We start from the raw sequence: 57,671 nt of genomic DNA, 5'->3' as shown, positions 1-57,671 counted from the left end.
ACTGATGTTTTTTAAAATCTTAAAATACATAAATTGGTTTGCTTCACAGTGCCGTAAAGTGATGTACAACATGGCATTTGGCACACAATTTCGTTACTTCGGCAAAGCGTGTACCCTAGAGATTAATGGCCAAGTCAAGATCGGTAAGAATGTCTATATTGGCGATCATGTCAGTTTAATTGTCGAGCAAGGTGCGATTTTAGAAATTGCAGATCACAGTTTTATTGGTGAAAGCTGTTATATCAAATGCTTTGGTGGCAAGGTGTCGATTGGTAAAGATGTCAGCATTAACTCTAAGTCTTTTATAAATGGCTGTGGTGGCATCTCGATTGGCGATAACACTCGTATTGGTACGCAAAGTATTTTGATTGCCAGCAACCATAAATTTGGTGAGCCTGATCTGTTGGTGAAAGATGCAATCACCAAGCAGGGCGTGAGTTTAGGGAAAAATATTTGGCTTGGTGCACGGGTTACGGTACTTGATGGTGTAACTATTGCTGATGACAGTGTAATTGGTGCCTGCAGTTTAGTGTCAAAACCTCTGTCTGAATCAGGGGTGTATGTCGGTATTCCGGCCAAAAAAATCAAATCAGTATAAAGTGCTATGCATATCGTAAAACATATTTTCAGCGTAAAATATTCAGCTTAATTTTCTCCCTTTTGATTTTCTGATTCTGACATAGGTCATGCGTATGGCATTTATGGTTTCTGCTCTTCGACAGCTGTTTGATTTGGCTTATTTTATGGCAAAGGGCAGTGTGGCATATGCACGTAAAAAGGGGGTGAAAGTTGGTGAAAACTGCCGAATTTATATTAAAAATTGGGGCTCAGAACCGTTTTTAATCTCAATTGGTGATCATGTCACGGTGACTTCAGGCGTGAAATTTATTACCCATGATGGCAGTACCTGCTTGGTCAAAGATGAGCAAAGGAAACGCTATCAACGCTTTGCCCCGATTCAAGTAGGTTCGCATGTCTTTATAGGTGTGAATAGCATTATTATGCCGGGCGTGAGCATTGGCTCAAATGTGGTGATTGGTGCAGGTTCGGTGGTGACCAAAGATATTCCTGATCATAGCGTGGCGATTGGTGTACCTGCCAAAGTGGTGTCGAGCTTTGCTGATTATCAAGCCAAAATTCAAAGCATCTGTGCCAGTGATAGCGACTTGGTTGGCATCACCGATTACCGTGCCCGTGTGGAACGCGCCATGGCGATTCAAGCCTCAAAAAACCATCTTTAATATTCTCCCATTTCATAAAGTTTAGGTCTGCATATGTTGAATAAAGTCATGTTCTTTTTGCCAAGCTTGGGCGGTGGTGGTGCAGAACGTACAGTCATTCAACTGGCGAACAGCTTTGCTGAACAAGGGATCAAAATTCATTTGGGTGTATGTGACCTGAATGGCGATAAAGCCAAGCTATTACCCGAAGTGAGCTCTAAAATTGAATTGGTTAATTTTAATTGTGGTCGGGTGATGAATAGCATCACGCCTTTAAAAATAAAAATGAAAGCTGAGCAATATGATTGCTTAGTGGCCACGCAAACCCATACCAATATTGTGGCAGGGATTGCGAAAAAGCTTGCAGGTGTTGCAACACGTTTGATCTTCCGTGAAGTATCTACGCCGTCAAAAAATATGAAGTTGCAAGGCATTGCTAAATTTGTGATGAAAATTTTGGTGAATTGGACCTATCCCATGGCACAGCAAGTGGTCTGTGTTTCTAAAGGGGTTGAAGCCGATTTTCGTGAATATTATGGCTATAAAAATAATAATCTGAGCACGATTTATAACCCTGTATTGGACGATGCCTATTTTGAAAAGCTAAAAGCACCTGTGACGAATCATTTTTTTAATGACAGCAACAAGGTGATTTTAGCAGTCGGGCGTTTGACTGAAGCCAAGAACTTTGGCTTTCTGATTCGTTCCTTTAAAGCCTTGCATAATCAGCATTCTGAAACCCGATTATTGATTTTAGGTGAAGGCGAATTACGTGCTGAGTTTGAGGCTCTAGTGGCTGACTTGGGTTTAAACGATGTGGTGGATTTACCGGGCTTTGATGCTAATCCATACGCTTATTTTAAATATGCATCGCTGTTTGTTTTAAGTTCTAATTGGGAAGGTTTACCGGGCGTACTTATTCAAGCCTTAGCCTCTAAAGTGAAAGTAGTGAGCACCAACTGTCCAAGCGGCCCTATGGAAATTCTAGAAAACTCCAAGTTTGGTTTATTGGTTGAATGCAATGATCAGGCAGGTCTGACTCAAGCCATGCAACAGGCAATTTTTGCAGATTATGTGCAATATCAAGAAGCTGATTTTGAAGTGCATATTCAGCAGTTTCATAAGCAAACCGTACTTAAGCAGTATTTGCGTATGATGGAGTCTGCAGCATGAGCAAACCGTCGATGGTGCATGTGATTACCAACTTTGCAGGCGTGGGGGGTGCAGAGATGATGCTGGCACGTTTGATTCAACACACTGAACACCAATACGAACATGTGATCATTGCTTTAATGAAAACATCAGAGGTGTATCAAAGTACTTTAGATCGTTGTCAGGCGCATTATGCACTGGATTGGAATGGTATAAACATATTGGGTACGGTAAGCAAACTGCGTACATTGCTTAAAAAACTACAGCCTGCAACGGTGCAATGCTGGATGTACCATGCCAATGCGTTGACCAGTCTCAGTGTCATTGGTTTAGCGAGAAAACCCAAAGTTGTGTGGGGTATTCATCATTCGCTTGCTTCTCCCAAAGATGAATCGATCAGTACCAAGATTGCCTTGGGCTTAAGCAAAATACTGTCCCAACAAGTCAGTGCCATTATTTATTGTGCGCATTCGTCTATGCAGCAGCATCAGGCCTTTGGCTTTAAAAATGGCAATAGTCAAGTGATTGCCAATGGCGTGTTTTTAGATAAATTTCAGCCCAATCCTCAATTGCATGAACCAACCGTGATTGGTTTTGCAGGGCGTTATCACACGGCCAAAGGCTATCCCTATTTGTTTGAAACGATGGGCTTACTGAAAGATAAAAACATCATTTTTAAAATTGCAGGTGGTGGTGCAAGCCTAGAAAATCCTGAAGTGAAAGCTTTATTCGAGCAGTATAAGTTAGATGCTGAAAAAGTCCATTTAATAGACCAAATCTCAGATATGCCAGCATTTTATCAATCCATTGATGCATTCCTCATGACTTCGATTACCGAAGGTTTTCCGAATGTGTTGGTCGAAGCCATGGCATCAGGTTTGCCATGTATCAGCACCGATGTTGGCGATGCCAAATATATTGTACAGGATTTAGGAAGCATTGTGCCACCACGTAATGCACAAGCTTTGGTAGATGCCATTTTAGCTTATACACAAAAATCAGAAGCAGAAAAGCAAAGCTTAAAACTAGCGACGCGTGAACGGGTTGAGCAGAATTTCAGTATTGAAACTGTCAGCCGTCAATATATGCAGGTGTGGAGCCAAAAGGCATGAAGTTTTTAATGATCAGCAGTTTTTTGCCATCTGTACTCAATTTTCGTGGCAAGTTATTAGAAGCGATTTCTGCGCACGGCTATGAAATTCACATTATGGCACCTGAATTCGCATCATTCCCAGAAGAACAGCAAAAACTGCAAGTCCTTGGCTATCATCTGCATGAAATTCCCATGCAGCGCACAGGCACCAATCCGCTGGCGGATTTAAAACTGTTAAAACATATCTATCGGCAAATTCGTCAAATTCAGCCTGAGTATGTGCTGTCCTATACTATTAAACCTGTGATTTATGGCACGCTCGCGTCATGGCTGGCGAAAGTGCCACATCGTTTTGCTTTAATTACTGGTCTGGGTTATGCCTTTCAAAATGTAGAAGCGGGTAAGCGCAGTCTGTTTCAAAAACTGGTGCATGGCTTATATGCGCAAGCATTAAAACGTAGCTACAAAGTCTTTTTCCAAAATCCAGACGATTTAAAGCTGTTCCAAGACATGCATTTGCTTGATGCTGATAAACCCACTGTGGTGGTAAATGGCTCAGGGGTGAGTGTGCAAGATTTTGATGTCATGCCTTTACCAAAAGATGATGCAGGCGTGGTCAAAGCCTCATTCTTGCTCATTGCACGGCTTTTGGGGGATAAAGGTGTGCGTGAATATGCTGAATCGGCACGTATCATCAAAGCACAATATCCTGAATCTGAGTTTCATTTGGTCGGTTGGATTGATGATAATCCATCAGCGATTTCTAAAGCCGAACTCGATGAATGGATTGCCGATGGTCGCCTCAAATATTGGGGTAAACTCAGTGATGTCCGTCCTGCGATTGCGGAAAGCTCGGTCTACGTGCTGCCATCTTATCGTGAGGGTACACCTCGCACCGTACTTGAGGCGATGGCGATGGGGCGTGCGATTATTACCACTGATGCACCCGGTTGCCGTGAAACAGTATCGCATGGTGTGAATGGTTATTTGGTCGGGGTGAAATCAGTCGATGATTTGGTGCAAAGCATGCAGTACTTTATTGAAGATTCAAAATTGATTGAATATATGGGGCAGCGTTCGCGGGAAATTGCGCTGAATAAATATGATGTGCATCAAGTGAATAAGCACATGATGGCTGAAATGGATATTCATTAAAAGCGATATACCCAATTTTAGAGACGATCCAAATGACCTTAAAATATATAAAAAGTGATTTATACCGTTATACCGGTCATGTCAGTTTTAAAACATTTTTTAAAACTTATTTTTTCAATCGCGGTTTTAATTTTTCATTTTGGCTACGTTTAGCCAGTTCAAAAACTGTATGGGCAAAGTTGGCTTATCCTATTTATTATTATAAAAAAAAGCAGTACGGCATAGATATTCATACCACAACTCAAATTGGCTACGGCTTGTTTATTGGGCATGGCGGGCCGTTGGTCGTCAATCCGACAACCGTGATTGGCAATAATGTGAATTTATCGCAATTTACCACCATTGGTGCAAATGGCGGCCGTCAAGCCGCAGAAATTGGCGATAATGTTTATATTGGGCCCAATGTCTGCATCATTGAGCATGTCAAAATTGGCAATAATGCCACTATAGGTGCGGGCAGCGTGGTGACGAAAGACATTCCTGAAAATGCAACTGCAGTAGGAAACTACGCGAAGGTGATCAGCATGAATAACCCGGGTCATGCAGTCAATCGTCGTTGGACAGATCTCTAAACAGCTATATTGTTTGGCGGTTTTTAGAACAGCGACTACTTGAGTCCCTTTGACCGTTGAAATATTTTACAAATCTGATGGCGTCGAACGGGGTATAATCATTGCTAAAATGGATACCATTTCCCCATCTTCATCTAATCTTAAGAGTGAACCATGTTAAAGCGGTTATTGGATATTGTTATTGCATCATCTGCGCTGGTGCTGCTGTCTCCTATTTATGCTTTGGTGGCTTATAAGGTGAAAAAAAATCTAGGCTCGCCTGTCTTATTCCGTCAGGTACGTCCGGGTCTGCATGGCAAGCCTTTTGAAATGATTAAGTTTCGCAGCATGAAAGATGCACTGGATACAGCAGGCAATCCTCTACCCGATAGTGAGCGTTTAACGCCTTTTGGTAAAATGCTACGCGCCACCAGTTTGGATGAAATGCCAGAGCTATGGAATGTCATTAAAGGCGATATGAGTATCGTAGGACCAAGGCCTTTGTTGATGGAATATTTGCCTTTATATAATAGCGAGCAAGCCAAACGTCATGAGGTGCGCCCCGGTATTACGGGTTATGCGCAGGTGAATGGCCGTAATGCCATCTCATGGGAAAAGAAGTTCGAGCTGGATACATGGTATGTTAACAATCACTCCCTCTGGCTCGACTTTAAAATCATGCTAAAAACGGTAAAAAAAGTTCTCGCGAAAGATGATATTAGTGCAGAAGGTGATGTCACTATGCATAAATTCACAGGCAGCAAATATGACTAAGCTTTATGCCGTATATGGTGCTTCGGGGTGTGGACGTAGTTTGATGCCTGTAGCACGTCAACAATTAGCACGTCAGCAAGAGCCTGCTGAAATTGTGTTTATTGATGATGCCTTGACTGAAATTACGATAGTGAATCGTCATCGTGCCATGAACTACCAACAATTTAAAGCACAGCCTGTATCTTTCAAAGCGGTACTGATTGCAATTGCCAACAGCCAAGTACGTGAAAAAATTGCACTGAAACTAGAGCAAGATGGTCTTCCATTGTGGTCAGTGCAGGCAGATAATACGCTGTTGATGGATGCGGTAGAACTTGGCGCAGGTGCTGCGTTGAGCCCTTTTGTCACGATTACATCCAATATTAAAATTGGTAAATGTTTTCATGCCAACTTATACAGTTATGTCGAGCATGATTGTGTGATTGGTGATTTTGTCACGTTTGCGCCGGGCGTAAAATGCAATGGCAATATTCATATAGAAGACCATGCTTATATTGGTGCAGGTGCGATGATTAAGCAGGGCACACCTGATCAACCTTTAGTGATTGGCGCAGGCGCAGTCGTTGGTATGGGTGCCGTGGTCACTAAAAGTGTGCCTCCAGGCGTAACAGTGGTAGGAAATCCTGCCCGTATACTGACCAGTAAATGATAAATTTAGGAAAAAATCATGTTAAACACTGCATTTGAACCGTGGCCAAGTTTCACCTCAGCTGAAGCAGATGCGGTGTCAAAGGTCCTTTTATCCAATAAAGTCAATTATTGGACAGGACAAGAGTGTCGTGAGTTTGAAAAAGAGTTCGCAACATTTGCACAGACCCAATATGCCGTGGCTGTAGCCAATGGTACAGTCGCACTAGATTTGGCCTTAAAAGCCCTTGGCATTGGCACAGGCGATGATGTGATTGTCACTTCACGGACATTTCTTGCATCTGCCAGTTCAATTGTGACGGCTGGTGCCAATCCTGTTTTTGCCGATGTTGAACTGGATTCACAGAATATTTCACGTCGTACGATTGAGGCTGTGCTTACTCCGAAAACCAAAGCCATTATTTGTGTGCATTTGGCGGGTTGGATGTGTGATATGGATCCGATCATGCAGTTGGCTGAGGAAAAAGGGATTTGGGTCATAGAAGACTGTGCGCAAGCCCATGGTGCATTCTATAAAGGTCAATCCGCAGGTTCAATCGGGCATATTGGCGCATGGTCATTTTGTCAAGACAAGATCATGACCACGGGTGGTGAAGGCGGTATGGTTACCACCAATGATGAAAATTTATGGAAAAAAATGTGGTCATATAAAGACCATGGTAAAAACTTTGACAGCATTTATAACAAACAGCATCCGCCCGGTTTTCGTTGGTTGCATGACAGCTTTGGCACCAACTGGCGCATGATGGAAATGCAGGCTGTCATCGGACGCTTACAACTCCAAAAAATGCCAGAATGGACGCAAGTGCGTAATGCGCATATGCGTCGCGTTTTAGCAAGTTTTGAAAATAACCCCTATTTTACTGTGGCAATGCCACCTGTGAATTATGTCCATGCGGCATATAAAGCTTATGTACAAGTGAATACAGCACAATTACCAGAAGGTTGGTCACGTGATCGCATTATGGCGGAAATTAATGCACTGGGTGTGCCATGCTTTAGTGGTTCATGTTCAGAAGTGTATTTAGAAAAAGCCTTCGATGGAACGCCGTGGCGTCCTGAGCAACGACTGGTTAATGCCAAAAGCTTGGGAGAAAGCAGTTTAATGTTCTTGGTACATCCGACTTTGTCCGACAGCAACATGCAAAAAACGGTGGATAGTATCCAACAGGTGATCTCACAAATCGCCATGTGAAACAGCGTATAATTTGTTATGCAACTTTTTGCCTTTATCTAAACCATTGAGCCCATCGTGAAAGACATTATCCGAGTCATTGCATCTTTGCCGCGCCGTCAAAAACAAGCTGTTTTAGTGGTCATGGATATCTGTGTTTTGCCTTTGATGATGTGGCTGGTTTATGCCATTCGACTAGCCAAACCCAATGTTCCAGTCATGAAAGGCTTAGATTTCTGGTATCTGTATGTCGGTGTCTTTGGTGTTGCAATTTTTGCCTTACTCGGCATCTATAGCGCGATTGTACGCTCCTTCAATGAAGACTATTTGCTACGGATCTCGATTGCGACATTTATTCAAATTGTTGGGTTATATGCGGTTAAGAAACTAGGTTTAGCCTTTATTCCTATGAGCATTCCGCTCATGTACGGCTTTGTGCTGTTTTCTTGGATGTGGTGGAGTCGCGCCGTGATTCGCTATGCCACACTGCGTACTTTTGTGAAAAAGCAAAACCGTAAGCGTGTCGCGATTTATGGTGCAGGTCTTGCGGGGCAGCAAATTGCGGCTGCATTATATCGCTCGGATGACTATTTGCCCGTCTGTTTTATTGATGATAAAGCTTCATTACAAGGGCAGTCTTTAAGCGGACTAAAAATCTTTTCACCCAAAAAGGCACTCGGAGCATTTCGTAAGTTTCACATCGAAGAAATATTACTGGCTATGCCATCTGTAAGTCGTGCACGTAAAAAAGCAATTATTGAGTCTTTTGAACCGTCTAATGTCAAAATTATGGAGCTGCCAGGAGTTACCCAACTGGTAGGAGGGCGCGTTCAAGTCTCCGACATTAGAGAAGTTGATATTATTGACTTACTGGGACGTGATCCAGTACCACCAAAGTTAGCCCTTTTAGAAAAAAATATTAAAAATAAAGTGGTGATGGTAACTGGTGCAGGTGGATCAATTGGTTCGGAACTTTGCCGTCAGATCGTGAAACATCAACCAAAATGTCTTGTTTTATTTGAAATGTCTGAATTTGCACTGTATTCCATTGATCGCGAATTACAAAACGCAGGTGTAGAAGTAGTGCCTATACTAGGTTCTGTGACTCACCAGATAAAGTTGGAACGTATATTGCAACAGCATGCTGTGCAAACGGTTTACCATGCAGCAGCTTATAAGCATGTGCCCTTGGTTGAAGCGAACCCGTTTGAAGGGATCTATAATACTTCAATTGGTACGGCCCGGAGTGTTGATGCCGCTGTGGCTCAAGGAGTTGAAACCTTTGTCTTGATTTCTACTGATAAAGCTGTACGTCCAACCAATGTCATGGGTGCATCGAAACGGATGGCCGAATTGTATTGTCAAGGTTTAGCTGCCACAAAACCGCAAACACAAATCAGTATAGTTCGCTTTGGTAATGTATTAGGTTCATCAGGTTCTGTCGTTCCTTTGTTCAAAAAACAGATTGAAAAAGGTGGGCCTGTTACAGTAACGCATCCTGAGGTGACTCGTTATTTTATGACCATTCCTGAGGCTGCGCAGTTGGTGATTCAGGCGGGGGCAATGGGAACAGGCGGAGATGTTTTTCTACTGGATATGGGTGAACCTGTTAAAATTGTTGCTTTGGCCAAGCAAATGATTCGTCTAAGTGGGTTTAAACCTATGGATGAAAAAGGTCTAGGTGATATTACAATACAATTTACGGGTTTACGTCCAGGCGAAAAGCTGTATGAAGAGTTATTAATTGATGAAGAAAAGGTAGAAAAAACTTCACATGAAAGAATTTTAAAGTCATATGAAAAAAGCTACGAGTTTGAAATGATTTCTATATGTTTTGAAAAATGGCAATTAAGTTTTATCAGTGAAAATACAATACTCAATTTGTATAAGGACTTGGAAAAATATGTAGATGGATATCATCACCGTGTTCAAGATTAATGACATTTTGCTAAGATATTAACTCGAGTAATCTATTTTAAGTTAGCTCCATCCTTAAGAAGATAATATAATAACTTAATTGTGTGGTTATTGTTTTTTTAGTGGATTTACGATAAATCATGTGTGTTAATGCCTGTTTTAAAATGATAATTCATTTAGATAAATAATTGGGATGATTCTGAATGTATAAAATAACTGTTGTTGGTACAGGGTATGTTGGGTTATCAAATGCAATGCTTTTCGCATTAAAGCATGACGTAATTGCACTAGATATAGATGATATTCGTGTGCAATTACTTCAACAGCGAAAAGCACCTATTCAGGATGAATTGATTGAACGATATCTTGCCAAAGAAATTAATTTTAAAGCAACACTTGATTCGACACTTGCTTATGCCAACGCCGAAGTGATTATTGTTGCTACACCCACCAATTACGACGAGCAAAGTAATTACTTTGACACCAGCTCCATCGAACAGGTTTTAAAAGATTTAAACCATCAAAACAGCCAGGCCATTATTGTAATTAAATCTACCATTCCTGTGGGTTTTACTCAAAAAATGCAGGCACAGTATCCAAATTTAAACATTGTATTTTCACCCGAATTTTTACGCGAAGGAAAAGCACTTCTAGATAACTTATACCCGTCACGTATTGTAGTCGGTGATACATCAAAAATAGGCCAAAAGATAGGTGCACTGTTTAAATCGAGCAGCTTAAAAGAAGACGTAGATGTTCTTTTAATGGATTCGACTGAAGCAGAAGCTGTAAAACTATTTTCAAATACATACTTGGCCATGCGGGTCGCATATTTTAATGAGCTAGATACCTATTGCGCCTCACGTGGCTTAAATAGTAAAGACATCATTAGCGCTGTAGGTAAAGACCCGCGAATAGGAACGCATTATAACAATCCATCTTTTGGCTATGGTGGTTATTGCCTTCCTAAAGATACCAAGCAATTACTTGCCAATTATCAGGATGTACCACAAACCCTGATTTCTGCAATTATTCAATCCAACACGACACGTAAAGATTTTATTGCAGAGCAAATTGTCAAGAAAGCGCCTGAAACAGTAGGCATTTACCGACTGGTTATGAAAGCGGGCAGTGATAATTTTAGGCAATCTGCGATACAAGGCATTATGAAACGCCTAAAAGCAAAGGGTATCCGCGTAGTGGTATATGAGCCAGTGCTTCAAGAATCTTCTTTCTTTGGTTCAGATGTCATAAGTGACTTAGCAGAGTTCAAACAACAAAGCGATATCATTATTGCCAACCGAATTGTATCTGATTTAGATGATGTACTTGAGAAAGTATTTACGCGTGATTTGTTTGGGGATAATTGATGTACTTAAAATTTAGCTTACATTCTGTTGTAATTCGGAATCATTAATCGTGAGTTTGATAAATAATACTAAATGGGTAGCTTTGGCTCAAATTACTAAAGTTCTTTGCCAGATTATTAGTTTAGTTGTTTTGGCTAGGCTGATTCCACCTGCTGAATATGGTCTAATGGCAATGGCAGGGGTTATTGTTGCATTGGGATTCTTGTTTCGTGATATGGGAACGTCTGCCGCACTTATTCAAAAAAAAGATTTAACAGAAGAATTAAAAAATGCAGTTTTTTGGCTCAACATTATTATAGGCTTTGTAGTTGCTATCGCTATTATATGTGCCTCACCATTTGCTGCAACTTATTTTAGTCAGCCAGACCTGATATGTGTATTAATTTTACTTTCATTGAGCTTTCCAATTACGAGCTCCTCATCTTCTCACTTAGCCTTAATAGAAAGAAATTCTCAGTTTAAAAAAGTAGCATTTATAGAATCAATTAGTAGCTTAAGTGCGACAACTTTAGCAATTATAGCTGCATATCTAGGTTGGGGTGTTTACAGTTTAGTGATTCAGTCTTTACTTAACGCTATACTTTCAACTTTACTAATTTGGCATATATCTGAATGGAAACCATCTTTATATGGTTATCGATATTTTAAAGAAATAAAACAAATTTTTTCCTTTAGTGGGAATTTAGTTGCTTTTAACTTTGTTAATTATTTCTCTAGAAATACGGATCGATGGGTTATTGGTAAGGTTATGACAAGTGCTGTGCTTGGTGCATATGACCTTGCATATAGAGTTATGCTGTTTCCTTTACAGACATTCACTTTTGTAGTGAGTAGATCTATGTTGCCTGTATTAAGCCAATATCAAGATAATAAGGAAAAATTTAATAAAACTTACTTAGATGCCTTGTGTCTTATTTCGTTCTTAGCCTTTCCACTTATGAGTGGTTTAATGATTTTAAGAGAGCCTTTTGTAAAATTCGTATTTGGTAATCAATGGAGTTTAGTAGCATCTATTTTATTTTGGCTTGCACCAACTGGTATGTTACAAGCATTAAATAGCACGACAGGTGCAGTACTTACTGCCAAAGGAAAGACAAATATTTTATTTTATACAGGAATTCTTTCTGCTGTAATTTATGTAAGTTGTTTTTTGATTTCTGCATCGTATGATATTGTGAAATTTTCCGAATATTATTTTTATTCAAATATTTTAGTAGTTGGTCTAAACTTATATATCTTATTTAAGGTGATTAAAATTAATGTGTGCTCAATATTTACTACAGTTTTTCCTGTGGTTTCAGCATGTTTTATTTTTGTTTTAGCTGTTTATTTTGTGAAAAAATATATTAATATAAATTTATTTAATTTTATAGGCTTGATATTTTTTGGAGGGGTTGTATATCTATTTTCTTATTATTTTATGCCTAACAATCTTATTAAATATTATATTTCAAAAAGGATGTCAAAGTGATAAAAATTATCTTGCATAAAATAAATAATATTAAATCTAAAATCTTAATGTATGTTCTTAGGTATTATGTAGGATATTGTCGAATATACTCAAAAAAAAGTGTGGAAAAGTCAGCACCACTTATTATAAGTTTAACCTCATACCATAAGCGTTTTCCAACATTATTCTATACTTTGGAGTCAATTTTCCAGCAGAGAACTGATCTTAAGTATGAAGTGATTTTAGTTTTAAGTCAGGAAGATATTAATATTTTTGGTGGGTTGCCAACACATATTGAGGAGTATCAATCTAGAGGACTGAATCTAATTGTTGTTGAAGAAAATTTAAAATCTTATAAAAAAGCTTACTATACTGCGGAATTAGGTAAGCCTATTATTACAATTGATGATGATGTCTATTATCCAAGCTGGTGGTTACAGAGATTAATGTTGGAAGTGAATAAAACACCAAATACTGTGTTGGCATATAGAGGGCACTATATACTTAGAAAAAATGGAGATTTTTTAAAGTATAAGGAATGGCTTAAAACCTCTGATAATAACTATATTATAGAGCCTAAATATAGTTTTTTACCAACTGGTACATCTGGGGTATATTATCCAGTTGGTGCTTTGAATGGGTTAAATAGGAGTAAAGATATTTTTTTAAAACTATGCCCACATGCAGATGATTTTTGGTTTAAATATTTAACAGTAAGTAATGGTTTTAAAGCGAAAAGAATCGTTCGCAAAAATATTCACTTTAAAGTGATTTCTTGTGGTGAATCATTATTTGAAATTAATGTTGCAGGTGGTGAAAATGATAAGCAATTTAAAAAAATATTAGCTCATGACTCAAATTTTCACCAAAAGTTGTGTAATGAAATGTAAATTTAAAGTTTTTGTTTTTAATTTTTATTAAGTGATTGCATATGAAAATTTTAGTAACAGGTGGTGCTGGTTTTATTGGTTCGGCAGTGGTACGTCATATTATTCAGGATACTGATAATAGTGTACTTAATGTCGATAAACTAACTTATGCTGGTAATTTGGAGTCATTGGCAACCGTCGCAGACCATCCACGTTATCAGTTTTCTCAAACAGATATTTGTGATCGTGCTGAATTAGATCAGTTGTTTGAAACGTTTCAACCCGATGCTGTTATGCACTTGGCAGCAGAGTCTCATGTTGACCGTTCTATTACAGGACCAGCAGCATTTATTGAAACCAATATTATTGGAACTTATCAGTTATTAGAAGCTGCAAGACATTATTGGAATGGTCTGGTAGAAGATAAAAAAGCAGAGTTTCGCTTTCATCATATTTCAACAGATGAAGTGTATGGTGACTTAGAAGGTACAGAAGATTTATTTCTGGAAACCACACCATATGCACCGAGCTCTCCGTATTCTGCGAGTAAAGCCAGCTCTGACCATTTAGTACGTGCTTGGCATCGTACCTATGGCTTACCCGTGGTATTAACGAATTGCTCTAATAACTATGGACCATATCACTTTCCAGAAAAGCTTATTCCGCTTGTTATTCTAAATGCACTTGCTGGAAAGCCTTTGCCTGTCTATGGGAATGGTGCCCAGATTCGTGATTGGTTATATGTTGAAGATCATGCACGTGCTTTATATAAAGTTGTAACTGAAGCTGAAGTTGGAGAAACTTATAATATTGGTGGACACAATGAACAGCAAAATATTGATGTCGTGAAAGCGATTTGCAATTTACTTGAAGAGTTAGCACCCAATAAGCCAGAGGGTATCGCAAACTATTACGACTTGATCACTTATGTAAAAGATCGCCCTGGGCATGACTTACGTTATGCAATTGATGCCAGTAAAATTAAGAAAGATCTGGGTTGGGTACCTGTTGAAACTTTTGAGTCTGGATTACGTAAAACAGTTGAATGGTATCTGGCAAATCAGGAATGGGTAAAGCATGTGCAAAGCGGTGAGTACCAAAACTGGGTACAAAACCAATACCAAGCCTAGGTACAAGAGATGAGTCACATGAAAATACTGATATTGGGCAAAAATGGACAAGTCGGCTGGGAATTACAACGATCGCTTCAGCCCTTAGGTGAAGTCATTGCTTTAGATCGACATGAAGATGTTCAGCATGGTTTTTGTGGTGATATCACAAATTTTGAAGCCATTGAAAAAGTGATACAAACATTCCAACCTAATATTGTGCTCAATGCAACAGCATATACTGCAGTTGATAAAGCAGAGTCAGAGGTTGAACAGGCCGATTTGGTCAATCATATTGCGGTGAAGCATTTGGCCGAACAATGCAAAGCAATAGATGCCTTACTCATACATTATTCTACAGATTATGTATTTAATGGACAGGGTACAGCAGCTTGGCAGGAAGATGATACGACAGAACCTCAAAATGCGTATGGAAAAACCAAACGAAATGGTGAGATTGCGCTTGAACAAAGTCAGGTAAAGTTTATCAATTTGCGTACAAGCTGGGTGTATGCTTCACGTGGTCATAATTTTATAAAAACCATGCTTAAGCTGGCTCAAAGTAAAGATGAGCTTAGTATTATTGATGACCAGATTGGTGCACCTACTGGCGCAGCTTTAATTGCAGATGTAACAGCGCAAATTGTTCGTTATTATGCTTTACAGCCACAACCTCAGCAAAAGCATTTGCTCGGTCATTATCATTTGGCCGCTCAGGGTGAGACATCTTGGTATGCTTATGCAAACTATATCTTTGATGTTGCCAAAGCACATGGATTGTCACTTCAGATTAAAACAGTGAAGCCAATATCGACGGTTGATTATCCTACATCAGCAGTTCGACCGCTCAACTCAAGATTAAATACTCACAAACTCCAACAAATGTTTGCTTTACATTTACCTCAGTGGCAGCAAGGTGTTGAGCATATGATTAAAGAGACTATATAAATGACAGCATTAAAACAACGTAAAGGTATTATTCTGGCAGGTGGCTCAGGTACACGCTTGTACCCAATTACCATGGGCACATCTAAGCAGTTATTGCCAATTTATGATAAACCAATGATCTATTATCCACTATCAGTGCTTATGCTAGCAGGGATTCAGGATATTCTAATTATTTCAACACCAGAAGACCTGCCAAATTTTGAAAAATTATTGGGAACGGGTGAGGAACTGGGTATTCGTCTTTCTTATAAAGTACAGCCATCACCAGATGGCTTGGCACAAGCATTTATATTGGGCGAAGAATTTATTGGGCAAGATAACGTTACATTAATCTTAGGTGATAATATTTTCTATGGCCAAAGTTTTGGTCAGCAGCTTAAGCGTGCAGCCGAGCAGCGAACAGGTGCAACGGTATTTGGTTATTATGTCAATGATCCAGAGCGCTTTGGTGTGGTCGATTTTGATGAAAATGGTAAAGCATTAAGTATTGAAGAAAAACCTGAGCAGCCTAAATCTAACTATGCGGTAACAGGTCTCTATTTTTACGATAACACTGTGGTTGAAATTGCGAAAAATATTAAACCATCGCACCGTGGTGAGCTCGAAATTACAGATGTGAATAATGTGTATTTACAACAAAATAATCTCAATGTAGAAGTACTTGGCCGTGGTTTTGCATGGTTAGATACAGGTACACATGACTCACTATTGGAAGCAAGCCAATTTGTACAGACCATTGAGCATCGTCAGGGCCTCAAGGTGGCGAGTCTGGAAGAGATTTCATTTAATAATGGCTGGATTAATGCAGATCAGCTTAAAGCACGTGGCGAGTTTTTCAAAAAAACAGGTTATGGACAGTATTTGCTTAAGTTATATAAAGACCAGTCAAATAAAGCTTAATCCCTAAATTGGCAGAAGTGATTTATAATGAAATAAATCACTTCTTGCCGACCATCAATCAGGTAAAAATATGAATATTATTGAAACTAAAATCAAAGATTTACTCATCTTTGAACCACGGGTATTTGGTGATGATCGTGGTTGGTTTATGGAAAGCTTTAACCAGCAAGTATTTGAGCAGGCATTGACTGAACGTGGTTTGGATATCCCTAAGTTTGTTCAGGACAATCATTCTTTTTCTAAAAAAGGCGTACTTCGTGGCTTACACTATCAGCTCAACCCGCATGCTCAAGGCAAATTGGTACGGGTAGTACAAGGTCGCGCGTGGGATGTTGCAGTAGATATCCGTGAAAATTCATCTACATTTGGTGAGTGGGTCGGAGTTGAACTGACGGCAGATAACCATAAGCAGTTTTGGATTCCAGCAGGGTTTGCACATGGCTTTATTGCTTTAGAAGATAATACTCAATTTTTATACAAGACGACAGATTATTACTCTAAAGAATGTGAGCGATCTATTCTATGGAATGATGAAACAATTAATATTGAATGGCCTATTGAAAAAGATCTAGAAATTCTTTTGACGGATAAAGATCGTTTAGCGCCATCATTCAATGCTGCTAATAAATTTTAATATAAAATTTTATAATTTTTTGGAATAATTTAAAGTTATGAGAGAAAAGAGTCTTAGTATTATAGTGCCTATATATGGCGTAGAGGAATATATTCTAGAGTTTCTAGAGAGTATAGTACCTCAACTACTCGATTCTACAGAACTTATTTTAATAAATGATGGAACAAAAGATAAATCTATGCAAATCTGTCATAATTTTCTTAGTGGAAATTATGACAATATCGTGATTCTTGAGCAAAGTAATCAAGGTCAGAGTGTGGCGAGAAATTATGGGATCCAGCAAGCAAAAGGAGAGTATATAGGTTTTCTGGATCCTGATGACTACGTTAGGAACGATTATATTTCAAAGATCACAGAATGTATCCAAAATAATAGAGATGTAGATATTATTGATTTTAACGCGGTCACTTTTATACATGAAAATAAAAAAATAATTAATGTTGTAAATGATAACCTACAAGAAGGCATACATGATAACGATGAGGAGTTTTTAGCTGCTGTGTTTAATAACTGTTCATGGCAATCGTGGTTAAGAGTTGTGAAATTTTCACTAATACAGAATGCTAAGTTTCCTGATGGTTTGCTTATACAGGATGTACACGTTTTTCCCAAAATATATTTAAATAGTAAAAGTATCTATCACATATCAGAACCTCTAGTTTACTATCGTGTAAGGCAAGGTAGTGCTGTAAATCATGTTAATAAAAAACAAGAAAATGGTTATAGAGAAGCTTTGATTAATCTTATGGGAATTGGGTGTAGAAAACATATTGTAAATCTAAGTATAGCTCATTTATTCGAAATTTATATGCATGTAAAAGCAAAAAATGAAGGAAGATATCAAGCTGTTCTAGGTTTCATTAAAGATACTCGTTTATTAAATATGTTTACAATGAGTATTCTTTTGAAAATTTTAATCAAGCAAACTGTAAAAAAGCTAAGAGGCTAATATAAATATGTTTTTTAAAAGGATAATTAATTCAATCTATATTAGACTCTATGCTTTTTTTAATTTTGTTTTTATAAATAGCAGTAAAGTTAATGAGAAATGGGTATATTTGAAGAGTGTTAATAAAATAGATAGCTTTGAGAATATAGAAGATATACCTAAAAAAATTTGGATGTATTGGGATTCACAAGATAGTAATCCAATAGTAGACCTATGTTATGAAAATACTAAAAATCTATGTAAGAAATATGAAGTTGTATTGTTAAATAAAAATAATGTAAGTAATTACGTTGATATTTCAAAAATTAATCCAAACTTAAAACCTCAAATTATTGCTGATTATATAAGGCTTAAGCTTTTAAATAGTCATGGAGGGATATGGATGGATGCGAGTATACTTCTAACACAAAACTTTGATTGGATATATAGAAAGATAAATAAAAAACAAGATGTTTTTGTATTCTATTCTGATGACTGTACAACTGATGAAAATAATCCAATCGTAGAAAATTGGTTTATTATGGCACCGAAAGGCAATGAGTTTATTGGAGATTGGTTTCAGGAATTTGAGAAGTGTGTTTTAAGTGATAGTCCTTATACTTATTATAGCAGCTATAAAGGTAATACTGATGTGATTCAAAATATCCAGAATACTGATTATTTAATGTGCTATATATCTGCTGCTATTGTTATGTCTAAGAGAACATATAATATAGTAACATTGAACTCGGGATCTTCAGGCCATTATTATAACAATAAATTTAAGTTTAGATCTATATTTATTGCATTAACATTGTGTCTTAGACGAAAAGAAAAGCTACATGTACCTTATTTAATTAAATTTACCCAAGATAGTAGAGATGATATTAATCTTTTTATACGTAAGAATTTTATAGTAAGAAGAAGTTTAATAGGCTCTTCTTTTCAAAAAATTTATAATTCCCAATCTATTTAAGAGTTATATAAATTGAAATTAGATACTCGTAAACTTTTTTATTATTCACTCATCTTTTTGATCTCGGCTTTGATTTCATTTCTCATAGCTTTAAGACCTGAAAATCTTACCGCAGACTATTATATATACTCAATTATGTATTACTATCCAGAGAAAAGAAGTGGTGAATTAGTTTTTCAGTTGATACGCTGGTTTTGTTCTTTTTTTCAAAATGGATTTATTCTCCTTTTATTTTTGCATGCTTTTATTTCTTTGTTTTTTAAATTTATAAGTTTATATAGATTTGGGTTTTTGAATTTATTTTATTTTATTTTATTTTATTTTATTTCTTTTTTTCCTTTGTGGGAAATGTCTCAAATTAGGATAAGCTTGGCTGTTAGTTTTTATATGTTGGCGTTGATTTGTTTTAGGGGGTGGATGAGGTATATTTTTTTAGTGATTTCATTATTGACTCATAGTAGTATGATATTTTTATTATTCCCATTATTTTTATATAAATTTTTTAAGGGTAAAGTTTTTTTTATATTTTTAGTAATCGTTCCAGTTGCTTTCTTAAGTAAGTATTATATTTCATTAACTGATTATTCAGTTTATGATGTATCTAGTTACTATGGAGTTTATAGTTTTTTTTCTTTAAAAAATCTTCTTTTGATTTTTTTAATATATTTTTGTGCTTTTTTTAACAGAAAAAATGTTTCAGAATATGTTAAAGTTAACTCTATTGTTAGTCTTTCTATAATTGTGTTTAGTATTGTTTTGGGTGGCTCATTTCCTGCTGTTGCTATTAGAATTACTGATATTGCAACTTTTTTAATGTTATCAAGTTTTATTATCATCCCAAATAATACATTAAACTTTTATCTTAAATTTTTAATAATATCTATAGTTGTTTCATATTATGGGTATATGAACTTCTTTAGTGATTCTTCAGTTTTTAATATGAATGTTTTTTATGATTTGCTTAGCATTTATTTTTAATTGGATGATGTTGGGTTTGAGAGGTTGATTTTGAATATTTGCTATTTAGTTGTTACTTATAATCCTAACTTTGAAAAGTTATCAATTCTTATTGGAAATTTAATTGAAAGTGGAGGAAGAGTTGTTATAGTTAATAATGGGAAGAGCTTTTCGCTAGAAAAGATTAATTTATCTGATAATGATTCAATAGAAATTTTTTCTTTAATTAAAAATGAAGGGATAGCAAAAGCTCAAAATATTGGAATAGAACGAGCTAAAATTTTGGGATGTGAATATGTGGTCTTCTTTGATCAAGATAGCAGCTTAGATAATAGTTTTATTAAAAATTTGATATCTGATTATAATTATATGAAAAATAAGAATTATAAAATTGCAGCAGTTGGTCCGAGATTTTTAGATGAAAATAAAGGTTTTTATTTTCCTGCATTAAAATTTAACAGTTTTGGCCTGATAGATAAGATATCCGTAGAAAATATACAAGAGCCTATAGAAGTAAGTTTTTTGATTTCTTCTGGAACATTAGTTTCAGTTGCTGCTTTAGAAGAAATTGGAAATATGAAAGAAGAATTCTTTATTGACTATGTTGATACAGAGTGGTGTTTTAGAGCTTTAAGTAAAGGCTATAAATTATATATGTCAGAAAAGGCTGTTATGAGACATAGTGTTGGAGATGATACGATTAAGTTGTTAAATTTTAAAATCCCAGTTCATTCAGGTTATAGAAGATACTATCGGGTTCGTAATTTGTTTTTCATGTGGAAAATGCCCTATATTCCAAAAATTCTGACTTCGAAACTAATGGTCACTAACTTTGCTATTCAAATACTTTTATTTTTGTTGAAAGACAAAAAAATTGATTATATAAAATATTATTTTAAAGCAATTAAAGATGGGGTAAATCAAAGTAGAGATTATCATGTTTAATATAAAAATATTTGCTTCTATAGTATTATATAAACATTCTTATCAAGACTTAAAACTTACTTTGGATAGTTTACTGGCAGTATCTTTTATTCAAAAAGTAATATTGGTCGACAATGATAGTAGTGATTGGGCGGCTTCATTTAATCACTCTCGTGTAACTTATCTCAAGTCTGAAGGAAACTTTGGATTTGGTTATGGGCATAATTATGCAATTAAGCGATTTGCAGCGCAGTCTGATTACTTTTTAGTATGTAATCCCGATATTATATTTGATGCATCACAGTTTGAAAAATTAGTCGCTTTTGCCCAGCAACGGAATGAAGGATTATTTCTTCCCAAAATAGTGTATGAGGATGGCGAAAATCAATATGGTGCTCGACTACTTCCATCTCCTTTAAATTTATTTGCTCGTCGTTTTTCTCCAAAATTTGCAGAACAACTCGATGAAAGCTATTTGCTGAAAAATTTTAACCTTTCCAAACCTATCTTTGTTCCATATCTTCATGGTTGTTTTATGCTCTTTAAGTCTAAAGCATTACTTGAGTTAAATGGATTCGATGAGCGTTTTTTCATGTATATGGAAGATGTTGATCTATCACGTCGCTGTGCTGAAAAATTTGGTAATGTTTACTATCCTCTTGTGCAAGTAGTGCACGCACATGAGCAAGGGTCTTATAAAAATCCTATATTATTAAAAGCGCACTTAAAGAGTGCATGGCAATATTTTTGGAAATGGGGATGGTGTTACGATAGTGGACGCAGAAGAATGAATTCAAGATGTTTTGAGCAACTAAAGTGAATACTACTATAAATAGTAGCTATTGGTTTCAAAATTTAGTACTTAATTTATACAAACTGCTCTTTGAGAAACTTAAATTCTTGGTATAGTGGTAAATGTAAATAATATCATTTTAATTATAGGGTTGGGGTAACTTCTTGTGTCTCATAAGAACGAGCTTTTCAACTAATTTACACTTTATAAAAGATTGACTTTTATTAAGCCTGGAAAAACAAAATATAGGCAAAAAATGGCTTCAAGGTTACATGCATCATATGTGTCAATATTACAACGTTTTTGTGATGTTGTAGCAATTTATTTGGGTTTTTATTTTATTTCTAAAATAAATAATATTCCTGTAGATAATAGAACGCTTTTAATGTTTTTGAGTGTGGTCAGTTTATTTCAGCTCATTGGTGGCTTGACTGATTTTTATCGCTCATGGCGCGGCGTTAGTCTATTTAATGAACTTATTTTTTGTTTGAAAAATGTTTTTTTTAGTGTCGCTTTAATTGGTCCTATTTTACTCTTTTTAGGCAAGATGAATGCACAAGTGATATTCACCTACTTTATGAGTGTGGTTTTCATCATGTCTGCGCTGCGTATTGCTATACGTTTATCTTATGCATTGTTTTTTAAGTATTTTATTCGCGCTAATGATGTGCTTATCCTCGGTGATTCTGATAAAGCACTTAAGCTTTTTCAAGATTTAAAAGACTCCGAATGGACAGGCTTTAACCCAATAGGTGTGTTCTCATTTAGACAGGACTATGACTGCTTTGTTTATTCGGGTGGGTTAGATGATGCAATGGAGATTGTTCACAAACAAAAAATTAATAAGGTTTATGTGGTGATCAATCAAGATAATATTGAACAAGCGGATCAAGTTATTAAGTCTTTAGCAGATACTACATGTTCAACAGTAATTATTCCTGAGTTGTTCTCGCATGACTTTTTATACTCGCGTGTTGAAGATATTAATGGTACGCCGATTATTCCAATTATAGATACTCGTTTAACAGGTATTAATACTTTACTGAAGCGCATTGAAGATATTTGTTTTGCACTGGTTATTTTACTGTTGATTTCTCCAATTTTAATTGGTATTTCAATTGCTATTAAATTGACATCTAAAGGTCCGGTTTTCTTTAAGCAGACGCGTTATGGTTTAAATGGAAAGCCGATCTTAGTTTACAAATTTAGAAGTATGAATGTCATGGAAAATGGAACAAAAGTGACTCAGGCTATTAAAAATGACCCCCGGTTAACCCCCATAGGTGGCTTTTTAAGACGGACATCTTTAGATGAACTGCCGCAGTTTTTTAACGTTTTATTAGGCAGTATGTCTGTTGTAGGTCCGCGTCCACATGCAGCAGCACACAATGAAGAGTATCGTAAACTGATCACTGGTTACATGCTTAGACATAAAGTGAAACCTGGTATTACGGGCTTAGCACAAATTCGTGGGTGGCGTGGGGAAACAGATACCCTAGATAAGATGGAAAAACGTGTTGAATGTGACTTGGAATACATCCGAACGTGGAGTCTTTTATTGGATATTAAAATTATATTTTTAACGGTGTTTAAAGGTTTCATTAATAAAGCTGCGTATTAAATATTTGTGTTTTTAATATTTGATACGTTTATACAAACTTTGGGTTATTTGCACTATTTTTAAACATTTTGAAATAAAAAATAGTGTAGTGTTAATAAATAATTTTTTGATGCAAAAGTGTGTTTTATGATTAAAAAAGCGATTCTTCCTGTGGCTGGACTAGGTACCCGATTCTTGCCTGCAAGTAAAGCGATTCCTAAAGAAATGGTTACGGTGGTAGACCGCCCAGCAATTGAGTACGTAATCAAAGAAGCTGTAGCTGCTGGAATTGAGCAAATCATTTTAGTCACACATTCATCGAAAGCATCTATAGAAAACTACTTTGATCGTAACTTTGAATTAGAAACGACATTAGAACAAAAAAAGAAGTTTGATTTACTTAAAGAAATTACCGACATTTTACCTGCGAGTGTAAGTGTTGTTAGTGTACGCCAACCACAACCTTTAGGGCTTGGCCATGCTGTTTTATGTGCGAAGTCTATTGTTGGTGATGATGATTTTGCTGTGCTCCTACCTGATGTCTTGGTTAAAGATAGTGATACGCGCAACGATTTAAGCTTAATGATTGAGCGTTATACTAAGTCAAACGCAGCCCAAATTATGGTTGAAGCTGTCCCTGATAGTTTGGTTGATCAATATGGTATTGTCGATGTTGCTGAAATTCCTGCTGAAGGTGAAAGTTATGTCATGCAAGGAATTGTAGAGAAACCTGCAATAGGTATGGCTCCTTCTAATTTGTCAGTTGTTGGGCGTTATGTATTGCCTGCACAGATTATGACTTTATTAGAACAAACACCGAAAGGTGCTGGGAATGAAATTCAATTGACAGATGCGATTGCAATGCTACAGCAATCAAAGCCTGTTGAAGCATATCGCATGAAAGGACGAACGTTCGACTGTGGTAGCAAAATTGGCTATTTGAAAGCAGTTTTACATTATGGTGTTGACCATCCCAAGTTAGGTGATGAGTTTAAAGCACTGATTAAAGAGTTAGAGTTATAAAAAAAAGAGGGATGAGCCATGAAAATCGCAATGTTTGGTACAACGCTGTATGCGGGTGTTATCTCATCATTACTTGCAGAGAGTGGACATCAGGTCTTTATTTGTAATGATTTACAAGACCATACAGCGCTATTCAATCTTAGAGATCAAGATGTTGTTCGTGCTTTAGAAAAACAACATCAAAGTGGTTTTCTAAGTTATTGTAATTTTGCGGCTCTTCCCTTAGATATTGATGCGTATTTTTTTAGTTTCAATCCAACTCAAGAGGCTGAGGCACTTGATGTTGTACAGAAATTAAAAATGCGCACGATTATTCATCCTAAATTGATGATTAATGCCTCTACTTTTGGTCTTAATGGTACTGAAAAATTAAAAGCCGTATTAACAAAAGATCATTGGGTTTATTTCCCGGATATTATTCAGGAAGGTCAAGCTTTTAAAAGTGTGACGAGTGCCTCTAAAGTGATTATTGGCTGTGCTGACCAACAAGTACAGGGTGACTTAGAGGAAATGTTGCGACCTTTATTCCCACGCCAGCAACAATATTTATTTATGCCTGTTTTAGATGCTGAATTTACCAAACTCAGTATTTCAGGCATGTTGGCGACTCGTATCAGTTATATGAATGATTTGGCAGATGTTGCTGAAAAGTTGGGTATTGATATTGCCCATGTTCGAGATGGAATGGCAGCAGACAGTCGGATAGGTGAATCGTATTTATATTCAGGTGCAGGTTTTGGTGGTGAAAACTTTTCACATGATATTTTGACTCTATCAAATACCATCAGTAATACTGGAACAAAAAGTCAGCTATTGGGACAGGTTTGGGATATCAATGAGCAACAAAAAGAGTTTCTTTTTCGCAAGTTGTGGAATTATTTTCATGGAAATTTAGCTGGAAAAACGATTGCGATTTGGGGGGCTGCTTTTAAGCAACATACCTCAAGTACCAGTTTCTCACCTATTCATCCGATGCTTGCTGCACTGTGGGCGCAAGGTGTGACTGTTCGTTTGCATGATCCACAAGCCTTAGAAGAAATACACACAATTTATGGTGAACGTGATAATTTAATTTTATGTGAAGATCAGTATGACGCGGTGAATCAGGCACACGGTTTATGTGTTCTAACTGCATGGAAGCAATATTGGTCACTTGATTATACGCAATTAAAACTTAAATTAGCCCATCCTTTGATTTTGGATGGACGTAATATTTATCAACCTGATTATGTTAAAAGTCAGGGTTTTGCATATATGGGAGTAGGAAGATAATGATAAATTTAACTATTTTTCCTAAAAAAACGCTAGCAACAACACTTGAACATTTACAACACTTAAGTAAAACCATTGGCCAGAAGCACTTAAATACTTTTTTTGCCGAAGATGACCAAAGATTTAAGCATTTTTCTGTTCAATATGATGAAATCACTTTTGATTTTAGTAAGCATCGTGTTGATGAGTCCGTAATAAGCGCATTGATTGACTTTGCACAAGTTCGTGATCTCTCTACATGGACGAAACGTTTATTTTCAGAAGAAGAAATTAACTATACAGAACAGCGTGCAGCTATGCATTGGGCGCTTCGTTTACCGAAACATGATGAGCAGCATCCTAAATTAGCAGGCAAAGTACATGAGCAATTAGAGCGAATGTATGCATTGGTTGAGAAAATTCATGCGGGTCAGTACCGTGGTGCAACGGGTGAAGTTATACAAGATGTGGTCAATATTGGTGTGGGTGGGTCTGATCTAGGGCCATTAATGGTGAGTCACGCTCTGTCTGATTTTAAAGTCAATACAGTCAAACCACTGAAAATGCATTTCGTATCTACCATGGATGGTAGCCAACTTTCAGATTTACTGCATCAATTACGCCCAGAAACGACATTATTTATTATTTCATCTAAGTCTTTTGGAACAATTGATACACTTTATAATGCGCAAACTGCACGCCAATGGCTTGAAAAGCAATTGGGCCAATCAGAAGCGGTGGATCAGCATCATTTTATTGGGGTATCGACTAAGCCTGAAAAAATGACGGAATGGGGTATAGCACACCAAAATCAGTTTTTGCTCTGGGACTGGGTTGGTGGGCGTTACTCTTTATGGTCATGTATTGGGTTGCCGATAGCATTAAATATTGGTGTACAAGGCTTTAAACGTTTACTTGCAGGTGCTCATGCAATTGATGAGCATTTTCAAAATGCTCCTTTGCGCCAAAATATTCCTGTTCTTATGGCTGTTTTGGGAATATGGAATCATAACTTCCTAGAAATTCAGACTCAGGCTATTTTGCCTTATGATGGTCGTTTAAAGTATTTTTCGGCATATCTACAACAGCTTGAGATGGAGTCGAATGGGAAGTCGATTCAGCGTAATGGTCAGAAAGTTGAGTTGGATACTTGCCCTATTGTTTGGGGTGAAGTGGGTCCAAATGCACAACATGCTTTTTATCAGTTGTTACACCAAGGTGCACATAAAGTAAGCTGTGAGTTTATTGCGCCAGTGAATCGTTATGCCGCTAACCAATTTACCTATGTAAAAAATGCCAATGCATTGATTAATCAACACCATTTAGCGTTATCAAATTGTTTGGCTCAGTCTCGACTATTGGCCTTTGGTAATCAGGCACTTGATGCTGAAGAGGTGGCGGGTCTACAGAATTATCAAAAATATGAAGGTAATCAGCCTAGTACAACCATTTTGCTCAAAGAGCTTAATCCTTATACCTTAGGTATGTTGGTTGCGTTGTATGAACATAAAGTATTTGTGCAATCTGTACTTTGGAATATTAATGCTTTTGACCAATGGGGTGTTGAAAAAGGTAAACAAATTGCGAATCAAGTACTTCCAATTTTGACTGGTACAGAAAAAGATTATGTTGATTTTGATAGCTCTACCCGTGGTCTATTAGATATTTTACTTGGAAAATAAAATGGCAAAAATATTAGTCACCGGTGGGGCTGGTTATATTGGTTCACATACTTGTTTGGAATTATTGAATGCTCAACATGAAGTTGTTGTATTGGATAATTTATCAAACAGCTCTGAAGTGTCATTATCGAGAGTTCAAGCTTTAGCAAATAAAAGTTTAACTTTTATCCAAGGTGATATTCGCGATGCGCAGATCTTAAATCAGATCTTTGCACAGCATCAGATTGATGCGGTCATCCATTTTGCTGGTTTAAAAGCAGTTGGCGAAAGTCAGGTCATTCCACATGCTTACTTTGATCATAATGTTGCAGGTTCGATTAATCTTGTTCAAGCGATGATTCGTGCCAAAGTGTTTAAATTGGTCTTTAGTTCATCAGCAACAGTTTATGATGAAAAGAATATATCACCGTTAAGTGAAGATATGCCAACAGGAATGCCAAGCAATAATTATGGCTATACAAAGTTGATCGTCGAGCAAATGTTACAAAAGATTGCCGAATCAAACGCTATTTGGTCCATTGCTTTACTGCGTTATTTTAATCCTGTTGGTGCACATAAAAGTGGCCAAATTGGAGAGGACCCACATGGGATTCCAAATAATTTAATGCCATTTGTGACTCAGGTTGCAGTAGGGCGACGTGAAAAATTGTCGATATTTGGTCGTGATTACGATACCCCAGATGGTACAGGCGTGCGGGATTATATTCATGTTGTTGATTTGGCTTGTGCACATGTGTTGGCGATTCAGAACCGGCTGAATGATACAGGTTGTCGTGTTTGGAATATCGGCACAGGCAATGGGATTTCGGTTAAACAAATTCGAGATACCTTTGAGAAGGTGAATGGTGTTGAGATTCCATTTGAATATGTACCGCGCCGCGAGGGAGATGTAGCAACGTCATTTGCCGATAATGCCCGTGCAGTCGCAGAATTAGGTTGGCAGCCAAAATTTGGGTTAGAAGATATGCTGGTTGATAGTTGGAACTGGCAAAAGCAAAATCCAAATGGTTTTATGCAGGACTGATACAATATTTTAAAACTCTGTCATGTATTGATTATGCAAACAATCATGTATTTATTCCCTTATTTTAAAAAACATCGCTATGATGTTTGTTAAAAATGAACTTAGATGAAGAATATTTATGAGATATCAAAGTATTAGATTTTTGTCACTTGCGGTTTTATCTGCACTTTCTTTGCCAGCAATTGCACAAGGAATTGTTTTAAATAATGAAGACTTACGAACTGATTTAAATTGGTTAAATCAACAAGGTGTGATTCAAATTAGCACGTCTACATGGCCTTTAAGTGGTGATGAAATACAACGTGCTTTATCTAATGCAAAGATTGATAATCAAGTTCAGCAGCAAGTCTTGGATTCCGTGCAAGCTGCTTTAAGTGCGGAAAATACAACGGCCAAAGCCAGTTTATATGCTGAATCTGATCCCCAAAATGTACCGCAACATTTTGCAGATGAACAAAAATCACAATATCAAGCGGCTGTTGAGTTCAATGCTGGTGGGGCGCAATGGGATGCAAGACTGCGTATTAATGCTGATAAAGACCCTATTATTGATAATGGGCATGATGTGAATGTTGAAGGGTCATATTTAGCTGGAAAGTTGTGGAATCAATGGTTGATTGCAGGACAAATTCCAACCTATTGGGGACCTGGGCATGATGGTAGTCTAATCCGAGGGGATGCAAGTCGTCCAGTATTCGGTTTTACAATGCAACGCGCTGAGCAAAAGGCATTTGAAACGAAATGGCTGTCTTGGATTGGCCCTTGGCAGTATCAAGTTTTTGCTGGCCGATTAGATGATTATGAGGCCGTGCCAAATACAAATCTCTTGGGAATGCGTTTAACAGCTCAACCTTTACCTTATCTTGAATTGGGTGCATCACGTACATTCCAAATAGATGGTCAAGGTCAACCTGATAGTTTCAAAGCCTATTGGAATGCTTTTATTGGTAAAGATAACGAATGTGATGATAGTGGGTGTACTGGAGAGGGGAATGCCTCAAACCAAATTGCAGGCCTAGATGCGCGTTTAAATCTACAACAATGGTTTGAAGTTCCATTGAGTTTGTATGGGCAGTTTGTCGGTGAAGATGAATCAGGTTTACTGCCATCTCGGAAAATGTATTTGGCAGGACTCGATTATTCCTCACAAGTGAAGAATATGCCGTTCCAGCTTTATACTGAATGGTCAGATACACGTACCAATGGTGATGTTTGGGGTTATTCATATAATCATCATAATTATACAGATGGTTACTACCAACATGGATTCCCTTTAGCTCACGCTATGGGCGGTGATGGTCAGATGTATAGTTTAGGTGGGGATATTCGTTTCGATAAAATGAATCGTTTAAATGGTCGCATCTTGTTGGCAAAAGTGAATCAGTCAGGACTTGAAATCAATCATGCTTTTCCACAAAAAGATGAAATCAAAGCTCTGGATTTAACGTGGACACATTATCTTCGTCCGAATACGCCGTTGAAATTAAGTGGTTGGGTCAGTGACTCTGACGTGTATAGTGGAGATAGCGGCGTGTCTTTAGGGGTTGAAATTCCATTGGATCACTCATTATTTTAATAAGCTGTCCGTTTTTAGAGAACCCATCGGGAATTCAGCTAAAAATAAAACCATTCAACCTATATGATAAGTTGAATGGTTTTTTATTAGCATGCAGAACAATTTAACCTTGAATCAACTGCGTTAATTCATCCACATAGTCTTGTATTGGTTGTGGATTTTGGTCTTTACGGCTTTCAATGTTGAGACGTAATAAAGGTTCAGTATTGGAAGCACGTACATTTAGACGCCATGCACCAAAATTCAGGCTGATGCCATCCGTTTCATCAATTGCAGGATTTTGATCGGCAAAGTGATCAAAAATCTTTTGAATGGTGGCTTGAGTATCCGTAACTTTAAAATTGATTTCACCTGAACAAGGGAACTTTTCAATCATATCTTCAACCAGTGAAGACAATGTTTGCTGGGTTTCTGAGAGTACAGAAATTGCCAATAACCAAGGAATCATACCGCTATCACAATAAGAGAAATCACGGAAATAGTGGTGAGCAGACATTTCTCCACCATATACAGCATTATGTTCGCGCATAACCTGTTTAATAAATGCATGTCCTGACTTAGACTGCACAGTTTCACCTTTGTACTGTTCAGCAATATCCAAGGTATTCCATACTAGACGCGGATCGTGCACAATTTTTTCGCCTGACTGTTTCAGCAGGAAGGCCTGAGCCAATAGGCCGACAATGTAATAGCCTTCGATAAATTGCCCCTTTTCATCGAATAAGAAACAGCGGTCAAAGTCGCCGTCCCAGGCAAGGCCCATGTCTGCGCCGTGCTCCAAAACTGCATTGCGAGTGCTATCACGGTTTTCGACTAGCAATGGATTAGGAATACCATTCGGAAAAGTACCATCCGCTTCATGATGTATTTTAATAAATTTAATAGGAACATTCAGTGTTTTGAACTTTCCTTCAATTGCATCAATAACATGCCCAGCAGCGCCATTACCGGCATTTACTACTAGCTTCAACGGAATAATTTTTGCTGGATCAATATAGGTCATCAAATGTTCGATGAATTCAGGCAGGATATTGTATTTTTCAGTTGAGCCTTTCACCGTAGTTTTAGTAAATTCACCAGATTCTGCCAATGCTTGAATCTCTTTTAAACCTGTATCCGCACTAATTGGTCGTGAGTTCTCGCGAACCAGTTTCATCCCATTGTAATCCATAGGGTTATGGCTGGCCGTTACTTCAATACCACCTTGGACATCTAAATGGAATGCGCCAAAGTAAACTTCTTCTGTACCTGTCATACCTAAATCTAAAACATTCACACCCGCATCATTTAAGCCACGAATGGTTGCTTGCTTTAAATCTTCACTGCTTAGACGAATATCGCAGCCCACAACCACGGTTTGGGGTTGATAAATTTGCCCATAAGCACGGCCAATTTTATAAGCAATATCTTCGTTCAGTTCTGTACCGAGTTTGCCTCGAATATCGTAGGCTTTAAAACAAGTGAGTTGTGTCATCTGAATTCTCGAAATAATTCCTGAGTAGTGAGGGAAATGTGATTATAGAAGGAAAATAGCTTCTATATGCCATGTTACTGTTTAACTTTTATATCGATTTTGCTTTTGCTAAGATCCGTTGAGCCCAGTCAACATAATAATTTACATCGTCTAGTTGTTCCTTTTTTGAAGGATGATTAATTGTAGTAAAGGCGGTAATACCTCTTACTTCAGATATAAACTTTTTAGGCCAACTGAGTGATTGAGAAAGTATTGAATTGTTTAATTTTTCGAAATCTATCTCAATTAATAATTGAGTTTTTTCTTCATATCGGAGTAATAGTGTAGAGATGTTCTTTTTTCCATCTGATGTATCAATTTCACATAGATAGAATTGTTCATCATTTTTTGTGTTTATAATTCTATAGACATAAAAGTATCGTAGTTGATTGGCGTTAGAAAACTTGTGGCCTCGGAAACGTTTATATTTTTTAAACGGTGAATTCTTAATTTCTTTGATTTCATATCCTTTTTGTTCAATTTTGTCCAATACCTTAATCAAGTCTTTATGAGTGACTCGCTCTAGTTGAATATCTGATTCTGTTGTAACTCCAGGCAGAGTACCCTCTATATCTCCTTCTCCGCCAGCAAATCCTTCTTCTTGATTTTGGTCTTTATCCATCTGCTTTCGTCTTTGCCGTATGGTAGTTTCGGAAGGGGGCGTCTCTAAAGAAATTTTTAATTCTTCTATCGTATAAATTTTTCCTGGGAGGTTTCTTAGTTTGGCTATTAGTTTATCGATATCTGCATCAGCTTTTTGATTTAATTTTTCTCTAGGTGGACATGTTGGTGTTGACTGCTTGGGATTTTGTCCTTGAGCATTTTTTATTTGTTGTATAATCTTTTTTGAAGTGAAATGAAATTGAATAGGGCGGTTGATAGCTGTATCAAGATTTTTGAAAGACGTGATGCGCTCAATTCTGTAAATACCTGTTTTTTTATTAAAAATACCCTCTACTGTTAGGTTAATATTTTTGATATTAGGAGCTTCCATATCAAAATTAAAGCTTTTAACACCTTTTTGATCAACAATTGTTTTTTGATAAATACTAAGGAAGGCCTTATTTAAGTCCGGCTGTAATAAAATTAAAGCTAGCTTCTTTAAAAAATGAGGATCAGAGATATCAGCTCTCATAATTTTTTTGTTTTGCGCAATATTAATATGTATAGCATTTTCATCATTCATATCCACTAAAATATCTGTTGAATAATTTTCTGCAAAAAGTGCTGCACGTAAAAGATAGGGGTGTGAAAAAAATAGATCCCGAGCAAGAATAAGCTTAGGTAAAAGAATTGTCATATTTTTCTTTAATATGGGTGAATCATAATTAAACTCAAAGTATAACTGACCGTTATGCGTTTTTTGATAATTGTTCTTGGATAAATCTAAAACGTTGAGCGCTGAAAAATCCACTGATTTCAGGGTGTGGTTAAATAATTTCTGTGGATCAGGATTGGCAATTGGAGTTTTATGGTAATAAAGAAGAATACTTTCAATTGGCAATTTAAGATGAATATACCGTTTAATAAGAGGGTTAAATAAACAAGTATCAATATCAAACCGAGTTTGACCATGTCGACTAATTTTTTTCGCAGTATAATAAATCATATCTTTCGGTAAATATTCGATCAGACAATCACTCATTTTTAATTTCCCCCCCAAATACTATTAAAAAATCTACGAGCTTCTGGCGTTAATCGTTCAGGGCTTAATCCGGATAGTCGAAGAAAAACACTCGGTGGATAGAACTGATTTTCAGTGTATTGGAGAATAAATGTTCGTGTAAGACGGCGTATTTGATAACAATCTACAGACTCAGCGTAACGCTCTAGAAAGGCGGTGGTGAGTGGTAAAAACCTCCAGTTTTTTTCAATCATACTTACCGAGCCAAGTTGCTTAATAAAAAACTTTTTTGTCCATTGTGGAGAGTCGAGATCTTCTAATAATTGATCCCGGATTTTGATGAGTTGTTTAATCAATTGTTGATCTCGCTTTTTCCAATCTACACGTGGCTTGGGAATGGCTGAAGGTAATACCACAGCAGATTTATTTGTCAGTAATAGCCAGTTCTTATGATTACGATATAACCGAGCGTAAAGTGCAGGATCACATTGACGTGCCTGCTTAACAGAATTTTTCTGAATTAATTTTGTCCATTGTTTTTGATCTTCAGATAATATCATATCTATTTTATTATTAACCCATACAGGGGGAGCTTCGTGCTGCTGATCTAAGTTTGTTTTTTCTATAGATGCTAAGCTAACATATTGCTTATATGTTTCAATTGGTTTTTGCTCTGGAACCAGCGATTTTAATACAATGCAATGCTCAAGATAAGAAAATGCTTTACGATGTTTCCTGCACATATTTTTGAGCCAGCAGTTCTCAGAAAGCAGATCATCTAAATGATAGTATTGAAGAAAGCTTTCGCCCCAGTAATCTAAGACAAGGTGACGAATTTTTTCGTAGTTGATATTTTTTTGACCTGACAGTAAGCCTCTGTCTTTCAATAGATTGAAGTAGGCATTTGATAAAATCGATACATCTTGTACTGCAATATGGCTCGATTGAATAAGTAGATCCTCGATTATTTTTGCTAACTCTAGATGACGCTTTAAGTCTTGTGAATTAATAAAAAGTTGTGAGGAGTCAATAAGGACATTTAAATGAGCATTATAAAATCTTCGGTCTAGCCCATTGCAAGGAACAGAGCTGACAAAAAGGGCAGATTCATGCTTTATACAATATTCATATCCTGTAATCTGCCAGCTACGTTTCCAATACACTTCACCATATTGTTCCATCTGTTCTTGCCAACAATGCGGACAGAACCGAAAAAAATTCACAGATTTGATTCGCGACGCATTTTTACCCAACTTGGTATGTAATGATTGATACTGTTCACCCTGTAATACATGTACAGCATAACGCATCACTGTATCAGGTTGAAACGGTTGATAAATTGGCAATAAGGTGTGGTGGTTGATTAAATGGAGTGCATCATAGCAATCTGGTAGATAACTGGCCAATTTGTCTATGTAAGACGGTAAATCGTAAGTTGGCGTCAAATTTCTATTATTGAATAATTCTTCAGTAAGGTATTTGGGACTTAAAATTCCATTGTGAATAGCATAACGTGCAATCACACTGTAAATTAACTCATCTGGATATGGTATTGGAAAATTTGAAATCATAATACACTTACTCTCTATTTTTTGTTTAATGCAACACAGGAGAGGTGGGATCAAACAAATAGTGAGATGATTTTAATAGCTCATAAACATCTACTTCCTTTTCTTGTGCTTGACTGAAAAAATTCCGTAAGTCATTGGCTTCAGTGCTCTTCCATTCTTCTGCTTTCATGACTTTGCGTGATGTTCTTGGTTTTCTTACCGAAGTTGTGGTCTGAGGCTGGTCCAATTTATCTTTTGCTACAGAGCTGTCTAATACTTCCAGAATATGTTGGAGTAGTACCTGTAAGTTCTCGTTTGGATATTTTTTTAATGCAGAAGTGACATGCAGATCAATTGTAGCAGCGGGGTGGCCTAAGGCCGTTAGCATACCTATCAGTGTGGAATAATGTGGTCCTAGATCTTTACGCTGTATTTCCGTTTTTAATGCAGCTTTGAAACGGTGTTGTTCAACATATTCCTCAATTTGAACTTGAGGGATCGTTAAGTCAGAATATCGTGCAATACGTGTGGGGTTGCCTGAGCGGAGTGCATCCAAAATATCGTGGACTGGCTGTAATTGTTCTTCGTAGACTTTTTTAAAAAGTTCAGATGTAATTTTTTCCAGACCAATGGTGATCGCATGAATCTGCACCAAGCAGAACAGTTTAACCACTAAATCTGGAATGCCCTGCGTATAATAATACCAAGTGTTTCTTAATTCATCGGTAAGTTCAGCTGGTTGTTGAACCCACTGATACTGCCATAGCTTATTTGTAAAAGCATACCATTCAGAAATAATCATTTGATCAGGTGCACTAGGATCGGGAGTAGGCGCTTCATTGCGCATAGGTTCCCAAATTAAAGAGCCTAATCCCGCACTGCGTCTAGCTGATCTCAAGTCTTCTTGCAGGATTTCATTGGCCTTAGGTGTCCCAATCATCACGATTGGGATCGATGCCACATTCACAAGCGTGACAAAGAAATTAAGAATGATCTCAGCTCCACCAGATTTTTTTGTATTCAAATGCTGGATTTCATCAATGATTAAAAGTCCAATCGAATAATTATTTGCGATGATTTTCATCTGCTGCAGCATAGCATTCACATTTAAGCGACTTCTGGTGAAACGATGCTCGAAGTTTGTATCTCCTAATGCTAAATCTACTGCTCTAAAAAAGTTTGAGCATAAGTTTTTTAAAGAGCTGTCATGCGGACAATCAATTTTAAGGTAAACAATTTGTTTTAATCCCAGCTCTCTATGTTCAATCACTTGCGGGTAATAACGCAAAATTTTGTTCATTGTCGTTGTTTTACCGCTTCCCGAACATCCTATAATTGACATGCTAGTTGCAGTCGACTCTGGAGGTGCATAGCGGTAAGAGCTCTCATTTGATGGTTCTAGTTGCTGAAAAGCAGCGTGTAAATGTCGATGTCTATCCCCATTAGTGATGTTTCTGCTCACGTAACCTTGCCGGATCATGATAGAAATTTTTTGTTCAAGGGATAGATGTTTAGTCAGTGGTTGAAAAAAATCATGAGGCAACTGAGCAATCAGATGGATTCTTTCTGGTTGGGGTAAGAAACGCTGTTCTGGAATAAATTTCAGTTTCCCTCGTAGGTGTTTAATAACCGATTTCGTGTCAAGGATAGGCGGTAATTGAGTAATGAGAGGATTATCCCCATAGATATCTTCTATCGATGTGTTGACCGCGAGTTCATTATTATTCATTCTTCATCGTCCTCTTCAAATAATTGTCTCATTAAGTCTGGTTGACTGGTCAAATCCAGATTGTTGCTGTGAGATGGGGGCGTTGGAGGATTGTCTTGGTTGGGATGGATAGTCCGGATAGAATTGACGGACCTATTTTGGAGATGTTTCTCACGTTCCACCTGAATTGCTTCTTGTTTGTTCTGACGAATATCCCGAGTACGTTGTGTTTTAGAAAGTTGGTGAACTCCTGCTTGAGCCTGTCGGCTCTGTGCTGTGTGGATGATTTTGTCAGTAAAATCCTGCAATTCACTGATGGCTACGGACTTTAGTTGTGAATGCTGTTTTTCAACAGTTTTGATTGCTTTTTGAATTTGTTCAGCTTCCCACCAGGTCAGATGCTGATATTGACGTGAGGCATCACTTAAGTGCGCTTCCCAGTATTCCAACTTATTTTCATCAAAGAAAACATAAATGGTATTTACTGAGTATGGGTCAAAACCAATCCGCAACTTTTTCGGGCGGGATTTGGTCGTGTTACGAATAAACCAGCCCTGTTGATGCATTTCCAGACATTGATAGAGTAAGCCTTTGACTTTAAGTCCCTTGTCACTTAAGGAGGCGTCGGTCCTAGGTAACAAGCCAACATATAGTGATTTGTTATCCACTTGTCTTAACATCCCAGTACGGTGCTGTAGACCCCACTGCCAGAGCTTAAGGGGGATAGAAGGTAGGTCAGTCGGCATATCGGCACTACGATCATATTTCGTCAAAATATCAAAATTATTGCGTAACAAGACGCAGCTTAATATGATTTTTCTGAACTCTTCCAAAGTTAGACAAGCTTCTAGTCGATAATCATGTCCGCCTTTCTTTTTTTCCTTGAATCCAGAAACAACACCAATATTCTCGTAGGATTTAAAGCGTGACTGAATGATTCCAAAAGCCCTCTCCACAATACCTTTAGCATCGCTTCGATACGGTGGCGCATTTTCAATACGAACAGAAAAGTTTTTTTCAAGAAGTTCAATTTGATAGCCAATTAGTTCACCGCGGTCTGCAAGTATGGCACCAGGTAAACCATAAATAGGCCAGTCTTCCGGTTGTATTTGCAAGCCATAACTCTGACAGAATGTCACTTTATCTTGGATTGCAACGCTGAGGCATTGTATGGCTGTATTAAAAGAACTATTTTCCATACCGACATAAAGTCCAGTAATCATCCTGCTGAATACATCGATAACAATATATACGGTAGGTCTACCAATAATCTGTGATGGATCTCGTGATGATACAAGGTAGATGTCAGCGATTGTTGAATCTATCTCATAACGTGCACCAGGACCATTTGCTTGCTTGGTCGCTGTTGAAGTCAGAGGTTTGTGATCTTTCAGGGTTTTCTGATTCGTCAGAATTTCCTTGGAATTGTTCTGATTTCTGTATCGCGTATTATAAAAGTAATAGAATTGAGCATATGTTGGAATATCTGCAGCTTGCACTTGATGAAAGTGCTTGGAAAATAAATTTTTAAACCGAAGATAAGTTTCGTTAATGGATTGTTTTTTGACAGGAACTAAATACTCTTCGATGGCTTTCTTAAAATATAATTCAACCTGTTCAGTGATATTCTTACCTTCATTCGATTCATAGATGCGTGGTCTGCCAATTTTTTTATCACCTATAGCTCTTTTTTGGCCTTTTCCACCTGAGTTTTCATAGTCCGGTACCAAAGCATTTATAGTTTGACCACGCTGCCAGTAGCGTCTCAATAGTCGTAGAATTTTATTAATTGATACCTCTTTTTCTAAATGTATCATTTTAATTTTTGCTGTTCTTATTTTTGCATTAGTAAGGATTTGTTCATCATCAATTAAGTCCTGAATAATTGAAAAGTTTTCATCTCTTTTTTTTAGTTGAATAGACTCTTCATTCAAGTTTAATCGTTTTAAGTATTCATAAGGATCTTGTGCGGGTATTAGGCTTTGATCATCTAAAAGAGTTTGAAGTTCCTTGGACAAAATAAGTTCAGGGAATGCATTTTTATTATCGATCGCAATCCATACCGTATATTGAGGTAGGAATTTGAGTATTCGGTATTGTGTTGAATTCAAGATGTAAACTGAATTAATTAGTTGCATGGACTGTATTCTCATTCTGGAGCAAATCACTTGCATGAATATCAGAGAGTTTAAGCTCCAAGTACGAAATTTCTAGATTAAATTGAAGTATTCGCAGTGCAAATAATTTTCTAAACAATGCGAGCGTCGCTCCGATACCCATTTTTTGAGTTTGGTCAGAATGCTTACAAAATTGGATTAATGAGCTTTGAGGGTACTGGCTAATTTCTTCCATAAAATAAACTGCTTGATCAATCATGTGATTTGTTATTTCAAGGTCATTTTTTTCTACATACAGCCATTTAATGTTCTCTAGTACCGTAGCAGGAATGTCTTTTTCAGTAATCAGTTTGAACGGCGTATTGTGCTCTTCTTCCCAGTAACGACGTTTAATTTCTAATGACTCAATAACATGAGCTTTATTCAGATCCTTGCTGTAAAGAGTGTCAAGGGCTATAGAAAACTTACCAAAATCAACTAAAAAATCTGAAGATAGAGTAAAAGGCATATAGTCAACCGATACTTTTTTCATTCGGAAACGAGAACAGATGGAGTTAAGATCATAGATATCCAAAGGATAATGTTCGCGAATATCTGTAACGTTATGATTCCAATCAAGCAGTAAAAAGGTAGATAGCTCTAGATCAGAAAATAAGTGATGAAGACGTTTACTGACACGGCCTTGTACTCTGTGAGAGCGACCAATTGAACTGAAGTTTTGAACAGTTTTACAAGGTTTATAATCGCGTCCATGGCCCTGGCCATACCCTTCTTTTACTAGTTCTTCATAGTTTTTTATAATTTTTGCCATACAGAAGACCTGTGGGTTTTGGTGGATAATTAATCATATCTGAAGGGGGTTAATTTTGTATTTGGCAAAAACATACAAACTTAAATATATTTATATACAAATAAAATTTTATAATTTTTATTTAATTATTTATTTAATTCAGTAACTTAATAATTAATTTGGTATTTTAATACTCAATTGATGAGTTTAAAAAACGTTGATGATAGGCAAAAGTATTCAAATTACATCTTAGTAAACATCGTTGCATATTTTTATGTAAACCAACTGGATATTCAGACTCAAACCCGACCATTCATTCTGGTTCATAGTAAAATTCTTATTTTCTATTCCAAATATTTTAGAACAAAATATGTAAATTTGGATCTTAAAGTACTACCTTAATCTGCTATAATTTGTACATCATTATGATGTACAAATTGGTGGAAAATATGGCTAACTTAGCAACAGAACGAATCAATGTTCGTTCAACCGTAGATGCAAAGAATGTAATTGAGCAAGCTGCGAATTTATTGGGTCTTAGTGTGAGTTCCTTTATGATCCAATCCTCATTTGAACGAGCAAAAGAATTACTTAAATCTAATCACGAGTTAAAAGTAAATAATGCTGATCGTGATATGTTAATGAATTTACTTGAAAATCCGCGCCCTGCAAATGATGAGATGAAAAATTTAATGAGTTTATTGGATGAAAATTGAGGTTTTACAAGCTCATCATCAGAAAAAATCATTTAATTGTGGGCAAGATGATTTAAATAAGTTCATAAAACAATATGCATCCCAACATCAGAAATCAGGAACAAGTAAAACCTATGTTGCTATTGATGATGATGCACAGGTGAGGGGGTTTTATTGTCTATCAAGTACCTCTATAGGATTTGATGGGGTTGATGCTGTTCTCACTAAACGATTACCTCGTTATCCCTTACCTTGTGTGGTTGTGGGGCGCTTTGCCGTTGATCAAGCAGTACAGGGGCAAGGAGTTGGAAAAGTACTTTTAGCACATGCTCTTAAACAAGTTTCAAAAGTTGCTCAAATTATTGGTGTTAATTTTGTTGTAATACATGCTAAGGATCAAAAAGCTATGGAGTTTTATCAGCGGTTTGGCTTTATCTCATTAACATCAAATCCATTAACATTAATATATCCAGTGAATGAAATACCTCATTTTAAATAAGGTAGGCTGCTAGGGCGTGTCCTCATTTGAAGAATTGGTTTTAAATACTTAAAATCCCCCTTTAAGCTCTTTTCATTTCTACATTTTTTCAATGGCACGTACTCTTCTCACTGATGATATTTGGCAGCAAATTCAAGATACTATGCGATTACATGGTTGTTACTGTTCAAAAAAACAGTAGAAATATCATGGAAGCCATCTTATGGAAACTGCGCACAGGCGCCACATGGCGCGATATTCCTCAAGAATTTTGCCCTTGGCAAACTGCTTACAATCGCTTTAATCGCTGGGCAAGTAAGGGATTATGGGATAAATTTTTTTTAGATTACGAGGCGTCTTGGATCAAGAATGGGTATTCATTGACGGAAGCTACATACGCGTGCATCAACATGCAAGTGGAGCTCGGTATGATTTCGAAAGAGCAATTGGACAATCACGCGGTGGACAAACAACAAAAATACATCTTGCAACCGACGCGAATGGATTACCGATTGATTTTAAAACCACTGGGGGTGACGTCCACGACAGTCAAGTTGCAAAACAACTGATTGATATTGTAGGCGAGGCAACATATCTCATTGCTGGCAAGGGATATGATGCTGAGCACATTCGAATATGTGCTAAGAACAAGAATATGATTCCTATTATTCCATTGAGATCAAACAGTAAGAGATCGAATAAAGAATTTAATAGACCTCTTGCGAAAGTATTATTTTTGACTATTTTAGACTTTGATATTTATTTAAAAATCAACGTTTATCACTGATTAAATTTTGACTAACGCAAGAGGTCTAATAAATATCTATATAAATTAAGATATTTAGTTGAAAACGCTTTTGCGAGATCAAAACATTTCCGTGCTATTGCAAACTCGATTTGATAAACTAGCACGCAATTATAAATCTATGATTCGTATAGCCTGTATATTTATTTGGTGCAAAGCCAAATGAGGACACACCCTAGTAACAGGAATAGCTAATAGACTTATTCAGAGTTTGCACATAGTTCCTTATCCCTTATTTTGCTTTATGACCAAATACTGCGTCTAATTATGGTAATTTAATTAAGTTTGTTTTATTTTTTATCATAAGTTTTTGATATATATTATTCATTGTTTTTTCAATTTTAAAATTAAGTTTGTATTAAGATTTGGTATCCTGAATTTTAGGTGAAATTAAGTTTGTATTAAGTATTGGGTTCTTCCACTTTTAAAATACGAATTCTTGCTCAGAAAGGTGAAGCATACTTTAAATAAAAATGAAATGTTTTCAAGATGAGGTCAAAAAGGGATGCTTTTTGAATCTAGGGTGAGATTTTTATATATCTATATCGTTGAATATATTAGTAATAATTTTATATTTCTGGTGTGATTCTAATTTGAATTTAATTATATTAAAAACCCTGTAGACTTGGTGAAGAATCACTGGGTCTACAGGGTAGAGTTTTGTTCGTTTACTTCATTAATATCCAAACTTAAATAATTAAATCTAAACTTAATTATTTGATACAAACTTAATTATACGAACACATCTCCAGCCTTGATTCAATTCTAATTATTCTACAGTGACCGATTTTGCCAGGTTACGCGGCTGATCGACATCCGTACCACGAAGTACAGCCACATGATAGGACAATAACTGCACCGGAATGCTATACACAATCGGGGCCAGTACTGCATTGACTGCAGGAATATGGACTACATGTTGACGGTCTTTGGCTTTAATACCACTGTTTTCATCAGCAAAGACGAACAGCTCACCACCACGTGCCTGCACTTCTTCCATATTGGATTTGAGTTTATCCAGCATGTCATCCTGTGGCGCCAGAATCACCACGGGCATGTCGTTGTCGACCAAGGCCAATGGACCATGTTTAAGTTCGCCTGCGGCATAACCTTCAGCATGAATATAGGAAATTTCCTTCAGCTTCAAGGCGCCTTCTAGCGCAATCGGGAAATGTGTACCGCGACCCAGGAACAGACAGTGCTGCTTTTCTACAAACAGTTCAGAAAGGCGTAAAATTTCATCGTTATGATGCAAGGTATCCAGAATCACTTTTGGCATATGCCATAAGTCGGTGCTAATAGCTGTGACCTGTTCTGCTGAAATTGTATTTTTGACTGTACCCAGTTTCAGTACCAACAGCATCAGTGCAGCTAGCTGTGTGGTAAAGGCCTTAGTCGATGCAACACCAATCTCAGGGCCTGCCAAAGTCAGCAGGTTGTGATTGGTTTCACGTACCATCGAGGAGGTTGCCACGTTACAGATCGTCATGGTGGTGATGTCTAGTCCTTTGGTAGCCGCACGTTTCTGTGTATCACGTAATGCAGCCAAGGTATCGGCAGTTTCACCAGATTGGGAAATACAAATATACAGCGTGTGATTTACAATCACTGGCGTACGATAACGGAATTCGCTGGCAATCTCGATCTGGCAAGGCAGATCGATCAGCTGTTCAAACCAGTATTTGGCGATCATGCCAGCATGATAGCTGGTACCACAGGCAATAATCTGGATTTGCTGAATTTTGGTAAAATCCTCAACGGCATTCGCGAGGAAATCTTCGCGCAGATCATTACCATTCAAGGCTTGGGAAATCGTCTGTTTGATCGCTTCAGGCTGCTCATAAATTTCTTTGAGCATGTAATGCTTGTATTCACCTTTAGATGCATTGCTGACCGCAGCATCCAGTTCTTTGACTGGGCGATTCACCAGTTGACCGTCGACAAAGACTTCAATGGTGGTGCGGGTCAAACGGGCAATATCACCTTCTTCCAGGTAGATAAAACGGTTGGTAATCGGGAGCAGCGCCAGCTGGTCAGAACTGATAAAGTTTTCACCAATGCCGACACCAATCACCAGTGGAGAGCCTTCACGCACGGTAATCAGTTCATCTGGATGATCCGTATGTACGATACCCAGTGCATAAGCACCTTTTAGTTGCGGCACCACCTGACGTACAGCTTCTAACAGGCTTGGGGTAGATTTCAGCGCATCATTGATCAGATGGGCAACCACTTCAGTATCGGTCTGTGAAGTAAAGACATAGCCCAAAGCTTCAAGATCATCTTTAAGCTCTTGATAGTTCTCAATAATACCATTATGAACCACTGCCACATTTTCAGAAATATGCGGATGGGCATTTTCTTCAGTCGGTTTGCCATGGGTTGCCCAGCGTGTATGTGCAATACCGAGTGAACCACTAATCTGTGATTCATTCACCGCCTGTTCAAGGTTGGAAACCTTGCCGACACGGCGTTCACGCAGAACCTGATGATTGTTAATCAGGGCTAAACCTGCTGAATCATAGCCACGGTATTCCAGGCGTTTTAAGCCTTCAATTAAAATATTGGTAATGCTGCGTTCCGCAATGCCACCGACGATACCACACATATTTGTTCCCCTTATTTCTTGATTTTTTGCGGACGTGGATAGTTTTCTTTGGCAAATTGCTTAGAGCGCTCTACTGCCAAACTGTTGTCTTCCACATCACGGGTAATCGTCGAGCCTGCACCGACTGTAGCACCATTGCCAATTCTCACAGGTGCCACCAATGAACTGTTCGAGCCAATAAAGGCTTGATCACCAATAATCGTTTTAAATTTGTTGGCACCATCATAATTACAGGTAATGGTCCCTGCACCGATGTTTGAGCCTGCACCAACTTCAGCATCACCCAGGTAGGTAAAGTGGTTGGCTTTAGAGCCTAGACCAATCGTGGTATTTTTAACTTCAACAAAGTTACCAATGTGAACTTCATTGGCCAGTTGTGCACCCGGACGTAAACGTGCAAATGGGCCAATTTGGGTATCTTCACCCACGATAGCACTGTCGAAAATACTATATGGCTGAACCTTGGTACCCGCTGCGATTTTAGTGTTTTTAATCACACAGCCTGCGCCAATTTCAACATTGTTACCTAACTCGCAATCACCTTCGATAATCACATTGATATCAATACGAACGTCAGTACCTACAGTTAAATTGCCACGCAAGTCAAAACGGCTTGGATCAACCAGATGTACGCCTTGCTGCATGAGCTGTCTGGCCTGAAATGCCTGGAACTGACGCTCTAAAGCAGCCAGCTGCACCCGGTCATTTACCCCTTCAACTTCAAAAGCCTGCTCAGGTTCTACAGATGCAACTTGCATACCATCTGCCAAAGCCATCGCCACAATATCAGTCAGGTAATATTCACCTTGCGCATTGTCATTGCTTAAACGTGGTAGCCATTGATGCAACTTGGCATTGCTGACGGCATAAATACCGGTATTGATTTCCTTGATTTGACGTTGTTCTTCAGAAGCATCCTTGTGCTCAACAATGGCCTGGATCTGACCTTGTTCACGTACGATACGGCCATAACCATTGGCATCCGGCAGGGTAAGCGTCACCAGACCAATACCGGTTTCTGCAGTAGCATCGAGTAATTTTTGCAAGGTTACAGGATTAATGCACGGCACATCGCCGGAAAGAATCAGCGAAACGCCATCTTGTGGCAGGACAGGCAAGGTCATTTGCACTGCATGGCCGGTACCCAGCTGTTCAGCCTGTTCTACCCATTTAATCTCTTGCTCTGCAAAAGCAGCCTGAACCCGGTCACCACCGTGACCATAAATCGTAATAATATTATCTGCGTTTAATTTTTTTGCCGTTTCAATGACATGACCCAGTAAAGGACGTCCTGCAAGGGGTTGTAATACTTTCGGTAAGCTGGAACGCATACGGGTTCCTTTACCTGCAGCAAGAATAATCACAGTCGTTGACATGTTCTAATCCTAAATATGGCTTATGCCACAGTGAAGTAAAAATAAAGCAAAATACAAAGGGCCGCCCACAGGCCAGCAATAATGTCATCCAGCATGATGCCGAAACCGCCGTCGACTTGACGGTCAATGACACGAATCGGCCAGGGCTTCCAGACATCGAATAAACGGAACAGAGCAAAACCGACCAATGCCCACATCCAGCTCATTTCATTTAGATAGAGCAAAGGCAAAAAGGTAATGGATTGACCTGCAAATTCATCCCAGACAATGCGACCATCATCATGTACACCCATGACTTTAGCCGTATGCCCGCAAATATAGATGCCAATGAGCGACATTAGAATAATGGCTAATATGGTGCTCGATAGACCAATTGCAAGCCATAGCGGAATAAACAATAAGGCAAAAGCTGAACCAAACGTACCCGGCGCTTTCGGTAATAAGCCAGAACCAAAACCAACACCACAGAACACAATAAAACGGTCGGTCCATGACATGGCTTTAAAATTGATTGAAGGTTTATGCAAAATGTTGATACCCATTAAATTGAAGCAAATGATCTACGCCATCTTTTTCAAAAGTTAAGCCGCGCTGTTGCTGAATTGTGCCGATTATACTAATCGAATCATCAAGTTGTTTTTGCAATAATTTTTCATAATTTTGCGGGCTTATTGTAAAACATAATTCATAATCGTCGCCACCCGCCAATGCATACTGCCATTTTTGTTCATCATTTAAGGCGTGCAGGGCAGTACTTAGTGGTAAGTTTTCAAGTTGCAGCTTTGCGCCGACATTTGATGCTTTAAGGATGTGTCCCAAATCTTGTGCAAGACCATCTGAGACATCAATCATGCTATTGGCCAGGCCTTTAAGCGCAGCACCTAAAGCACAACGTGGCGTTGGATAATCCAGACGTTTTTGTAGATCATGACCTAAATGCTTTAAGCCAAATGCCGCATCGCCAACCGTACCTGAAACACAAATCAGATCACCGATTTGGGCACCTGAACGTGGTACAGCAAGGCCTGTATCGACCCAGCCCAGTGCTGTGACAGATAGAGTCAGATGTGGACTTTGCGTGGTATCACCACCAATTAAACGTACACCAAATTGATCGCAGCAGTCGTATAGCCCTTGGCTAAAGCCTTTGAGCCAAGCATGATCAATTTGGGGTAAGCTCAATGCCAATAAAATACTATGCGGTGTGGCGCCCATCGCGGCAATATCAGATAAATTGACTGCAACAGATTTCCAGCCAATGGCATGTGGGTTTGTATCTAAAGGAAAATGTCGACCCGCAACTAAGGTGTCGGCACAAATCACCAATTGCTGGTGAGGAGGGGGGGTGAGCAAGGCTGAGTCGTCACCGACCCCTAAATCGACAGAATCTTGATTCTTACGATTGAAATAGGTGTCGATAATCGAAAACTCAGCCATACAACAAATCTACTTAAAACTTAGTTTGCTTGTTGTTTTTCTGCTGCACGTAAAGTTGTCGCTAAACGATCTAATACACCATTGATGTATTTATGGCTGTCTGCACCGCCAAAATGTTTAGCTAACTCAATTGCTTCGTCTAAAACGACACGATATGGAATCTCAAGATGTTCTTTGAGCTCATACGCACCTAAACGAAGTGTTGCGAGTTCTACACCGTCAAGTGCAGAAAGTTCGCGATCCAGCACAGGGATAAGCAAAGCATCCAATGCTTCATGATTGGCAACCACTTGAGTCAACAATTCATGATAATAGCCAAGATCCACTTTGTGCATGGCATTGTCCACACGTGTACGTGCTTCAATCTCATGCACAGGGTTGTGGCTCATTTGCCATTCATAAATTCCTTGTACGGCAAAACGACGTGCTTTACGTTTTGCAGCATAAGTTGCTTGAAGTGTTTGCGACATAGCCTTAAATAGCCTTTAACAAGTTAACCATTTCAATCGCAGTCAAGGCAGCTTCACTACCTTTATTGCCTGCTTTTGTTCCAGAGCGTTCAATCGCTTGTTCAATACTATCCGTAGTGAGTACGCCATTAATGACAGGAAGACCAGCGTCCAGACCAACTACGCCTAAACCTTTGGCACATTCACCTGCCACGAAATCGAAGTGCGGTGTGCTACCACGAATCACAGCGCCCAAGGCAATGATGGCATCGAACTTGCCAGTCGCTGCTAATTTTTTTGCAACGATTGGAAGTTCCCAGGCACCAGGTGCATGAACGACCGTGATATTATCCTCTGATACACCATGGCGTTTCAATGTATCAACGGCACCTTCTAACAGATGTTCAACAACAAAGCTGTTAAAACGACCAACTAAAATCGCATAACGGTCTTCGTTCGCGAGATGTAACATACCTTCAATACGGCGAACAGCCATAATAACCTCGATTCTTATCTTAAGATGTGTGTTGTGCAGTGATGTATTCCACCACTTCTAAATTAAAACCTGACAATGCATTAAAGCGTAATGGTGAACTCAGCAGCTTCATTTTTTCTACGCCTAGATCACGCAAAATTTGTGCACCGACACCAATCGTTTGATACTGCTGCGACAGTGCAGCATTGGATTTCACATTTTTGGGTGCTTTTAAAGTATCAAGCGCAGGACCTAGATCTTGTAAATGACGTTGACCAATCCAGACCAAAACACCACGATCACTGCTTGCAATTTCTTTAAGTGCCTTGTCTAAATTCCAAGCCGGTTCGCCGTCCTGTTTATTCAGTTTTAAGAGGTCCCGTGTCGGGTTAAAGCCGTGGACACGTACAGTCGTTACGCCTTCTTTCGGCTCGCCTTTGACTAGTGCCACATGAATATCCGGGTTACCTAATTCACGGTAACGATACAGATCAAAGGTACCGTATTCGGTATCAATTGTTTGCTGATCTAAACGTTCAACCGTCTGCTCATTGGTCATGCGATAATGAATCAGGTCAGCAATCGTACCAATTTTCAAGCCATGCTTTTCGGCAAAGACTTCAAGGTCTGGACGACGTGCCATGGTGCCATCTTCATTGATGATTTCACAAATGACCGATGCTGGCTCTAAACCTGCAAGACGCGATAAGTCACAGCCTGCTTCGGTATGACCTGCACGGTGCAGGACACCACCTGGCTGTGCCATCAATGGGAAGATATGACCAGGCTGTACGATGTCCGTAGGTTTAGCATGAGCCGCCACAGCGGTTTGAATGGTATGCGCACGCTCTGCAGGTGAAATACCGGTAGAAATACCTTCAGCTGCTTCAATCGATAACGTGAAGTTGGTCCCGTGTTGAGCACCATTAGCATCTACCATCAATGGAAGATTCAACTGTTGGCAACGTTCTTTACTTAAAGTCAGACACACTAAACCACGAGCATGGGTGATCATAAAGTTGATGTCTTCAGGACGCACGTGCGTGGCAGCAATGACTAAATCGCCTTCATTTTCACGATCTTCATCATCCATCAGGATGACCATTTTTCCTGCACGGATATCTGCTACAAGCTCTTCAACTGTATTGAGCGGCATCAACCTTCACCTTCTTTTTTGATCTTGTTCAGACCGAATCATGACATTATTGGTTGCATAGTCTAACGCTTTTTGAGCAATTTTGCCTATGCTTATTGATTTCCCTAAACTGAACATTGTTATACACAGTCTTTTTCGGCAAAGAAAGCCGACTTTATATGGAAGTTTTTAATTTTTGTATTTTTTTTATCCAATTGAAAATATTAAAAAAATCAATACTTATCATAGAGGGATATATACTTGTTTTGGATAGCTTTATGATTTTATTGGGATAGAGGGACGGTTATTTTTTTGTTTAAGATAAAATTACCAAGCCAATAAAAAAGCGAACTGAAGTTCGCTTTTGCTTAGACAGGAATTAGAAGAAACCTGCGGGTTTGGTCGAGTAGCTGACAAGCAAGTTTTTGGTTTGTTGATAATGATCGAGCATCATTTTGTGGTTCTCGCGTCCAATCCCTGATTTTTTATAACCACCAAATGCCGCATGGGCAGGGTAAATGTGATAACAGTTGGTCCAGACGCGACCTGCCTGAATCGCACGGCCGGCACGATAAGAGGTATGGGCTGAACGCGACCAGACACCAGCACCTAAGCCATAAATGGTGTCATTGGCAATTTTAATGGCATCATCAAAGTCCTTAAAAGTGGTCACGGCAAGTACAGGTCCAAAAATTTCTTCCTGGAAGGTTTTCATGTCATTGGTGCCTTTAAAAATGGTCGGTTCAATATAGAAGCCTTGACCTACTTCATGGCGTGCTTCACCACCTGTTAAGACCTGAGCACCTTCTTCACGACCTGTGGCGATACAACCCAAGATCTTATCCTGCTGTTCTTGCGATGCCTGTGCGCCAATCATGGTGTCGGTATCCAGCGGATGACCGGTTTTAATGCGCTTGACACGCTCAACTGCACGTTCCAGGAATTTGTCGGCAATACTTTCCTGTACCAGTGCACGTGAAGGGCAGGTACAGATTTCTCCTTGGTTGAGGGCAAACATGGTAAAACCTTCCAGGGCTTTATCTAGGTATTCATCCTCTTGATCCATCACATCTGCAAAGAACAGGTTTGGTGATTTACCACCCAGCTCTAAGGTCACAGGAATAATATTTTCAGTCGCATATTGCATAATCAATTGGCCGACTGCGGTTGAACCGGTAAAAGCAATTTTTGCGATACGAGGGTTGGTCGCCAGTGGACGGCCGACTTCGACCCCATAGCCATTAACAATATTCAGTACACCAGGTGGTAAAAGATCCTGAATCAGTTCAACCAACACTAAAATACTGACAGGGGTTTGTTCTGCTGGTTTCAGCACAATACAGTTACCGGCAGCTAAAGCCGGAGCCAGTTTCCATGCGGCCATGAGAATTGGGAAATTCCACGGAATGATTTGACCGACAACGCCGAGGGGTTCATGGAAATGATAGGCGATGGTGTCTTCGTCAATTTCTGAAATGCCGCCTTCTTGCGCGCGAATACAACCAGCAAAATAACGGAAGTGGTCGATACATAATGGAATATCCGCATTTAGGGTTTCACGAATCGGTTTACCGTTGTCCCAGGTCTCTGCCACCGCGAGCAATTCCAGGTTTTCCTCTAGACGATCGGCAATCTTGAGCAGGATATTTGAACGTGTGGTCGGTGATGAGCTATTCCACTGGGCTTTGGCGGCATGGGCGGCATCGAGTGCGAGTTCAATATCTTCTACACTGGAGCGTGGTGCTCTGGTAAAAACTTTGCCATCGACTGGGGAAATATTATCAAAGTATTCACCTTTGACCGGCGGCACCCATTTACCGCCAATAAAGTTTTCGTATTGTGCTTTAAATTGAATTTTTGAACCGTCAGTATTTGGATCTGCATAGCGCATATTTTTGTCCTTTCATTGATTGTTATAGCTGTGAGAGAAATAAAGCTGAGAGACGAAGACTCATCTTGGAATGAATAGTTATAGCTAATATAAAGAGCAAATCTGACGCTATGTCGAGGGTTTACAAGCGTGCTACAAAAGGTAACAAAGCGGGGGTAAGGGGATTTTGTTATTTTTAATAAAAATCAATTTACTAGGTTGGATAGATTAAATTTTTAAGGCGTTAAAACATGATGTTTCGCACATATAGGCTTGCTAAAAAATAACAATTAATACCTGCTTGATGAAAAATCTTTGAGCAAATTTTGGGGAAGGTCATTTATCATTTTCCTTCCCGCTATCTTGCAAATAATGAGGGTTATGAACTGGTCAAAGTCCTTTGGTCTGTAACCATTCAAACAGCTGTTGATAGACCTGTTCCCGTACCGCTTTTTCTGACAGTACCAGGTCATGCAAGCCATTATGAATTTCGCACAAGGTGACATCGCCCGATATTTTGCTGGCATGCTGAATCATATCCTGCACTTCCAGGATCACATCGCTGCTTTGTGCATGACGATTAAATTTTCGTGGATAAGTCGTCTGATGCGAATGCATGATCAGGACAGGAATGCTTAACTGAAGACCTTGATGCAGTTCTTTTTGCGCCTCATGAATGGCATGTACAAAGCTCAAACGCACCATGGGATAACGGACTTTTTTCCATTCGAGGTTAAAGTTCCATTCACCATGATGGCTGGCGTGCAAACTCGGGACATACCACTTATTAAGACGACTTGGGAACAGCAAGTTTGGAAAACGTTTGCCCATTGCTGCCATTCGAGGAATGGCAAATTTCTTTTCCAGACGACTCATATTGAAATCATAAAAGGGACTGTTTGCCCAGAGCGCTTTAATCAGGGGATGATCAGGATGATGTGCTGCATACAAGGTTGTGGTTAAGCCCCCCGTTGAATGTCCGCAAAGCAGCACGGCGTCATGACTTTCCTGACCGATAATATCCAGTGCCTGAGTAATTTCTGCATCATATTCTGACAGGCTATGAACGTTATAGTACTTCTGATGCGGCAAATAGGAGCGGCCATATTTACGTAGGTCCAGCGCATAAAAGTCAAAACCCTGCTCATTGAAACGCTCTGCCATTTCAGTCTGGAAAAAATAGTCGATAAAACCGTGGATATATAGCACCGCCTTTTTAGTCGGTTTAGCGGCTTTCTTGCGAACGAGGGTCGCCACCACCTGACCTTCATAATCATTCGGAAGATCTAAGGTGGCCTGTTCATAGCCAGCCCCTAAAATATCGGGTTGATAATCTACCTCTATCTTTGTTGTCATTATTTTCTCTTAACTTCTTGTTCAGATTTTATATTTAGATATTTCTACACTAGCGTCAAATAAAAAAACAGTATTTTCTAATGAGGAACTGATCACCTGAAATTAAAGATAAACAGCTCATCGGGATGGAATAAATGCGAGACAAGGTTTCTCTATACTGAAAAAGATATCTATAAGTTCCTTGTTTGTTATTTTGCTGGTAAATATAAGGCTAGAAAAACAGAAAAAGAGTATGATCTAATCAGTAGAAATTAGTGCATTAGGGTGCTTTCGCAAGAAGTCAGTGGTAAATAACTTAGATGATTTTTTTTGATTGATACACGTCGTTTTAAGTTGAGAAGCCGTATCACGAATTTTTATTGCAACTTGCAGTGGAATGCTTTCTGGGAGTAATAGATGATCTTCATGGGGAGTTGAAAGTATATGATGTAATAACTTGAATGTAAGATCCGAATCATGGGCTCCAAGCACAAGTGTATTGGGTGCAGCTACGTGTAGCTCCTTATAATTATGATCATATTCCTTATATGGATGAAGCGTTAACTGCTTATAGAGAAAAGTGTGAATCGCTCTTTGCTGTACGGGGAATGAAGTATTATCTTTACAGTGGAGTATGTTGAAATAAGCTTCTTTTGTGAGTGGCGTATGCATTTGATTGAGTTGGTATGTAATGGCTAAATGTGCAAGATGCAGATAACTAGGACAGGTTGTCGATGGGGTTAAGTGCCCAGCTAAATGTGCTAATGCGTACCAAGTTTGTTGTGTATTGCCATGCCTTAATAAAGCATAACGGATTCTCATTTGTTCATTAGCGGAATAATCAGTAAAGTGATTTGCAAGAGGGGATTCGGCTAGTACGAGATAGAGATGGTTAATTGCTGAATGTCTAAGGCTGTGATAAGTGCAACGATGCTCAGGGTAAACAGAATCTAATATTGTTTTTAAGAGTTCATTGACTTCATTTTTATGGGTTTCTTTGAAATTTTGTTTAATAAATAACGGTTGTTTCAGGGAATATCTCTTTTCTAAAAGCTCACGCTTACGATTATTGATGTAAGTCATTAATGATTGTAGTTCATCGTGTTTGAGAAGATGGTGTAAGGCAATTTTTCGGTATGCGGAATAGCTTTTTTGATTTTTATTTCGATGATTTCGGATACATAGAGTCAATTGATCCGCATTTATTTGAAAATCATTAACGAAAATATTTAAGGTCTCATTGATCCGCAATCCAACTTTAAACCCAAGGGTAAAGATATGCTTAAACATCGACCTATCCAGACGATGGATTTCAGACATAGACTCGAGCGCTTGAAGGGCTTTGTGAAAAATATGGGGTGAAACGAGATCAGTTTTACAAATTTTAATCGTCAGCAAATTTTCTAAGTTCACGTTAGGTGCGTTAAAAAATAACACTTGTTTGTGATGAAACTCACTTAAGCGTTTCTGCGTGTTTGAGCGAGTTTGTTCTGCTTTTAACGCTAAAATTTCAGCATAAAGTTCTTCATAATCTATCGCTGTGAATGCATGAATGTTTTTACCTTGGGTTAAATAAAGCCAGTGGAAGACAAATTGCGAGAAAAAGGTATTCAGCGAGCTTCGTTTAAGAGGCTGAAAGTCTGCATGAATTAGTGTCCTTGAAAGTCTCTTTTTACTGCAAATAATTTCATTCAGTTTAGCTAGTTGATTGCTGTTAAGTCTTGAACGAATGATTGCCCAAAAGACAATACGTTCTATTGAAGGTGAAAGTTCACGTGCATACAGTTCAATGAGTTTTTCGACATAACCATCAGCACGAAGAATCACGCGAATGTCTTTCAAAAAGTTGGTTAGCCCACTTTCAATATTGCCTTTAATACTCCGTTCATTTTGTTCGAGGATTTTATATCGAGATCTTGTGGCAGATGTATCAAATTGATGAAAGTAGACGGCTAATTGTTTTTTGAGGGGGCTCGAACTTGGAATTTCATGTTTTAATAATCCTATAGACATTTGATCAAGCTGAGCATTTTTCAAAAATTGCGTGAAATAGAAAGCGTATTGAATCAGTTCTTTATATCGAGTTTTTACATCAGGCAAATATATACGAATACAGTCATTAATGACGTGTTCAGGGTCTAATGCTTGTGTAAACAAATCTTTTTCATATTGGTTAAGTCTGAATAACCAACATTTAACGATATCGTGTATGACGATGGTTTTTGTGTAAGTTGTACTGTGATGAGGATGATCAATTTTTTTATTGCCATACTGTGAATTGGGTATTTCAAGACTTATGAAATGATCTTTAGTATCTAAAAAAGAGTCAAAACTTTTTTTTGTTTCAATGATGTGTGAAAATGCTTTTAACTCTGCCTCATTCCAAACACCATTAAAGAGAATAGCGCTTATTAATGCAAATCCATGGCAATGTACGGGATGATCAATGGATGTTGTGTGCCAAAGATGAGTTAACCTTTGTACAAATAGGACGATATTTTTGCCGTGCTTGATGGTTTCAATGCTTTGCAGTGGCATAACAGATTCATAGATTACAGGGCTACTCGGAACCGGATAATCAGTACCTTTGGCAAGATTAAGACGTTTGATATATTTTGCTAATTGTAAACGTCCAAAACGATATGATTGTAAATTGGAACCCGCTTTTTCTAAGAGTTTTTTGTCGATTTCGTTGCATATGCTTTGAAAATTTTCATCTGTTGAGCATTCAAATTTTTCCGAGAATAATGTAATCAGTGATTTAATTTTCGCATTATTTTTTTGCTTGCGACGGAGGCTATGTGGATGATTACTCATATGAAAGTAACCTCATTCAAATTGGACATACCCTTTAAGTTTAATATTGCGACTAATTTATCCTGAGCATTTCTAATTTGACTCAAGTTAGTTGGCTTAAAGCTAGAATATTTATCAAAAAGACCCTGCATATTTTCATCATGTCCAAAAATGGATTTGATAATGTCTTCATCACAAAACTGTGCAAAGAAATAACGACAAAAATGTCTGGTCCAATTTTTTTGCAGATCTAAGTTTTCATAAATATGCTGCAGATCAGACAGGCCAAACGGTCTTAATTTATGTTTATCTTGGAAAAGGAGAATAGGAGCTTGCCCATTGAGAACATCTTGAATGGGTTGGATATATTCAGAAGGATAGAGTATTTGCATTAAGGTCTTAAATTTATTTAAGAATGCCAAATAATGCTGTATCTCTGCTTTAAGAAAATCATTAAAAGGAATACATCGTCCAATCGTGCTCGCGTAACGCTGCTCTTTATCTGCAACACCCATTATCTGCATTTCAAAATCAATATAGTCTAAATTAGGTGGAAAGGAGTGACTTGGTCGAGCTGAAGTAATGATCATGCAGATGTGCCATAACCAAATAGAATAATGATTCAGGCAAGAAAATGGGTCGGCAGCTTGTCGAACACAGCGGTCGAGTTCATTAAAGAAGGCTTGGGCCAATGCTACATCTGGAGATTGCTGACTTCCGAACGATATTGGACTACTCAAGTTATGAATGTACTGAGTATCAAACGTAGAGGTAACTAATTTTAAAGTTTGTTCATAGCTATCTAATAAATCAACCACTGTCGAAGAAAAATAATTGCAGGACACATAGTGTTTAATACTCATCCCAGCCAGCAATTTGCTTTCCAGTTCGTAACCGAGTTCATTTAAAGTAATATCACTGATCAAACGAGGCAGATTTTCTGCTGTAAGGTTAAATGTCAAATCTTGACCAATAGTTCTTAAGTATTCATTCACCTCGGATTCAATATCGCCCATATCCCATTTTTTAAGTTGAATTAGGGTCGAAAAATATGATTGAGGCAAGGGAATAGCATAGCTGTTTGTGGTGTTCAGCTTATGCTCTTTGAGTTTGATGTGATTACTTTTAAAAGTAGAAACGTCAAATGATTGCTTAAAGTAACATTCAAATTTATTCAAATACAATTTTTTTGTGCGATTGGATTCACATGGTTTGTTGCTAAAACTTACTATGTCCTTATAGTGCGTGAGGCTTAGTACTGAAAATAACAATAAACTATGAATAGGTGAGTCTGTGGCTTTTTCAAGTATGCGTTGCATAATGAGCTGAGCTGTCAATAGATCATAAACACGCGGATTTGATTTACTCATCAAATTGTTTTTTTGATGATGTTGTGCTTGTGCCATTAATTTAATTTTTTGGAAAGCTAAAGAATATTTTTCCTTTTCATCAAAATTAAAACCGTGATCTTGAAGCGTGGACTGTTCCTGATCCTCAATATCATAAGTATCCTCATTACTGCGAAAAGTTGTGAACAGTAAAACTTCATCATCAAGTGAAACTTTTTTATGTCTATATGTTGGTTGATCAATTGGCTTAGAAGACTTTCTGGTTTGACTAGAATGCGTACGTTGTCTTTTTTGCTGTGTAACGATGAAGTTATAAGCATTCTTAATAACACTTAAACGATTGATATCTTCTTCAGACAGACTTGGTAATGAGCGTTTTAGTCGCTCTTTATTTTTACCAATAATAGAATCTAGCTGATTGATGAGCTCTTGTAGATCTGAAGGAATCGAAGTTAAGGTCTTATATATTTTGTTTTTATCGTGATTCGCTAATCTAAAACATCTACATATATCGCAGATAGTAGTTTTATATTTTGAAGTAATCTCATTAAAATTGTTTTCAGTTATATTCTCTGTCTGAGCAATAGATTCAAAAGATTGAATGTTGAAAACTGCCCATTTCAAGGCAATCAATTTATTCTCTGTGGACACATTAAATAGCGAAAACAAATAATGAACTAGGGGTAACTCGGTTTTTGTTCTCTTAAGTTCATTTTTCTGCATTAAATCTATGAGAACGTTTCTTTCACTAGATTTTGTAAAATCTTCTAAGCGAATATTTTCTTCTATTCTTTGTTTATTTATTTTAGCTAAGCCTGTATAAAAAGCCTTGAAAGGTGCTAAATCAACTTTCTCGTAATTTAGATAGGCATGTCCAATCATGTTCATACTTATTGATCCTTTAACGCATTGAGTATGTTGTTTAATGAAAATTGAGCACTTGATTGGTTTTTTGGAAAGCTTGCTGGACTTTGTCTAATTGAAAGTTTTGTGATTTCTCTAAGGGTGTCTAAGGACAGTTGATTGTAGCCAAACACTTGATGTAATTGAGTAGAGGTATAATTTTGATTCAAACAATTTGCGAGAACATCAAGCTTAGAGATGACTTTAAACTGCTTTGATTCTAGTAAATTTAAAACATCCCGTAGAGCTGAAAGAATATTCTCATGATGATCAAGATTCTGATATCCCTTGAATTTAAATTTCAGCGATGGGTCATAGAAATATCCATGTATTCCTGCGAAATGGCTTGTAAATAAATATGTATCTTCCTTATCTGTAATGATGATAGGGATTTCACATTTTGCATCTGACAGAAGTTTAAAAGTGAACTCACGTTGTTGAATCTCAAGCTGAGAAAAAAGTGCATGCCAACACACAAAAGCATGGATGCTTTGTGGGTAGCAATATAAATTCAGGTTTTTGGATGACACCCGAAATGTTTTTAGTACTTTATTCGTTGAATTTGTCATGAGTAAAACCCAATTTTAAGACTGCTTTAGATGACTTTCTTCTTTGGTTGATCGTATTTTGTTTGTGTATTCTTAATATATGCAGGAATTTTTATAATGTAAATATTTTGATGGTTTTATTTAATTTTTATTGCATTTATTTTTTGAAAAATACGTTTATTGAGATTCTTTGGTAAAAGAATACTCATGCCTCATTGGTATTATAATACTCATGGATTTAAATATTTTTACTGCCCATAACTTTTTATTGTGTGTAGTATTTTTTTATATAAATAAATCAATTTATTGCTTTATTTGAATTGTTGTGAGAATTAAAAAATATGCACGTGATTGATTATATGAGTCAGAGATGGATCCGTAAATTTGAACAACTCCTATAAGTGATATTCTG

General features: G+C 37.8%; 49 protein-coding genes and 2 pseudogenes (1 of these 51 running past the window's edge). 33 read left to right on the top strand and 18 right to left on the bottom strand.

Features of this window, described 5'->3' with window-relative positions:
• The 29 genes from C8322_RS12290 to C8322_RS12150 all read left to right on the top strand — a co-directional run.
• Positions 1 to 5, top strand: partial view of an oligosaccharide flippase family protein gene (locus C8322_RS12290; protein WP_111810699.1) — the 3' portion only. 1,168 nt of this gene lie to the left of the window's left edge; 5 of the gene's 1,173 nt are visible here — the last part of the coding sequence; the start codon falls outside the window, past its left edge; its stop codon occupies positions 3 to 5.
• A 65-nt stretch (positions 6 to 70) separates the two neighbouring features.
• A complete protein-coding gene (locus C8322_RS12285) occupies positions 71 to 598 on the top strand; it encodes an acyltransferase (RefSeq protein ID WP_228156508.1) in 528 nt (175 codons plus the stop codon).
• Between the two features lie 94 nt (positions 599 to 692).
• Positions 693 to 1,241: an acyltransferase gene (locus C8322_RS12280; protein ID WP_111810697.1), complete on the top strand. Its 549-nt coding sequence runs from the start codon at positions 693 to 695 to the stop codon at positions 1,239 to 1,241.
• Positions 1,242 to 1,274: 33 nt separating this feature from the next.
• The gene (locus C8322_RS12275; protein WP_111810696.1) at positions 1,275 to 2,393 is read left to right on the top strand and encodes a glycosyltransferase; all 1,119 of its coding nucleotides are present in this window, start codon (positions 1,275 to 1,277) and stop codon (positions 2,391 to 2,393) included.
• Positions 2,390 to 3,484 carry a glycosyltransferase gene (locus C8322_RS12270; protein WP_111810695.1) on the top strand — a complete coding sequence of 365 codons (1,095 nt, stop codon included), beginning with the start codon at positions 2,390 to 2,392 and terminating at the stop codon, positions 3,482 to 3,484. Before C8322_RS12275 ends, C8322_RS12270 begins: the two co-directional genes overlap by 4 nt.
• Positions 3,481 to 4,620 (top strand): glycosyltransferase family 4 protein, encoded by a 1,140-nt coding sequence (locus C8322_RS12265; protein ID WP_111810694.1) that lies wholly within the window; start codon positions 3,481 to 3,483, stop codon positions 4,618 to 4,620. Before C8322_RS12270 ends, C8322_RS12265 begins: the two co-directional genes overlap by 4 nt.
• A 32-nt stretch (positions 4,621 to 4,652) precedes the next feature.
• On the top strand, positions 4,653 to 5,192 hold the full coding sequence (locus C8322_RS12260; RefSeq protein WP_111810693.1) for a serine O-acetyltransferase: 540 nt from the start codon (positions 4,653 to 4,655) through the stop codon (positions 5,190 to 5,192).
• A 153-nt stretch (positions 5,193 to 5,345) separates the two neighbouring features.
• Complete coding sequence (locus C8322_RS12255; protein ID WP_111810692.1) at positions 5,346 to 5,945, top strand: sugar transferase; 600 nt, start codon at positions 5,346 to 5,348, stop codon at positions 5,943 to 5,945.
• Positions 5,938 to 6,594 carry a NeuD/PglB/VioB family sugar acetyltransferase gene (locus C8322_RS12250; RefSeq protein WP_111810691.1) on the top strand — a complete coding sequence of 219 codons (657 nt, stop codon included), beginning with the start codon at positions 5,938 to 5,940 and terminating at the stop codon, positions 6,592 to 6,594. The genes C8322_RS12255 and C8322_RS12250 overlap by 8 nt, the downstream gene beginning before the upstream one ends.
• 18 nt (positions 6,595 to 6,612) lie before the next feature.
• Positions 6,613 to 7,788 (top strand): DegT/DnrJ/EryC1/StrS family aminotransferase, encoded by a 1,176-nt coding sequence (locus C8322_RS12245; protein ID WP_111810690.1) that lies wholly within the window; start codon positions 6,613 to 6,615, stop codon positions 7,786 to 7,788.
• A 57-nt stretch (positions 7,789 to 7,845) separates the two neighbouring features.
• Entirely contained in the window at positions 7,846 to 9,705 is a 1,860-nt protein-coding gene (locus C8322_RS12240) for a polysaccharide biosynthesis protein (protein ID WP_111810689.1), read from the top strand.
• A 182-nt stretch (positions 9,706 to 9,887) separates the two neighbouring features.
• Positions 9,888 to 11,054, top strand: coding sequence for a nucleotide sugar dehydrogenase (locus C8322_RS12235; protein WP_111810688.1), 1,167 nt, complete (start codon positions 9,888 to 9,890; stop codon positions 11,052 to 11,054).
• 49 nt (positions 11,055 to 11,103) lie between these two features.
• Positions 11,104 to 12,525, top strand: a complete 1,422-nt coding sequence (locus C8322_RS12230) for a lipopolysaccharide biosynthesis protein (protein WP_171334354.1) — start codon at positions 11,104 to 11,106, stop codon at positions 12,523 to 12,525.
• On the top strand, positions 12,522 to 13,394 hold the full coding sequence (locus tag C8322_RS12225) for a glycosyltransferase family A protein (RefSeq protein ID WP_228156507.1): 873 nt from the start codon (positions 12,522 to 12,524) through the stop codon (positions 13,392 to 13,394). The genes C8322_RS12230 and C8322_RS12225 overlap by 4 nt, the downstream gene beginning before the upstream one ends.
• 41 nt (positions 13,395 to 13,435) lie before the next feature.
• The gene (gene rfbB / locus C8322_RS12220) at positions 13,436 to 14,503 is read left to right on the top strand and encodes a dTDP-glucose 4,6-dehydratase (protein ID WP_111810685.1); all 1,068 of its coding nucleotides are present in this window, start codon (positions 13,436 to 13,438) and stop codon (positions 14,501 to 14,503) included.
• A gap of 18 nt (positions 14,504 to 14,521) precedes the next feature.
• On the top strand, positions 14,522 to 15,430 hold the full coding sequence (rfbD, locus tag C8322_RS12215; protein WP_111810684.1) for a dTDP-4-dehydrorhamnose reductase: 909 nt from the start codon (positions 14,522 to 14,524) through the stop codon (positions 15,428 to 15,430).
• Positions 15,431 to 16,330 (top strand): glucose-1-phosphate thymidylyltransferase RfbA, encoded by a 900-nt coding sequence (gene rfbA, locus C8322_RS12210; protein WP_111810683.1) that lies wholly within the window; start codon positions 15,431 to 15,433, stop codon positions 16,328 to 16,330.
• Positions 16,331 to 16,400: 70 nt separating this feature from the next.
• Positions 16,401 to 16,964, top strand: a complete 564-nt coding sequence (rfbC, locus tag C8322_RS12205; RefSeq protein ID WP_111810682.1) for a dTDP-4-dehydrorhamnose 3,5-epimerase — start codon at positions 16,401 to 16,403, stop codon at positions 16,962 to 16,964.
• Positions 16,965 to 17,001: 37 nt separating this feature from the next.
• A complete protein-coding gene (locus C8322_RS12200) occupies positions 17,002 to 17,913 on the top strand; it encodes a glycosyltransferase (RefSeq protein ID WP_111810681.1) in 912 nt (303 codons plus the stop codon).
• A 109-nt stretch (positions 17,914 to 18,022) separates the two neighbouring features.
• A complete protein-coding gene (locus C8322_RS12195) occupies positions 18,023 to 18,868 on the top strand; it encodes a glycosyltransferase family 32 protein (protein WP_171334353.1) in 846 nt (281 codons plus the stop codon).
• Positions 18,869 to 18,880: 12 nt separating this feature from the next.
• The gene (locus C8322_RS12190; protein WP_111810679.1) at positions 18,881 to 19,846 is read left to right on the top strand and encodes an EpsG family protein; all 966 of its coding nucleotides are present in this window, start codon (positions 18,881 to 18,883) and stop codon (positions 19,844 to 19,846) included.
• Complete coding sequence (locus tag C8322_RS12185) at positions 19,847 to 20,770, top strand: glycosyltransferase family 2 protein (protein WP_111810678.1); 924 nt, start codon at positions 19,847 to 19,849, stop codon at positions 20,768 to 20,770. It abuts the gene before it with no gap.
• The gene (locus C8322_RS12180; protein WP_111810677.1) at positions 20,763 to 21,569 is read left to right on the top strand and encodes a glycosyltransferase; all 807 of its coding nucleotides are present in this window, start codon (positions 20,763 to 20,765) and stop codon (positions 21,567 to 21,569) included. Before C8322_RS12185 ends, C8322_RS12180 begins: the two co-directional genes overlap by 8 nt.
• A gap of 256 nt (positions 21,570 to 21,825) precedes the next feature.
• Entirely contained in the window at positions 21,826 to 23,163 is a 1,338-nt protein-coding gene (locus C8322_RS12175) for an undecaprenyl-phosphate glucose phosphotransferase (RefSeq protein WP_322873827.1), read from the top strand.
• Between the two features lie 126 nt (positions 23,164 to 23,289).
• Complete coding sequence (gene galU / locus C8322_RS12170) at positions 23,290 to 24,165, top strand: UTP--glucose-1-phosphate uridylyltransferase GalU (RefSeq protein WP_111810675.1); 876 nt, start codon at positions 23,290 to 23,292, stop codon at positions 24,163 to 24,165.
• A gap of 18 nt (positions 24,166 to 24,183) precedes the next feature.
• Entirely contained in the window at positions 24,184 to 25,437 is a 1,254-nt protein-coding gene (locus C8322_RS12165; RefSeq protein WP_111810674.1) for a UDP binding domain-containing protein, read from the top strand.
• Entirely contained in the window at positions 25,437 to 27,098 is a 1,662-nt protein-coding gene (gene pgi, locus C8322_RS12160; RefSeq protein ID WP_111810673.1) for a glucose-6-phosphate isomerase, read from the top strand. Before C8322_RS12165 ends, pgi begins: the two co-directional genes overlap by 1 nt.
• Before the next feature lies 1 nt (position 27,099).
• On the top strand, positions 27,100 to 28,122 hold the full coding sequence (gene galE, locus C8322_RS12155) for a UDP-glucose 4-epimerase GalE (protein ID WP_111810672.1): 1,023 nt from the start codon (positions 27,100 to 27,102) through the stop codon (positions 28,120 to 28,122).
• A gap of 118 nt (positions 28,123 to 28,240) precedes the next feature.
• A complete protein-coding gene (locus tag C8322_RS12150; protein ID WP_111810671.1) occupies positions 28,241 to 29,698 on the top strand; it encodes a capsule assembly Wzi family protein in 1,458 nt (485 codons plus the stop codon).
• Positions 29,699 to 29,801: 103 nt separating this feature from the next.
• On the opposite strand, the gene C8322_RS12145 is transcribed toward C8322_RS12150, so the two are convergent.
• From C8322_RS12145 to C8322_RS12120, 6 genes are all read right to left on the bottom strand, one after another.
• The gene (locus C8322_RS12145) at positions 29,802 to 31,172 is read right to left on the bottom strand and encodes a phosphomannomutase CpsG (RefSeq protein WP_111810670.1); all 1,371 of its coding nucleotides are present in this window, start codon (positions 31,170 to 31,172) and stop codon (positions 29,802 to 29,804) included.
• A gap of 88 nt (positions 31,173 to 31,260) precedes the next feature.
• Positions 31,261 to 32,856 carry a Tn7-like element transposition protein TnsE gene (locus C8322_RS12140; RefSeq protein ID WP_026056512.1) on the bottom strand — a complete coding sequence of 532 codons (1,596 nt, stop codon included), beginning with the start codon at positions 32,854 to 32,856 and terminating at the stop codon, positions 31,261 to 31,263.
• 2 nt (positions 32,857 to 32,858) lie between these two features.
• The gene (locus C8322_RS12135) at positions 32,859 to 34,406 is read right to left on the bottom strand and encodes a TnsD family Tn7-like transposition protein (RefSeq protein WP_111810669.1); all 1,548 of its coding nucleotides are present in this window, start codon (positions 34,404 to 34,406) and stop codon (positions 32,859 to 32,861) included.
• 25 nt (positions 34,407 to 34,431) lie between these two features.
• The gene (locus C8322_RS12130) at positions 34,432 to 36,114 is read right to left on the bottom strand and encodes an AAA family ATPase (protein WP_111810668.1); all 1,683 of its coding nucleotides are present in this window, start codon (positions 36,112 to 36,114) and stop codon (positions 34,432 to 34,434) included.
• Positions 36,111 to 38,231, bottom strand: coding sequence for a Mu transposase C-terminal domain-containing protein (locus tag C8322_RS12125; RefSeq protein WP_111810667.1), 2,121 nt, complete (start codon positions 38,229 to 38,231; stop codon positions 36,111 to 36,113). The genes C8322_RS12130 and C8322_RS12125 overlap by 4 nt, the downstream gene beginning before the upstream one ends.
• On the bottom strand, positions 38,218 to 39,021 hold the full coding sequence (locus C8322_RS12120) for a TnsA endonuclease C-terminal domain-containing protein (protein WP_111810666.1): 804 nt from the start codon (positions 39,019 to 39,021) through the stop codon (positions 38,218 to 38,220). Before C8322_RS12120 ends, C8322_RS12125 begins: the two co-directional genes overlap by 14 nt.
• A 428-nt stretch (positions 39,022 to 39,449) precedes the next feature.
• Here C8322_RS12120 and C8322_RS12115 point away from each other — a divergent pair, with 428 nt between their 5' ends.
• The 4 genes and pseudogenes from C8322_RS12115 to C8322_RS14605 form a co-directional block, all read left to right on the top strand.
• Positions 39,450 to 39,716: a DUF1778 domain-containing protein gene (locus C8322_RS12115; protein WP_039890759.1), complete on the top strand. Its 267-nt coding sequence runs from the start codon at positions 39,450 to 39,452 to the stop codon at positions 39,714 to 39,716.
• A complete protein-coding gene (locus C8322_RS12110) occupies positions 39,706 to 40,194 on the top strand; it encodes a GNAT family N-acetyltransferase (protein WP_111810665.1) in 489 nt (162 codons plus the stop codon). The genes C8322_RS12115 and C8322_RS12110 overlap by 11 nt, the downstream gene beginning before the upstream one ends.
• 91 nt (positions 40,195 to 40,285) lie before the next feature.
• Positions 40,286 to 40,912, top strand: a pseudogene (locus C8322_RS14610) (IS5 family transposase); the annotation flags it as partial.
• A gap of 84 nt (positions 40,913 to 40,996) precedes the next feature.
• Positions 40,997 to 41,144: pseudogene (locus C8322_RS14605) on the top strand (IS5/IS1182 family transposase); the annotation flags it as partial.
• A gap of 603 nt (positions 41,145 to 41,747) precedes the next feature.
• On the opposite strand, the gene glmS reads toward C8322_RS14605, so the two are convergent.
• From glmS to C8322_RS12035, 12 genes are all read right to left on the bottom strand, one after another.
• Positions 41,748 to 43,586, bottom strand: coding sequence for a glutamine--fructose-6-phosphate transaminase (isomerizing) (gene glmS, locus C8322_RS12090; protein WP_108675653.1), 1,839 nt, complete (start codon positions 43,584 to 43,586; stop codon positions 41,748 to 41,750).
• Between the two features lie 11 nt (positions 43,587 to 43,597).
• A complete protein-coding gene (gene glmU / locus C8322_RS12085) occupies positions 43,598 to 44,962 on the bottom strand; it encodes a bifunctional UDP-N-acetylglucosamine diphosphorylase/glucosamine-1-phosphate N-acetyltransferase GlmU (protein WP_111810662.1) in 1,365 nt (454 codons plus the stop codon).
• A gap of 20 nt (positions 44,963 to 44,982) precedes the next feature.
• Positions 44,983 to 45,504 (bottom strand): phosphatidylglycerophosphatase A, encoded by a 522-nt coding sequence (locus C8322_RS12080; protein ID WP_111810661.1) that lies wholly within the window; start codon positions 45,502 to 45,504, stop codon positions 44,983 to 44,985.
• Complete coding sequence (gene thiL, locus C8322_RS12075) at positions 45,482 to 46,399, bottom strand: thiamine-phosphate kinase (protein WP_005220336.1); 918 nt, start codon at positions 46,397 to 46,399, stop codon at positions 45,482 to 45,484. The genes C8322_RS12080 and thiL overlap by 23 nt, the downstream gene beginning before the upstream one ends.
• A 20-nt stretch (positions 46,400 to 46,419) precedes the next feature.
• The gene (gene nusB, locus C8322_RS12070; RefSeq protein WP_004814175.1) at positions 46,420 to 46,869 is read right to left on the bottom strand and encodes a transcription antitermination factor NusB; all 450 of its coding nucleotides are present in this window, start codon (positions 46,867 to 46,869) and stop codon (positions 46,420 to 46,422) included.
• A gap of 4 nt (positions 46,870 to 46,873) precedes the next feature.
• The gene (ribE, locus tag C8322_RS12065; RefSeq protein ID WP_004814177.1) at positions 46,874 to 47,344 is read right to left on the bottom strand and encodes a 6,7-dimethyl-8-ribityllumazine synthase; all 471 of its coding nucleotides are present in this window, start codon (positions 47,342 to 47,344) and stop codon (positions 46,874 to 46,876) included.
• A 19-nt stretch (positions 47,345 to 47,363) separates the two neighbouring features.
• Positions 47,364 to 48,479 carry a bifunctional 3,4-dihydroxy-2-butanone-4-phosphate synthase/GTP cyclohydrolase II gene (gene ribBA / locus C8322_RS12060; protein WP_004895820.1) on the bottom strand — a complete coding sequence of 372 codons (1,116 nt, stop codon included), beginning with the start codon at positions 48,477 to 48,479 and terminating at the stop codon, positions 47,364 to 47,366.
• A gap of 358 nt (positions 48,480 to 48,837) precedes the next feature.
• Positions 48,838 to 50,349, bottom strand: coding sequence for an aldehyde dehydrogenase family protein (locus tag C8322_RS12055; protein WP_004814181.1), 1,512 nt, complete (start codon positions 50,347 to 50,349; stop codon positions 48,838 to 48,840).
• Positions 50,350 to 50,718: 369 nt separating this feature from the next.
• The gene (locus C8322_RS12050) at positions 50,719 to 51,684 is read right to left on the bottom strand and encodes an alpha/beta hydrolase (protein ID WP_004814183.1); all 966 of its coding nucleotides are present in this window, start codon (positions 51,682 to 51,684) and stop codon (positions 50,719 to 50,721) included.
• Positions 51,685 to 51,921: 237 nt separating this feature from the next.
• Entirely contained in the window at positions 51,922 to 54,480 is a 2,559-nt protein-coding gene (locus tag C8322_RS12045) for a tyrosine-type recombinase/integrase (protein WP_228156506.1), read from the bottom strand.
• Positions 54,477 to 56,696, bottom strand: coding sequence for a hypothetical protein (locus C8322_RS12040; protein WP_111810660.1), 2,220 nt, complete (start codon positions 56,694 to 56,696; stop codon positions 54,477 to 54,479). The genes C8322_RS12045 and C8322_RS12040 overlap by 4 nt, the downstream gene beginning before the upstream one ends.
• 2 nt (positions 56,697 to 56,698) lie before the next feature.
• Positions 56,699 to 57,280 (bottom strand): hypothetical protein, encoded by a 582-nt coding sequence (locus tag C8322_RS12035; RefSeq protein ID WP_004895799.1) that lies wholly within the window; start codon positions 57,278 to 57,280, stop codon positions 56,699 to 56,701.
• Positions 57,281 to 57,671: the final 391 nt, after the last annotated feature.

Origin of the sequence: Acinetobacter sp. SM1B (genome assembly GCF_003289665.1) — a bacterium.
GTDB lineage: Bacteria > Pseudomonadota > Gammaproteobacteria > Pseudomonadales > Moraxellaceae > Acinetobacter > Acinetobacter schindleri.
This window is presented reverse-complemented; position numbering and strand designations above follow the sequence as displayed.

Bases quoted from the DNA above. Each gene is read 5' to 3' on its own strand.
- C8322_RS12285 (WP_228156508.1), top strand. From the start codon at position 71: ATGGCATTTGGCACACAATTTCGTTACTTCGGCAAAGCGTGTACCCTA.
- C8322_RS12280 (WP_111810697.1), top strand. From the start codon at position 693: ATGGCATTTATGGTTTCTGCTCTTCGACAGCTGTTTGATTTGGCTTAT.
- C8322_RS12275 (WP_111810696.1), top strand. From the start codon at position 1,275: ATGTTGAATAAAGTCATGTTCTTTTTGCCAAGCTTGGGCGGTGGTGGT.
- C8322_RS12270 (WP_111810695.1), top strand. From the start codon at position 2,390: ATGAGCAAACCGTCGATGGTGCATGTGATTACCAACTTTGCAGGCGTG.
- C8322_RS12265 (WP_111810694.1), top strand. From the start codon at position 3,481: ATGAAGTTTTTAATGATCAGCAGTTTTTTGCCATCTGTACTCAATTTT.
- C8322_RS12260 (WP_111810693.1), top strand. From the start codon at position 4,653: ATGACCTTAAAATATATAAAAAGTGATTTATACCGTTATACCGGTCAT.
- C8322_RS12255 (WP_111810692.1), top strand. From the start codon at position 5,346: ATGTTAAAGCGGTTATTGGATATTGTTATTGCATCATCTGCGCTGGTG.
- C8322_RS12250 (WP_111810691.1), top strand. From the start codon at position 5,938: ATGACTAAGCTTTATGCCGTATATGGTGCTTCGGGGTGTGGACGTAGT.
- C8322_RS12245 (WP_111810690.1), top strand. From the start codon at position 6,613: ATGTTAAACACTGCATTTGAACCGTGGCCAAGTTTCACCTCAGCTGAA.
- C8322_RS12235 (WP_111810688.1), top strand. From the start codon at position 9,888: ATGTATAAAATAACTGTTGTTGGTACAGGGTATGTTGGGTTATCAAAT.
- rfbB (WP_111810685.1), top strand. From the start codon at position 13,436: ATGAAAATTTTAGTAACAGGTGGTGCTGGTTTTATTGGTTCGGCAGTG.
- rfbD (WP_111810684.1), top strand. From the start codon at position 14,522: ATGAAAATACTGATATTGGGCAAAAATGGACAAGTCGGCTGGGAATTA.
- rfbA (WP_111810683.1), top strand. From the start codon at position 15,431: ATGACAGCATTAAAACAACGTAAAGGTATTATTCTGGCAGGTGGCTCA.
- rfbC (WP_111810682.1), top strand. From the start codon at position 16,401: ATGAATATTATTGAAACTAAAATCAAAGATTTACTCATCTTTGAACCA.
- C8322_RS12200 (WP_111810681.1), top strand. From the start codon at position 17,002: ATGAGAGAAAAGAGTCTTAGTATTATAGTGCCTATATATGGCGTAGAG.
- C8322_RS12180 (WP_111810677.1), top strand. From the start codon at position 20,763: ATGTTTAATATAAAAATATTTGCTTCTATAGTATTATATAAACATTCT.
- galU (WP_111810675.1), top strand. From the start codon at position 23,290: ATGATTAAAAAAGCGATTCTTCCTGTGGCTGGACTAGGTACCCGATTC.
- C8322_RS12165 (WP_111810674.1), top strand. From the start codon at position 24,184: ATGAAAATCGCAATGTTTGGTACAACGCTGTATGCGGGTGTTATCTCA.
- pgi (WP_111810673.1), top strand. From the start codon at position 25,437: ATGATAAATTTAACTATTTTTCCTAAAAAAACGCTAGCAACAACACTT.
- galE (WP_111810672.1), top strand. From the start codon at position 27,100: ATGGCAAAAATATTAGTCACCGGTGGGGCTGGTTATATTGGTTCACAT.
- C8322_RS12150 (WP_111810671.1), top strand. From the start codon at position 28,241: ATGAGATATCAAAGTATTAGATTTTTGTCACTTGCGGTTTTATCTGCA.
- C8322_RS12145 (WP_111810670.1), bottom strand. From the start codon at position 31,172: ATGACACAACTCACTTGTTTTAAAGCCTACGATATTCGAGGCAAACTC.
- C8322_RS12140 (WP_026056512.1), bottom strand. From the start codon at position 32,856: ATGAGTGATTGTCTGATCGAATATTTACCGAAAGATATGATTTATTAT.
- C8322_RS12135 (WP_111810669.1), bottom strand. From the start codon at position 34,406: ATGATTTCAAATTTTCCAATACCATATCCAGATGAGTTAATTTACAGT.
- C8322_RS12130 (WP_111810668.1), bottom strand. From the start codon at position 36,114: ATGAATAATAATGAACTCGCGGTCAACACATCGATAGAAGATATCTAT.
- C8322_RS12125 (WP_111810667.1), bottom strand. From the start codon at position 38,231: ATGCAACTAATTAATTCAGTTTACATCTTGAATTCAACACAATACCGA.
- C8322_RS12120 (WP_111810666.1), bottom strand. From the start codon at position 39,021: ATGGCAAAAATTATAAAAAACTATGAAGAACTAGTAAAAGAAGGGTAT.
- C8322_RS12115 (WP_039890759.1), top strand. From the start codon at position 39,450: ATGGCTAACTTAGCAACAGAACGAATCAATGTTCGTTCAACCGTAGAT.
- C8322_RS12110 (WP_111810665.1), top strand. From the start codon at position 39,706: ATGAAAATTGAGGTTTTACAAGCTCATCATCAGAAAAAATCATTTAAT.
- glmS (WP_108675653.1), bottom strand. From the start codon at position 43,586: ATGTGTGGTATCGTCGGTGGCATTGCGGAACGCAGCATTACCAATATT.
- glmU (WP_111810662.1), bottom strand. From the start codon at position 44,962: ATGTCAACGACTGTGATTATTCTTGCTGCAGGTAAAGGAACCCGTATG.
- C8322_RS12080 (WP_111810661.1), bottom strand. From the start codon at position 45,504: ATGGGTATCAACATTTTGCATAAACCTTCAATCAATTTTAAAGCCATG.
- thiL (WP_005220336.1), bottom strand. From the start codon at position 46,399: ATGGCTGAGTTTTCGATTATCGACACCTATTTCAATCGTAAGAATCAA.
- nusB (WP_004814175.1), bottom strand. From the start codon at position 46,869: ATGTCGCAAACACTTCAAGCAACTTATGCTGCAAAACGTAAAGCACGT.
- ribE (WP_004814177.1), bottom strand. From the start codon at position 47,344: ATGGCTGTTCGCCGTATTGAAGGTATGTTACATCTCGCGAACGAAGAC.
- ribBA (WP_004895820.1), bottom strand. From the start codon at position 48,479: ATGCCGCTCAATACAGTTGAAGAGCTTGTAGCAGATATCCGTGCAGGA.
- C8322_RS12055 (WP_004814181.1), bottom strand. From the start codon at position 50,349: ATGCGCTATGCAGATCCAAATACTGACGGTTCAAAAATTCAATTTAAA.
- C8322_RS12050 (WP_004814183.1), bottom strand. From the start codon at position 51,684: ATGACAACAAAGATAGAGGTAGATTATCAACCCGATATTTTAGGGGCT.
- C8322_RS12045 (WP_228156506.1), bottom strand. From the start codon at position 54,480: ATGAGTAATCATCCACATAGCCTCCGTCGCAAGCAAAAAAATAATGCG.
- C8322_RS12040 (WP_111810660.1), bottom strand. From the start codon at position 56,696: ATGAACATGATTGGACATGCCTATCTAAATTACGAGAAAGTTGATTTA.
- C8322_RS12035 (WP_004895799.1), bottom strand. From the start codon at position 57,280: ATGACAAATTCAACGAATAAAGTACTAAAAACATTTCGGGTGTCATCC.